This window comes from Pseudoalteromonas sp. 20-92, assembly GCF_030847595.1.
Taxonomy (GTDB): Bacteria; Pseudomonadota; Gammaproteobacteria; order Enterobacterales; family Alteromonadaceae; genus Pseudoalteromonas; species Pseudoalteromonas fuliginea.
Genome location: NZ_JANJGQ010000007.1, coordinates 115,344 through 163,222, shown reverse-complemented (window position 1 = coordinate 163,222; position 47,879 = coordinate 115,344). Strand labels below are relative to the sequence as shown.

The 47,879-nt window shown below is 40.1% G+C and carries 35 protein-coding genes, 1 tRNA gene and 1 pseudogene (1 of these 37 only partly in view); 18 read left to right on the top strand and 19 right to left on the bottom strand.

Features of this window, described 5'->3' with window-relative positions:
* The 13 genes from NRL14_RS09410 to NRL14_RS09350 form a co-directional block, all read right to left on the bottom strand.
* Positions 1-377, bottom strand: a 377-nt coding sequence (locus NRL14_RS09410) for a GTP-binding protein (protein WP_306724513.1), incomplete at its 3' end; no start/stop codon positions are given.
* Positions 378-439: 62 nt separating this feature from the next.
* A complete protein-coding gene (gene fusA / locus NRL14_RS09405) occupies positions 440-2,554 on the bottom strand; it encodes an elongation factor G (protein WP_008133459.1) in 2,115 nt (704 codons plus the stop codon).
* Between the two features lie 27 nt (positions 2,555-2,581).
* On the bottom strand, positions 2,582-3,052 hold the full coding sequence (gene rpsG / locus NRL14_RS09400) for a 30S ribosomal protein S7 (RefSeq protein ID WP_010555004.1): 471 nt from the start codon (positions 3,050-3,052) through the stop codon (positions 2,582-2,584).
* Positions 3,053-3,149: 97 nt separating this feature from the next.
* Positions 3,150-3,524 carry a 30S ribosomal protein S12 gene (rpsL, locus tag NRL14_RS09395; RefSeq protein WP_002958885.1) on the bottom strand — a complete coding sequence of 125 codons (375 nt, stop codon included), beginning with the start codon at positions 3,522-3,524 and terminating at the stop codon, positions 3,150-3,152.
* Positions 3,525-3,718: 194 nt separating this feature from the next.
* Entirely contained in the window at positions 3,719-7,894 is a 4,176-nt protein-coding gene (rpoC, locus tag NRL14_RS09390; protein WP_007378454.1) for a DNA-directed RNA polymerase subunit beta', read from the bottom strand.
* A gap of 104 nt (positions 7,895-7,998) precedes the next feature.
* The gene (gene rpoB / locus NRL14_RS09385) at positions 7,999-12,024 is read right to left on the bottom strand and encodes a DNA-directed RNA polymerase subunit beta (RefSeq protein WP_007378453.1); all 4,026 of its coding nucleotides are present in this window, start codon (positions 12,022-12,024) and stop codon (positions 7,999-8,001) included.
* A gap of 272 nt (positions 12,025-12,296) precedes the next feature.
* A complete protein-coding gene (rplL, locus tag NRL14_RS09380) occupies positions 12,297-12,659 on the bottom strand; it encodes a 50S ribosomal protein L7/L12 (protein WP_002958882.1) in 363 nt (120 codons plus the stop codon).
* 74 nt (positions 12,660-12,733) lie between these two features.
* Positions 12,734-13,228, bottom strand: coding sequence for a 50S ribosomal protein L10 (gene rplJ / locus NRL14_RS09375; RefSeq protein WP_007378452.1), 495 nt, complete (start codon positions 13,226-13,228; stop codon positions 12,734-12,736).
* 323 nt (positions 13,229-13,551) lie between these two features.
* Positions 13,552-14,256, bottom strand: a complete 705-nt coding sequence (gene rplA / locus NRL14_RS09370; RefSeq protein WP_007378451.1) for a 50S ribosomal protein L1 — start codon at positions 14,254-14,256, stop codon at positions 13,552-13,554.
* A 3-nt stretch (positions 14,257-14,259) separates the two neighbouring features.
* Entirely contained in the window at positions 14,260-14,688 is a 429-nt protein-coding gene (gene rplK, locus NRL14_RS09365) for a 50S ribosomal protein L11 (protein WP_002958879.1), read from the bottom strand.
* Positions 14,689-14,901: 213 nt separating this feature from the next.
* A complete protein-coding gene (nusG, locus tag NRL14_RS09360) occupies positions 14,902-15,465 on the bottom strand; it encodes a transcription termination/antitermination protein NusG (protein ID WP_007378450.1) in 564 nt (187 codons plus the stop codon).
* 4 nt (positions 15,466-15,469) lie between these two features.
* Positions 15,470-15,847, bottom strand: coding sequence for a preprotein translocase subunit SecE (gene secE / locus NRL14_RS09355; protein WP_002958877.1), 378 nt, complete (start codon positions 15,845-15,847; stop codon positions 15,470-15,472).
* A gap of 131 nt (positions 15,848-15,978) precedes the next feature.
* A tRNA-Trp gene (locus NRL14_RS09350) sits at positions 15,979-16,055 on the bottom strand.
* Positions 16,056-16,315: 260 nt separating this feature from the next.
* On the opposite strand from NRL14_RS09350, the gene NRL14_RS09345 reads away from it, so the two are divergent.
* Both NRL14_RS09345 and NRL14_RS09340 read left to right on the top strand, forming a co-directional pair.
* Entirely contained in the window at positions 16,316-20,299 is a 3,984-nt protein-coding gene (locus NRL14_RS09345; protein ID WP_306724512.1) for a two-component regulator propeller domain-containing protein, read from the top strand.
* Positions 20,300-20,432: 133 nt separating this feature from the next.
* Entirely contained in the window at positions 20,433-21,563 is a 1,131-nt protein-coding gene (locus tag NRL14_RS09340; RefSeq protein WP_306724511.1) for a CsgG/HfaB family protein, read from the top strand.
* Positions 21,564-21,613: 50 nt separating this feature from the next.
* Here NRL14_RS09340 and NRL14_RS09335 read toward each other — a convergent pair whose 3' ends face one another.
* The gene (locus tag NRL14_RS09335) at positions 21,614-22,462 is read right to left on the bottom strand and encodes an SPFH domain-containing protein (RefSeq protein WP_024600082.1); all 849 of its coding nucleotides are present in this window, start codon (positions 22,460-22,462) and stop codon (positions 21,614-21,616) included.
* Between the two features lie 10 nt (positions 22,463-22,472).
* On the bottom strand, positions 22,473-23,219 hold the full coding sequence (gene deoC / locus NRL14_RS09330) for a deoxyribose-phosphate aldolase (RefSeq protein WP_306724510.1): 747 nt from the start codon (positions 23,217-23,219) through the stop codon (positions 22,473-22,475).
* A 286-nt stretch (positions 23,220-23,505) separates the two neighbouring features.
* Between deoC and cysG the strand changes: the two genes are divergently transcribed.
* The 6 genes from cysG to cysQ are packed head-to-tail and all read left to right on the top strand — an operon-like array spanning position 23,506 to position 30,468.
* Positions 23,506-24,933, top strand: a complete 1,428-nt coding sequence (gene cysG, locus NRL14_RS09325; RefSeq protein WP_306724509.1) for a siroheme synthase CysG — start codon at positions 23,506-23,508, stop codon at positions 24,931-24,933.
* A 49-nt stretch (positions 24,934-24,982) separates the two neighbouring features.
* Complete coding sequence (gene cysD, locus NRL14_RS09320; RefSeq protein ID WP_008133447.1) at positions 24,983-25,882, top strand: sulfate adenylyltransferase subunit CysD; 900 nt, start codon at positions 24,983-24,985, stop codon at positions 25,880-25,882.
* Positions 25,882-27,306: a sulfate adenylyltransferase subunit CysN gene (gene cysN, locus NRL14_RS09315; RefSeq protein WP_306724508.1), complete on the top strand. Its 1,425-nt coding sequence runs from the start codon at positions 25,882-25,884 to the stop codon at positions 27,304-27,306. The genes cysD and cysN overlap by 1 nt, the downstream gene beginning before the upstream one ends.
* A 31-nt stretch (positions 27,307-27,337) precedes the next feature.
* Positions 27,338-29,062: an SLC13 family permease gene (locus tag NRL14_RS09310; protein WP_306724507.1), complete on the top strand. Its 1,725-nt coding sequence runs from the start codon at positions 27,338-27,340 to the stop codon at positions 29,060-29,062.
* 32 nt (positions 29,063-29,094) lie between these two features.
* A complete protein-coding gene (gene cysC / locus NRL14_RS09305) occupies positions 29,095-29,688 on the top strand; it encodes an adenylyl-sulfate kinase (RefSeq protein ID WP_002958870.1) in 594 nt (197 codons plus the stop codon).
* Positions 29,689-29,697: 9 nt separating this feature from the next.
* Positions 29,698-30,468, top strand: coding sequence for a 3'(2'),5'-bisphosphate nucleotidase CysQ (gene cysQ, locus NRL14_RS09300; RefSeq protein WP_007378438.1), 771 nt, complete (start codon positions 29,698-29,700; stop codon positions 30,466-30,468).
* 497 nt (positions 30,469-30,965) lie between these two features.
* Here the strand turns inward: cysQ and NRL14_RS09295 are convergent, their stop codons facing one another.
* On the bottom strand, positions 30,966-33,770 hold the full coding sequence (locus NRL14_RS09295; RefSeq protein WP_306724506.1) for a P-loop NTPase fold protein: 2,805 nt from the start codon (positions 33,768-33,770) through the stop codon (positions 30,966-30,968).
* Between the two features lie 330 nt (positions 33,771-34,100).
* Here NRL14_RS09295 and NRL14_RS09290 point away from each other — a divergent pair, with 330 nt between their 5' ends.
* The 3 genes and pseudogenes from NRL14_RS09290 to NRL14_RS09280 all read left to right on the top strand — a co-directional run.
* Positions 34,101-34,424 carry a helix-turn-helix domain-containing protein gene (locus tag NRL14_RS09290; protein WP_096793893.1) on the top strand — a complete coding sequence of 108 codons (324 nt, stop codon included), beginning with the start codon at positions 34,101-34,103 and terminating at the stop codon, positions 34,422-34,424.
* A 9-nt stretch (positions 34,425-34,433) separates the two neighbouring features.
* Positions 34,434-35,675: a type II toxin-antitoxin system HipA family toxin gene (locus tag NRL14_RS09285; RefSeq protein ID WP_096793894.1), complete on the top strand. Its 1,242-nt coding sequence runs from the start codon at positions 34,434-34,436 to the stop codon at positions 35,673-35,675.
* Between the two features lie 216 nt (positions 35,676-35,891).
* Positions 35,892-36,357: pseudogene (locus NRL14_RS09280) on the top strand (aromatic amino acid transport family protein); the annotation flags it as partial.
* Between the two features lie 129 nt (positions 36,358-36,486).
* Here the strand turns inward: NRL14_RS09280 and NRL14_RS09275 are convergent.
* On the bottom strand, positions 36,487-37,284 hold the full coding sequence (locus tag NRL14_RS09275; protein WP_033014826.1) for an alpha/beta fold hydrolase: 798 nt from the start codon (positions 37,282-37,284) through the stop codon (positions 36,487-36,489).
* Between the two features lie 159 nt (positions 37,285-37,443).
* A complete protein-coding gene (locus NRL14_RS09270; protein WP_007376280.1) occupies positions 37,444-37,806 on the bottom strand; it encodes a hypothetical protein in 363 nt (120 codons plus the stop codon).
* A gap of 458 nt (positions 37,807-38,264) precedes the next feature.
* Here NRL14_RS09270 and NRL14_RS09265 point away from each other — a divergent pair, with 458 nt between their 5' ends.
* From NRL14_RS09265 to NRL14_RS09250, 4 genes are read left to right on the top strand one after another with little or no spacing between them, the layout of a single operon-like run.
* Positions 38,265-38,942 carry a phosphoribosylanthranilate isomerase gene (locus NRL14_RS09265; protein WP_007376279.1) on the top strand — a complete coding sequence of 226 codons (678 nt, stop codon included), beginning with the start codon at positions 38,265-38,267 and terminating at the stop codon, positions 38,940-38,942.
* A gap of 58 nt (positions 38,943-39,000) precedes the next feature.
* Positions 39,001-39,705, top strand: coding sequence for a uracil phosphoribosyltransferase (upp, locus tag NRL14_RS09260; protein ID WP_232224803.1), 705 nt, complete (start codon positions 39,001-39,003; stop codon positions 39,703-39,705).
* Entirely contained in the window at positions 39,702-40,616 is a 915-nt protein-coding gene (locus NRL14_RS09255) for an EamA family transporter (protein ID WP_306724505.1), read from the top strand. The genes upp and NRL14_RS09255 overlap by 4 nt, the downstream gene beginning before the upstream one ends.
* 11 nt (positions 40,617-40,627) lie before the next feature.
* Complete coding sequence (locus tag NRL14_RS09250) at positions 40,628-41,761, top strand: alkene reductase (RefSeq protein ID WP_007376276.1); 1,134 nt, start codon at positions 40,628-40,630, stop codon at positions 41,759-41,761.
* Between the two features lie 373 nt (positions 41,762-42,134).
* Here NRL14_RS09250 and NRL14_RS09245 read toward each other — a convergent pair whose 3' ends face one another.
* Positions 42,135-42,638, bottom strand: coding sequence for a MarR family winged helix-turn-helix transcriptional regulator (locus NRL14_RS09245; RefSeq protein ID WP_007376275.1), 504 nt, complete (start codon positions 42,636-42,638; stop codon positions 42,135-42,137).
* 230 nt (positions 42,639-42,868) lie between these two features.
* Here NRL14_RS09245 and NRL14_RS09240 point away from each other — a divergent pair, with 230 nt between their 5' ends.
* From NRL14_RS09240 to NRL14_RS09230, 3 genes are all read left to right on the top strand, one after another.
* Positions 42,869-46,747, top strand: a complete 3,879-nt coding sequence (locus NRL14_RS09240; protein WP_306724504.1) for an amino acid adenylation domain-containing protein — start codon at positions 42,869-42,871, stop codon at positions 46,745-46,747.
* A gap of 72 nt (positions 46,748-46,819) precedes the next feature.
* On the top strand, positions 46,820-46,981 hold the full coding sequence (locus NRL14_RS09235) for a hypothetical protein (protein ID WP_007376273.1): 162 nt from the start codon (positions 46,820-46,822) through the stop codon (positions 46,979-46,981).
* A 12-nt stretch (positions 46,982-46,993) separates the two neighbouring features.
* On the top strand, positions 46,994-47,879 hold the 5' portion of the coding sequence (locus NRL14_RS09230; protein ID WP_007376272.1) for a pseudouridine-5'-phosphate glycosidase. 59 nt of this gene lie beyond the right edge of the window; only the first 886 of its 945 coding nucleotides appear in the window; its start codon is at positions 46,994-46,996; its stop codon lies beyond the right edge, outside the window.

The following is a 47,879-nucleotide window of genomic DNA, read 5'->3' as shown; positions in this document are numbered from 1 at the left end:
ACTTGACGAGAAAGAAGGATGTGCTCACGTGTTTGTGGCATAGGGCCATCTGTCGCAGCAACTACTAAGATCGCGCCGTCCATTTGAGCAGCACCAGTGATCATGTTTTTAACATAATCGGCGTGACCAGGACAATCTACGTGTGCGTAGTGACGTGAAGGAGTATCGTATTCAACGTGAGACGTTGAAATAGTGATACCACGTTCGCGCTCTTCAGGAGCGTTGTCGATTGATGCGAAATCTTTAGCAACACCGCCGTATACTTTTGCAAGTACGTTAGTGATTGCTGCAGTTAGTGTAGTTTTACCGTGGTCAACGTGGCCGATTGTACCAACGTTTACGTGCGGTTTTACGCGTTCAAACTTTTCTTTTGCCATCTTAAAAAATTCCTAATAAAGAAATTAAAGCCTGACTCACTATTGAGCCAGACAAGCTAAAATTATATAACAGCGCGAGCTGAAATTATTGTATCTGCAACATTTTTAGAGGCTTCAGCGTACTTCACAAACTCCATAGAGTATGAGGCACGGCCCTGAGTTGCAGATCGTAAAGCAGTCGCATAACCAAACATTTCAGAAAGAGGAACTTGCGCATTAATTTGCTTAAGCCCACCTAATGCATCTTCCATGCCTTCGATTATGCCGCGACGACGGTTTAAGTCGCCAACTACATCACCCATATTTGAATCAGGAGTGAGTACTTCAACCTTCATTACTGGCTCTAAAAGTACAGGGTTAGCTTTAAGCGCCCCATCTCTCATTGCCAATGAACCTGCTATTTTAAATGCCATTTCATTCGAATCTACATCATGGAATGAACCATCATATAAAGTCGCTTTAACGCCAAGTAATGGGTAGCCTGCCAGTACACCTTGAGACATTTGCTCTTGGATACCTTTGTCTACCGCAGGGACGAACTCTTTAGGAACAGAACCACCTACGGTTTCGTTAACGAACTCGTAAATTGGTGACTCATCATCCGTAATATCCATCGGTTCAAGTTTAATCCAAACGTGTCCATATTGGCCACGACCACCTGACTGACGTATAAACTTCCCTTCAACTTTAACAGTTGAACGAATAGCTTCTCGGTATGAGACCTGCGGCTTACCAACGTTACATTCAACACTGAATTCACGTTTCATACGGTCGACGATGATATCTAGGTGAAGTTCACCCATGCCAGAGATTATAACCTGGCCTGATTCTTCGTCAGTTTGTACGCGAAAAGAAGGGTCTTCAGCAGCTAGTTTTCCTAGCGCGATACCCATCTTATCTTGGTCAGCTATAGTGCGAGGCTCAACCGCAATAGAGATTACTGGTTCAGGGAATTCCATACGCTCAAGCGTAATAATAGAATTCGGATCACACAGTGTTTCACCTGTTGTTACGTCTTTAAGACCAATAGCTGCCGCGATGTCGCCTGCGAAAACTTCTTTGATCTCTTCACGAGAGTTTGAATGCATCTGTACGATACGGCCAAGTCGCTCACGCTTACTTTTTACTGGATTATATACCGTGTCACCCTGTTTAACAGTACCAGAGTAAACACGGAAAAAGGTCAAGGTCCCAACAAACGGGTCTGTTGCAATCTTAAAAGCGAGTGCAGCAAACGGCGCTTTATCATTAGCCGGACGTTCTTCCTCAGTACCATTTTCTAAGATACCTTGGATTTGTTTCACTTGTTCTGGTGACGGCATATATTCAACAACGCCATCAAGCACAGCTTGAACGCCTTTGTTTTTAAATGCGCTACCACAAGTAACTGGAACAATCTCATTAGCTAATGTTCGTTGACGTAAAGCATTTTTAATTTCTGCTTCACTTAACTCTTCACCTTCTAAGTATTTATCCATTAGTTCTTCTGAGGCTTCAGCAGCGCTTTCAACTAAATGAGAGCGCCATTCTTCAGCCAATTCCAGAAGCTCTGCCGGTATTGCCTCATAAGAGAAAGTCATACCCTGGTCCGCTTCGTTCCAGTTAATCACTTTCATTTTTATAAGGTCAATAACACCTTTAAAGTCGTCCTCAGCGCCTACAGGCAACTGAATTGGAACAGGCGTTGCTCCAAGACGAGATTTCACCTGGCTAACCACAGCTAAGAAGTCAGCGCCCGTGCGATCCATTTTATTTACGAAGATCATTCTCGGAACTTCGTATTTGTTCGCTTGACGCCAAACTGTCTCAGTTTGCGGCTGTACACCAGACGAAGCACAAAGAACAACTACCGCACCATCTAGTACGCGTAAAGAACGCTCTACTTCGATAGTGAAATCTACGTGTCCTGGAGTATCAATAATATTGATACGATGGGCGTCAAATTGAGCATCCATCCCTTTCCAAAAACACGTTGTTGCAGCAGAAGTGATTGTGATACCACGCTCTTGTTCCTGCTCCATCCAATCCATAGTTGCAGCGCCATCATGTACTTCACCGATCTTATGAGAAAGACCCGTGTAGAACAGAACACGTTCTGTTGTGGTGGTTTTGCCTGCATCTACGTGAGCAACAATACCTATATTACGATAGCGCTCAAGTGGAGTTGTACGTGCCATATGATCCTCTTAAAGGTTAAAGACAGATTACCAACGGTAATGAGCGAATGCTTTATTCGCTTCAGCCATACGGTGAACGTCTTCACGTTTCTTAACCGCAGTGCCTTTATTATCAGAAGCGTCAACGATTTCTTGAGCTAAACGTAAGCCCATAGATTTTTCGCCACGCTTACGTGCAGCGTCTACTAACCAACGCATACCTAATGCGTTACGACGAACTGGACGTACTTCAACTGGTACTTGATAAGTTGAACCACCAACACGGCGAGATTTAACCTCTACCTGTGGGCGGATGTTATCAAGTGCAGTTTCAAAGATTTCTAGGTGCGACTTGCCTGATTTCTCAGCAGCCACGTCTAGCGCACCATAAACAATTTTTTCAGCAGTAGATTTCTTGCCGTCTAACATCACGATGTTAACGAATTTAGCAAGAAGTTCCGATCCGAACTTAGGATCTGGAAGAATTTTACGTTGACCGATTACGCGTCTTCTAGGCATTTTGTATCTCCGGTTTATTCAGGTTTGCTCTTTCGAGTCAATCACCCAAAACAATAATTATAAATATTTAGTGCTTGGCCTTACTAACGGAATACAATTACCCTTTAGGGCGTTTTGCACCGTATTTAGAACGAGCTTGACGACGATCGCTAACGCCTGCACAGTCAAGTGCACCACGAACAGTGTGAAAACGCACACCTGGTAAATCTTTAACACGACCACCACGGATTAGGATTACACTATGCTCTTGAAGGTTATGACCTTCACCGCCAATGTATGAAGTTACTTCGAAACCGTTAGTTAAACGTACACGTGCTACTTTACGTAACGCCGAGTTTGGTTTCTTAGGTGTAGTTGTATATACGCGAGTACATACACCGCGCTTTTGCGGACACGCTTTTAGTGCAGCTGAGTTACTTTTCGTAACCTTGCTACGGCGTGGCTTACGCACTAGCTGGTTAATAGTTGCCATTTAAATAGCTCCTGAAATTAAAATTACTACTGAAAAAAATAAAAAATCCGCCCTTTATTTACGAGCCTGCATTAAGCACACAAGTAAATGGGTGGCGGAATTTTAATGAGCAAAGTTTAACCTGTCAACCTAAACTAATCGCAAGACAGCATATAACTGCCTTACGATTACTTAATCTATTGATTAAGAACAGTTTATTGATTTCCAGACAAATCAGCATTTAGAGCGTCTGTAAGTGCTTGAGTTGCCTCTTCTGCACTTACTGTTTGCTCTTCTACGACTACTTTGCTTTGTTTACGGCGAGCCATACGTTCTTGATGATACGCAAAACCGGTACCGGCTGGGATCAAACGACCCACAATTACGTTTTCTTTAAGACCGCGAAGCTCATCGCTCTTACCATTCACTGCCGCATCTGTAAGAACACGTGTTGTCTCTTGGAAAGACGCTGCAGAGATGAAAGATTCTGTTGCTAGTGATGCTTTTGTGATACCCATTAATTGGATTTCAAACTTAGCTGGGATCTTACCTTGTTTTTCAAGGTCACGGTTTGCGATATTAACGCGCGCCACTTCGATTTGTTCACCAGCTAAGAAGTCAGTATCACCACCGTGTATAATGGTACATTTACGTAACATTTGACGGATAATTGTTTCAATGTGCTTGTCATTGATCTTAACGCCTTGCAAACGGTAAACCTCTTGCACTTCGTTAACGATGTAGTTAGCAACATGAGTCACACCACGTAAGCGTAAGATGTCATGTGGTGATTCAGGACCATCGGCGATAACTTCACCTTTAGACACTTGCTCACCTTCAAACACGTTAAGTTGACGCCACTTGTGAATCATTTCTTCGTAATGATCACCTTCTGGTGGAGTAATAACTAAACGCTTCTTACCTTTAGTCTCTTTACCGAAGCTAATTGTACCAGTTACTTCAGCTAATATAGCTGGATCTTTTGGCTTACGAGCTTCAAATAAGTCGGCTACGCGTGGTAGACCACCCGTGATATCACGAGTTTTCGAACCTTCTTGCGGAATACGTGCTAACACGTCACCTGGGTTTGCTGTAACGCCGTCAATTACTTCAATCGTTGTGAATGAAGGAAGACGTGTTTCTTGCAAGCCGCGCTCTTCACTTTCGATGATAAGCTTTGGTTCTTTCGTATTTACTTTAGCAAGGTCTTTAACAACTACACGGGTTAAACCAGTTAGTTCATCAGTCTGTGCTTCAGTATTTGAGTCATCAATATCGCTGAACGATACTTTTGATTTATGCTCAAGAACGATTGGGTGACTATGCGGGTCCCAAGTAGCAACGATGTCGTTACCTTGAACTTCTGCATTATCTTTAACAGTTAATACCGCACCGTAAGGTACTTTATAACGCTCTTTCTCACGGCCATGGCTATCGATGATAGTAATTTCCGTTGAACGCGAAGTAATAACAATCTTATCGTCTGTATTTAATACATATTTAGAGTTATGCAGTTTTAACGTACCGTTAGTTTTAACTTGTACATTATTTTCTGCAGACGCTCTAGATGCTGCACCACCGATGTGGAAGGTACGCATCGTAAGCTGTGTACCTGGCTCACCGATTGACTGTGCTGCGATAACACCTACTGATTCACCAGCGTTGATGATATGACCACGTGCTAGGTCACGACCGTAACAGTTAGCACAAACACCAAAGTCATTATCACAAGTGATAACAGAGCGTACGCGAACTTCATCTACTGAATGTTCTTCTAAAAGATCACACAGTTTTTCGTCAAGCATGACATTACGCTCAACAAGTACTGTATTAGTACCCGGAATCACAATATCTTCAGCAACAACACGACCTAAAACACGTTCGCGAAGTGCTTCTACAACATCACCACCTTCAATAAGCGGTTTCATTGTTAAGCCATCTTCTGTGCCACAGTCATCTTCATTGATTACCAAATCTTGTGCAACGTCTACTAGACGACGCGTTAGGTAACCCGAGTTTGCTGTTTTAAGTGCTGTATCGGCAAGACCTTTACGCGCACCATGCGTTGAGATGAAGTACTGAAGTACGTTTAGACCTTCACGGAAGTTAGCTGTGATTGGCGTCTCGATGATTGAACCATCTGGACGTGCCATTAGACCACGCATACCCGCCAACTGACGAATCTGTGCAGCACTACCACGAGCACCTGAGTCGGCCATCATAAACACTGAGTTAAATGACGGTTGCTCTACTTCTTCACCCTTTGCATTGATAACCGTGTCTTTCGACAAGTTAGACATCATTTCACGTGATAAGTTTTCGTTTACACGTGACCAGATATCGATAACTTTGTTGTACTTTTCACCAGCCGTTACAAGACCTGATTGGAATTGTTGGTTGATTTCAGTAACTTCAGCTTCAGCTGATTCAATTATCTGTGCTTTAACCGGTGGGATAACTAAGTCATCAATACCGATAGAAACACCTGACTTCATTGCATAATGGAAACCGGTGTACATAACTTGGTCAGCAAACACAACAGTGTCTTTAAGGCCTAGACGACGGTAACACTCATTCAATAAGCTAGAAATCTGCTTTTTACCAAGCGGCTGATTGATTGACGCAAACGGCATACCAGTTGGTAAAATTAGAGACAAAATTGCACGACCGACAGTTGTATCGATAACAGTAATAGTATCTTCTACTACACCATCTTCGTTTTTAACTGATTGGCTAATACGTACTTTCACGATTGCGTGAAGGTCTGCATTGCCACTGCGGTATGCTTTTTCTGCTTCTTTTGGATCTTTAAATATCGCGCCTTCGCCTTTAGCGTTAATGCGGTCACGGGTCATGTAGTAAAGACCCAATACAACATCCTGTGAAGGAACGATGATTGGCTCACCATTCGCAGGAGATAGAATGTTGTTTGTTGACATCATCAATGCACGAGCTTCAAGCTGCGCTTCGATTGTTAACGGTACGTGTACCGCCATTTGGTCACCATCGAAATCGGCGTTGTACGCCGCACATACTAATGGATGCAAATGAATCGCTTTACCTTCGATAAGCACAGGCTCAAACGCTTGGATACCCAAACGGTGAAGTGTTGGTGCACGGTTAAGTAATACCGGATGTTCACGAATTACTTCGTCAAGTACATCCCATACTTCCGGAACTTCACGTTCTACCATTTTCTTAGCTGCTTTGATCGTCGTAGCCATGCCGCGACGTTCTAATTTGCCATAGATGAATGGTTTGAATAGCTCAAGTGCCATCTTCTTAGGAAGACCACATTGGTGAAGCTTAAGTGTAGGACCTACTGTAATTACAGAACGGCCTGAATAATCTACACGCTTACCAAGTAAGTTCTGACGGAAACGACCTTGCTTACCCTTGATCATATCAGCAAGAGATTTAAGAGGACGTTTGTTAGAACCTGTAATTGCACGACCACGACGACCGTTATCAAGTAGCGCATCTACCGCTTCTTGTAACATACGTTTTTCGTTGCGTACAATAATGTCTGGTGCAGCTAAATCTAGTAGACGTTTAAGACGGTTATTACGGTTAATAACACGACGGTAAAGGTCATTTAGATCAGATGTCGCAAAACGACCACCGTCTAATGGTACTAATGGACGTAGATCAGGTGGCAATACTGGAAGTACTGTCATGATCATCCACTCAGGGTTATTACCTGATTGGTGGAACGATTCCATTAACTTAAGACGTTTAGTGATTTTTTTACGCTTAGTTTCAGAGTTAATTGTTGGTAACTCTTCACGCATCTCAGCAATTAATTGAGCAAGATCAAGTTCACGAAGCAAGTCTAAAACTGCTTCAGCACCCATCTTCGCTTCAAACTCATCACCGTGCTCTTCTAGTGCATCTAGGTATTCTTCTTCACCTAATAGTTGACCACGCTCAAGCGTTGTCATACCAGGTTCAGTCACTACGAATGATTCGAAGTAAAGAACACGTTCAATATCACGAAGCGTCATATCAAGCATTAAGCCAATACGTGACGGTAATGATTTTAAAAACCATATATGTGCAACTGGGCTCGCAAGGTCAATATGACCCATACGATCGCGTCGCACTTTAGTTAGTGTAACTTCAACGCCACACTTCTCACAGATCACACCACGGTGTTTAAGGCGTTTATATTTACCACATAAACACTCATAATCTTTCACTGGGCCGAAAATACGGGCACAGAATAAGCCATCGCGCTCAGGCTTGAAAGTACGGTAGTTAATAGTCTCAGGTTTCTTTACTTCACCGTATGACCATGAACGAACCATGTCTGGTGAAGCAAGACCAATGCGAATTGCATCGAATTCTTCGGTCTTATTTTGTTGCTTCAGAAACTTAAGTAAGTCTTTCACCTTAGCTCTCCTGTCGGAGTTAATCTTGAGGACGGGTAATCTCGTCCCTACATTCTATTCAGCCGTAACAGATGCTGCAGCGTTAACTGCAGCACCTAATTGGCTTAATTTTCTTCCAACTCGATGTTGATACCCAGTGAGCGGATTTCTTTCAACAATACGTTGAACGATTCTGGCATACCTGGTTCCATTTTATGGTTACCATCAACGATGTTTTTATACATCTTAGTACGACCGTTCACGTCATCCGATTTCACTGTTAGCATTTCTTGTAGAGTGTAAGCAGCACCGTAAGCTTCAAGTGCCCATACTTCCATCTCACCAAAACGCTGGCCACCGAACTGTGCTTTACCACCCAGCGGCTGCTGAGTAACAAGGCTGTAAGAACCAGTAGAACGTGCGTGCATCTTATCATCAACCAAGTGGTTAAGTTTAAGCATGTACATGTAACCTACAGTTACTTGACGTTCAAACTGATCGCCAGTACGGCCATCATAAAGTGTAACCTGACCACTTCGAGGATATCCACCAAGCTCAAGCATGTCTTTGATTTCGCTTTCTTTCGCGCCATCAAATGCAGGAGTAGCAATTGGTAAACCACCTTTTAAGTTTTCAGCTAGACGACGAATTTCGTCATCAGTGAAGCTAGCAATATCTACTACTTGGCGAGATTCACCAATTTCGTATGCTTGCTTGATGAATTCACGTAGCTCATGAAGCTCACGTTGCTCTTTCATCATTTCTTCAATACGTTCACCGATACCACGTGCAGCTAGACCCATATGTGTTTCAAGGATCTGACCGATGTTCATACGTGATGGTACACCTAGTGGATTCAATACGATATCTACCGTACGACCTTTATCATCGTAAGGCATATCTTCTACTGGTACGATAGTCGAGATAACACCTTTGTTACCATGACGACCCGCCATTTTATCACCAGGTTGAATACGACGTTTAACAGCAAGGTATACTTTAACAATCTTAAGTACGCCTGGCGCTAAGTCATCACCTTGGGTAATTTTACGACGTTTATTTTCAAACTTTTTATCGTATTCAGCTTTAAGCTCATCGTACTGTGCAGCTAGTTGCTCAAGTTCAGCCTGCTTGTCTTCTTGTGCAAGGCTTTGAGTAAGTAGTTTTTCAGCATTCAGTGACGTTAGTTTGTCTTCTTCGAAGCCTGCATCAACAAGTAACTTGCGAGCACGTCCTAAAACGCCAGCTTCTAAAATACGGAACTCTTCGTTGAAGTCTTTCTTCGCTTCGCGAAGCTGCATATCTTCAACTTCTAACGCACGTTTGTCTTTTTCAACACCATCACGGGTGAAGACTTGTACGTCAATTACAGTACCAGTTACAGAATTTGGTACACGTAAAGAGCTGTCTTTAACGTCAGACGCTTTTTCGCCGAAGATAGCTCGTAGAAGCTTCTCTTCAGGTGTCAGCTGTGTCTCGCCTTTAGGAGTCACTTTACCTACTAGAATATCGCCGCCTTTAACTTCAGCACCAATATAAACAACACCTGATTCATCAAGCTTGCCTAGTGCAGATTCACCCACGTTCGGGATATCTGCGGTGATCTCTTCAGGACCTAATTTAGTATCACGGGCAACACACTGTAGTTCTTGAATATGGATAGTCGTTAGACGATCTTCTTCAACAACGCGCTCTGATAGTAAGATTGAATCCTCGAAGTTATAACCATTCCATGGCATGAATGCCACGCGAAGGTTTTGACCAAGGGCTAAGTCACCTAAGTCAGTCGAAGGACCATCTGCTAACACGTCACCACGAGTAACCGGTTCGCCAACCATACAAGTTGGTTTTTGGTTAATACATGTATTTTGGTTAGAACGTGTGTATTTGGTTAAGTTGTAAATGTCGATGCCCGCTTCGCCAGGAACGCGTTCTTCTTCATGTACGTTTACAACGATGCGACTTGCGTCAGCATACATTACTTCACCACCACGTTTTGCAACGATAGTAACACCAGAATCTTTCGCTAGTGTTAACTCAATACCTGTACCTACTAACGGCTTATCCGCTTTCAATGTTGGTACTGCTTGACGTTGCATGTTTGAACCCATCAATGCACGGTTAGCATCATCGTGTTCTAGGAACGGGATAAGTGCTGCCGCTACAGAGATCACCTGTTGTGGTGATACATCCATATATTGCTGATCCATACGACCCATAAAGGTAGATTCACCTTTGTGACGACATGGAATAAGTTCATCTACAAACTCATTGGTTTCAGTTAAGTTTGAATTCGCCTGTGCGATAACAAACTGACCTTCTTCAATGGCTGATAGGTAATCAACTTCATCAGTTACAACACCGTCTACCACTTTACGGTAAGGTGTTTCTAAGAAACCGTAGTCATTTGTACGTGCGTACGTAGACAATGAGTTAATTAGACCGATGTTTGGACCCTCAGGAGTCTCGATTGGACATACGCGACCATAGTGAGTTACGTGAACGTCACGTACTTCAAAGCCTGCACGTTCACGAGTTAGACCGCCCGGACCTAATGCAGAAATACGACGTTTGTGCGTAACTTCTGATAGTGGGTTATTTTGGTCCATAAACTGTGATAACTGAGACGAGCCGAAGAACTCTTTAACAGCAGCCGAAATAGGCTTAGCGTTAATAAGATCTTGTGGCATTATTGCGTCAAGGTCACCTAAGCTTAAACGCTCACGTACAGCACGCTCTACACGTACTAGACCAACACGGAATTGGTTTTCAGCCATTTCGCCAACACTACGTATACGACGGTTGCCTAAGTGATCGATATCATCAACATCGCCTTGACCGTTACGAATAGCAATTAATACTTTCATAACAGACACGATGTCTTCTTTGCTTAATGTGCCTGGGCCTGTGTCTGTATCGTAACCAACACGGCTATTGAACTTCATACGACCTACAGTAGATAAGTCATAACGTTCTTCAGAGAAGAATAAGTTCTGGAATAAGGCTTCAGCCGCGTCTTTCGTCGGTGGCTCGCCTGGGCGCATCATGCGATAAATTTCTACTAGTGCTTCTAAACGGCTGCTTGAAGAGTCAATATTCAATGTATTTGACATGTAAGCACCGCTGTCCACTTCATTGATATATAACGTATCAATTTTAGTGTAACCAGCTTTAACTAATTCAGCCATTAGCTCAAGAGTTAGTTCATCATTCGCGCTTGCTATAACTTCACCCGTTGACTCGTCAACGTAGTTTTTAGCTATAATACGGCCAATAATGTACTCATGAGGTACTTCTAGGCGGTTAATGCCTTTCTTCTCGATGCTCTTGATGTGGCGAGCCGTAACACGACGACCGCTTTCAACAAATACTTCACCGTCTTCGCTCTTGATATCAAAAGCGGCAGTTTCACCACGTAAACGCGAAGGCACAAGTTCCATAAGAACTTTACCGTCAGCTACTTCAAACGTCGTGTTGTCGAAGAAGATTTCTAGGATTTCTTCACTAGAGTACTCAAGTGCACGTAGAATGATAGACGCCGGTAATTTACGACGACGGTCAATACGTACATATAAGTTATCTTTTGCATCAAATTCGAAGTCTAACCATGAACCACGGTAAGGAATAACGCGTGCGTTATATAATACTTTACCTGATGAATGAGTTTTACCGCGGTCGTTATCAAAGAATACACCAGGGCTACGGTGTAGCTGAGAAACGATAACACGCTCTGTACCATTGATTACAAAGGTACCGGTATCGGTCATGAGCGGAATTTCGCCCATGTAAACTTCTTGCTCTTTAATGTCTTTAACTGTGCCTGGAGCTTCTTTGTCCATAACAACAAGACGCAGTTTCACGCGAAGTGGAGCAGAATAAGTCACACCGCGAATTTGACATTCTTTTACATCGAAAACTGGCTCACCAATACGATAACTTACGTATTGAAGCTCAGAATTTCCCGAGTAGCTTTTAATAGGGAACACAGAACGGAAGGCAGCTTCCAAACCATGATCGCCATCAGCGTCCGGCACTAAGAATTTTTTAAACGATTCTAACTGTGTAGACAGTAAAAAAGGTATATCCAAAACTTGTGGACGTTTACCAAAATCCTTACGGATACGTTTCTTTTCAGAATAAGAGTAAGCCATGGGGTTCCTCAGCTTGCTGATCTTTGACCCGACCTGTTCTTGTAAGAACAGACTTAACTGGCAGCTATGCCAAGATTTTTACAACATTTAACTGTTGTTCTAATTAGATCCCACTTTAACACTAGCAAACTATAAAGCGTTGAAAGTAAAGAAAAAATCAGATTTTATTTGAACTAAAAGAGTGGATCACTCTATAGCGCAAAAAGGCCGGTGATTAAATAATCACCAGCCCTTGCCTGATTTCTCAGGCAGCGAACTTAGCAAAAGCTAAATTACTTAACCTCAACTTCAGCACCAGCTTCAGTAAGATCTTTTGCAAGTGCTTCAGCTTCTTCTTTAGATACACCTTCTTTAACAGGTGTAGGAGCAGCTTCAACAAGAGCTTTCGCTTCTTTAAGGCCAAGGCCAGTTGCGCTACGAACAGCTTTGATTGCAGAAACCTTGTTAGCGCCAGCGCCAGTAAGGATTACGTCAAATTCTGTTTTCTCTTCAGCAGCTTCAGCAGCTGGACCAGCTACCATTGCAGCTGCAGCAGTTACGCCGAATTTTTCTTCCATTGCTTCGATAAGAGCAACAACGTCCATTACTGACATTTCAGCAATTGCGTCAAGGATTTGGTCTTTAGATACAGACATTACAAATTTCCTAATAATTAACGGACATTACGTCCAAATAAATTTTACACCGAAAGTGATTAAACAGCTTAAAATTAAGCAGCTTGCTCTTCTTTCTGTAGACGTACTGCTTCAATTGTTTTACACAATTTGCCAGCAGACGCTTCTTTCATAGCACTCATTAAGCGTGCAACAGCTTCATCGTATGTAGGTAATGTAGCAAGCATTGCTGCATTAACAACATTTCCTTCAAAAGCGGCCGTTTTTATCTCGAATTTCTCATTCTTTTTCGCGAAATCTGAAAAGATACGCGCAGCAGCACCTGGGTGCTCTGATGAGAAAGCGATTAAGCTTGGACCAACAAATGAATCAGAAAGACACTCAAAATCTGTTCCTTCAAGAGCACGTTTTGCTAAAGTGTTACGGACAACTTTCATCCAAACACCGTTTGCACGAGCTTCTTTACGAAGGGCAGTAATTGCGCCAACTGTTACACCACGAGAATCTGCAACAACTGCAGATAGAGCACCATTGGCTGCTTCGTTGACTTCAGCAACTATTGCTTTTTTGCCTTGAAGATTTAAAGCCATGGGTGTTACTCCTGGTTTAATGGGGATACCGATTATCGGATTCCCCTGTTTTACTCTTCCCTACCAAACAAAGTAGAGATGCTTTTTACGGCGAGAGCCAGAAGGATTAGGAAAAATCTATCTGGGGTCTACACCGTCTACGTAGGTGAATATTAAGGCCGAAGCCACCTACGGTCTTGGACGGAAGCCCAATTTATCGTTAAACCCTAAGACTTAACGAAATTATGGACTTCAACCCGAATTCTTTACTTTGCCGACTAATAAATTAATCAACAAAATGGCGCGAAATTATAGTACAAATTTCACACCATGTAAACACTAAATTAAGCTACAGTTGTAGTTAAAGTGCTTTGGTCAACAGAAACACCTGCGCCCATTGTTGTAGAGATAGTTACTTTTTTCAAGTAAACACCTTTAGCTTGAGAAGGCTTAGCCTTCTTAAGTGCAACAATTAGTGACTCAAGGTTTTGTTGAAGTTGCTCAGCTGTGAAATCAACCTTACCAATAGTAGTATGGATGATACCATTCTTGTCATTACGGTAACGTACTTGACCAGCTTTAGCATTTTTAACTGCTTCTGCAACGTTAGGCGTTACAGTACCAGTTTTAGGGTTTGGCATTAGACCACGTGGGCCTAAGATTTGACCTAGTTGACCAACAACACGCATAGCGTCTGGTGATGCAACAACAACGTCAAAGTTCATCTCGCCTTTTTTAACTAGCTCAGCAAGATCTTCCATGCCTACTAATTCAGCACCAGCTTCTTTCGCAGCTTCTGCGTTAGCGCCTTGTGTGAATACAGCAACACGAACGTCGCGACCAGTACCGTTAGGTAGTACAGTAGCACCACGAACGTTTTGATCAGATTTACGAGCATCGATACCAAGGTTAACGGCAACGTCAACACTTTCTACGAATTTAGCTGTCGCTAACTCTTTTAAAAGAGCAACTGCTTCATTGATTTCGTAATCTTTAGTTACTTCCACTTTTTCGCGGATAGTACGCATACGTTTAGTTAATTTAGCCATTTCTTAGTCCTCTACGTTCAAGCCCATCGCACGCGCAGAACCTGCGATAGTGCGAACCGCTGCGTCCATATCGGCAGCTGTAAGGTCAGTTCGTTTTGTCTCAACGATCTCTTCAAGTTGAGCACGAGTTACTGTGCCTACTTTATCAGTGTTAGGACGGCCTGAGCCTGACTTGATACCAGCAGCTTTCTTAAGTAAGTAAGCAGCAGGTGGCGTTTTCATGTCGAACGTAAATGAACGGTCACCGTAAACAGAGATCACTACAGGAACTGGAGCGCCTTTTTCGATAGACTCTGTACGTGCGTTAAACGCTTTACAGAATTCCATGATGTTTACACCGTGTTGACCTAGTGCAGGACCTACTGGAGGACTAGGATTAGCCATACCAGCGGCAACTTGTAGCTTGATTAGAGCTTCAACTTTTTTAGCCATTATAAATACCTCATTTGGTGGGTCTCAGCCTTGTGCGCGCGAGGACGCGTACTCTAACGGCTTCCCAGTTTAAAAATTGGTTTCGTACTTTTTGCACAGTAAAAATAAATTTTACCTTAATACAAAAAGGCCGCTGATTATAAGATAATCAGCGGCCTTTTTCAAGCTTCGTGCCAAAATTTAAAAAAATAGTGGCGAAGCTTTTTTAATCAATTACTTATCTTGTTCAACTTGACCAAATTCAAGCTCAACTGGCGTAGAACGACCAAAAATAAGTACAGATACTTTTACGCGGCTTTTTTCGTAGTCAACTTCTTCAACTACACCACTGAAGTCTGCAAATGGTCCATCTGTAACGCGTACAACTTCACCTGGTTCAAATAATGTAGCAGGTTTAGGTGCTTCAGCATTTTCTTGTAAACGATTAAGAATGCGTTCTGCTTCTTTAGGGCTGATAGGAGCAGGACGATCAGACGTTCCACCAATAAAGCCCATTACGCGTTCAGTGCTGTTCACTAAGTGCCAGCTTGCGTCATTCATATCCATTTGTACTAATACATAACCTGGGAAGAATTTACGCTCAGACTTACGCTTTTGACCAGCACGCATCTCAACAACTTCTTCAGTTGGTACTAATATCTCACCAAAGCTCGCTTCAAGACCTTCAATTTTGATATGTTCAATTAACGTTTGTGCTACACGCTTTTCGTAACCAGAAAAAGCCTGTACTACGTACCAACGTAATTTAATTTCTTTGTTCTCGTTCTCATCCGACATGGGATCAGATCTCCAATCCAGTTAAAAAGCCAACAGCGCGGAATAAAATGCCATCTAATCCCCAAAGGATAAGTGCCATAATCACTGTTGCAACCATTACAATTAATGTCGTGTGGGTAGTTTCTTGGCGAGTTGGCCAAATAACTTTGCGTACTTCAATTCGAGCTTCTTTAGCGAAAGCAAGAAAGTTACGTCCCTTAAATGTTTGTGAGGCAATTGCTAATCCGGCCGCTATTGCAACAACAACGCCGATAGCACGTAGTAATACAGATTGATCTGCATACATATGATTACCAACAACTGCGCCTGCAAGTAGCGCGATTGCTACTAACCACTTTACTGACTCCATCGCACTTGATGGTGTTTCTACATTCGTGCTCATAATATTATTACCTTAACTACAGACACAACAACCCTACACTACGGCAGGGTTAATCCATTAAAATCTAAACTTAAAAACAGACTTAATTTAAACCGGTTTTTAATCTCAGACTACTCAATCACAAGTAAAACTGGCAGGGGCGGAGAGACTCGAACTCCCAACCATCGGTTTTGGAGACCGCTGTTCTACCAATTGGAACTACGCCCCTGCAAAGTGGATGCCTATTATACTTACGCAGTTCATTAACACAAGCCTAAAAGATACCCACAATGCAAAATCTCAACATTGCATTGAAAAATCAATCTTAACATTGATTAAAAAGCAGTTTATGATTGACTAGATACTCGGTTTTTACTTAGCCCACTAGGCTACAAAACTCGCGCCGCGACTAAATCGCCCCTAGATTGAACAAATTTCAATCCACAAAGGTCAACGCTCCCTAAGGGATTCACAATAGATAGGAAGTCTGTGAAAGCAATTAAAACAATCATGAAATATAAAGTCATCAGCCTTTTATTATTATTTCATACTAGCTCGCTCGCCCTACCACTGTACTTAGATACATATACAAATGAACAAGGTTTATCTCAAAATTCAATCACCTGCAGTACCACTGATGAAAAGGGGTTTCATTGGTTTTCGACCCAAGGCGGCTTAAACCGATTCGATGGATATGAATTTAAACACTATAAATTCAATCCTTCACAATCGAGTATTTCGGGGAATTGGATTACAGACTGCCTGAATTTAGAAAACGGCCAACTTTGGTTTGCGACGACAAGCAACGGCCTCAACTTATTAAATACTGAAACAGGAAGTTTTAGTGTTTTTAACCAGTATTCAACCCCCTCTATTACAAACCAACGCATTTCAACAATAACCTCCAACTCCCCAGAAACAATTTGGATTGGTCACGATAAGGGGCAACTTACTCGGTTAAATACAAAAACAGGTACTACCGAGTTATTTTCTTACCAGGGCACAAATCAATTAAATGTTGTTTTTAAAGATATGCTTTTTGATGATAAAAAAAACCTTTGGTTAGCAAGTAATATTGGGCTTATTAAGTTCGATTCAAAAACAAATCAGTTCACATACATACCTAATAGCCCTAAACAGCTCTGGCAATTAAAAAAAGCACCAAACGGCAAATTTATTATAGGAGGCAAAACTGGTCTAAGTGTTTTTGACTTAAACACACTCGCATTTTATAACTTTGAGCAACTCAAAAATGTTTGGGTAACTGATATGCTTATTGATGATGAAAAAAACCTATGGGTAAGCACTTATGGCCATGGTCTTTATTATCAAACTAAAGATATTTTATTAAGTAAACAGTTTCAGCAACTTACTTACTCTCCAAATTTAAAGCATGGCTTAGCTAACGACCACTTATTGTCACTTTACCAAGACCCTAAAGGGATTATTTGGATTGGTACAGATGGTTATGGGTTACATCGCTATGATAAAAGACAGATTCAGTTTGGTCATCAAAAGCATCAAAGCAATAACTCGGCTTCGATTTCGAATGACTTTGTAAGAGCAATACTCAAAGATAGTAACAACATACTCTGGGTGGGCACGCGCGACGGACTTAACAAACACACTGACACAGGATTTAAACACTATAAAGCAGATAAAAACCACAATATTGGCCTAACTAATAACAATATATTTAGTCTTTATGAAGATGCCAATAAGCGCATATGGGTAGGCACGTATGGAGGTGGTTTACTGCTTTATAACCCAGTTAATGATAGCTTTTCAGCTTTTACTATGCAAAGTCACCAACTCAGCAGTAACCGTATTTATGCAATCGAGGGCGACCATATTGGTAATTTGTGGCTGGGCAGTAATGAAGGATTAACGCGATTTAATCCCGATACATTGCAAGTTACACACTTTAAATACAGCGCAGATAAAAATAGCATCTCAAATAATACTGTTTTTAGTATTACTTATGACAGTGAGAACAACGCGATATGGGCTGGAACCCGCGTAGGATTAAATAAATTTTCTTTAAATGATGAAACTTTCACTCATTACCAAAGCGATCTTAAAAAGCCTAATAGTTTAACGCATGACATGGTTACATCCTTGCATTTACAAGATAAAAACACTTTATGGGTAGGTACTTTTGGCGGGTTAAATAAGTTAAATATCCAAACAAACAAAGTAATAAACATTACAGAGTTCGATGGCTTGCTTAACGATAATATTTTTGCAATTAAACAAGACAGCAGCGGTTACTTGTGGCTAAGCAGTAATCAGGGGTTAACCCGTTACGCTCCTCAAACTCAACAAATGCAGCATTTTTTACCCGCAAACGGTATACAGCACCATTCTTTTATTTTAGGCGCCGCTTTTCAAGCGAATGACGGCGAGCTATTTTTTGGTGGTATTAACGGTTTTAATCAATTTGATCCGTTAAAACTAACCCTAGCAACTCAACCCCCAGAACCCGTTATTACAGACTTACTTATTTATAACCAGTCAGTCGCGACGCAGCAATATATAAAAAACAAGACCCAAACGGCTAAGCTTATAAGCTATACAGACAGACTCTTTTTTAAAGAAGAAGACAGTGTTATCGGCTTTAAATTTTCTGCTTTAAACAGTGCAGAGCCCCCTTCTCAATACCAATATGCTTACAAGTTAGCTGGGTTAGATAAGCAGTTTTTATACGCAAACAAAAACCAGAGGCAAGTTAGTTATTCTCAACTTCCCGCAGGAAGCTATCACTTTATTGTAAAAGTTAAAGACCAATACGGCCAATGGAGTGATGATAAAACGATGGTTGCGCTTACGGTTACTCCACCTTGGTGGAAGAACAATGTTGCTTATGTCACTTACATCATTATCGTATTATTTATAATGTGGTTAATTATAACAGCAAGGTATAGAGCTAAAGTTGCAGAGCAAGCAAACTTAAAAGAGAGAGAACTTAGCAGCTTAAAAACCCAGCTATTAGATAACGTTAGCCATGAACTTAAAACACCATTGAGCTTAATATTAGCGCCACTTGATAGTTTACTAAAAAGTCATAAAGATTCAGACACCCAACAAAAACTAGCGATGATTCAACGTAATAGCCATAAGCTATTGGATCAAATAAACCAACTTTTACAGCTCAGTCAGCGCCCAAGCACTGCAGTGAAACACGTAACACCCTATGCTATAAATCCGGTAGTTGAACAATTAATCGAAGATTTCACTCCTTTATTTAAACAAAAAAATATTACGTTCGAGCTTGAAGATTTAACGCAAAAAAATATTCTCATTGAATTAGAGCCAAATCATACAGTTTCTATTATCAGTAACTTATTAAGTAACGCCCAAAAATACACCCCGAACGGAGGTAAAGTATTACTTCAGCTATTAACTCAAAAACAAATATTAACCATCATAGTCTCAGACACTGGTGTTGGTATAGATAAAAAGCACCTCGAGGCAGTTTTCCAACGATTTACACGCATAGATACGAGTAATCAAAGCGGTAGCGGTATTGGCTTAGCACTTATAAAGCAGCTAGTTGAGCAATATGAAGGAACCATTGAACTTAAAAGTGAATTAAACAAAGGAAGTTGCTTCACTATTTCACTCCCAATAACTCAAGTAGACGAAACCTCTGACCTTACTGCTCTTGCTGTATCTAAAAGCAATAATTTATGTGCAGTAAAAAACAATAAAATTCTTATTATCGAAGACAACGATGAAATGCGTGATTTACTAACGTCACTCTTTATTAGCAACTTCGTATGTATAAACGCCGTTAACGGAGAGCTAGGTTTAGCTTTATGTAAAAGCGAAATGCCTGACTTGGTAATAAGTGATGTAATGATGCCTGTTATGGATGGCTATCAGTTTATTAAAGCACTGCGCAGCGACACGGCTATTAGCCATATTCCGGTGTTATTACTTTCAGCAAAGGCTGATACGCGCAGCAAATTAAAGGGCCTGGACTTACTTGCTGATGATTATTTAAGTAAACCCTTCGAACCACAGCTGTTATTAAGCCGCGTTCAAGGATTATTAACGATTAGAGAAGTACTCAATCAAAATTTAAAACAACAACTACCTGCTTTATCACAAACAATCGAGCTCGACCCACAAATGGCGCAAAGTAAAGATTATGTATTTACCGAACGTGTAAAAACGACAGTAAAAGAGCATTATCAAGACGAAGCGTTTAACGTGGAAGAATTTGCAGCTGCGCTTTATCTTAGCCCTCGCGCTTTACAATTAAAAATGAAAGCCTTGTACAACCTAACACCAAGCGATTACATTCGAAACATTCGCTTAGAATTTGCACAAGAGCTTTTAAAAAATAGTGAGCTTGCGATTGGTTTAGTAGCACAGCAAGTTGGCTTTAATTCACAAAGCTACTTTGCCCGCTGCTTTAAATCAAAATATAACATGTCCCCAAAACAGTTTCGTGAAAAACCCTCATAAATTTCGCCTGTGTGACTAAATATTTCGCACCAGTACTATTTTTAACCTACTGATTTAACTAAATTAACATGAATATAAATATTGAAGGAAATGCACAACATTTCCTTTAAGCATATTAATTAAGGACAGTCATATGTTAAAAGCACCACAAAAACTATTATTAACGGCACTATTAACGACCACTCTGAGCGCTTGTCAAAGCACCTCTACAAATGTCACTTCAGGTCAAAACTCACCAGACATAAATGCAGTTGCACAAGAACAATACAATGGCCCTAAAGCTCGTATTGCTGTTGCACGCTTTACCGATAAATCTAACAACTCAAAATGGTGGCGCAAAGAAATAGGCGACGGTATGGCTGATCAATTAACTACGGCTCTAGTATCAACAAACCGCTTTATTGTTTTAGAGCGCCAAGCGCTTGATGCTGTTTTATCAGAACAAGACCTAGCAGCCTCAGGTCGCGTTAGCGCTTCATCGGGTGCTGCTTATGGCGAGATTGAAGGTGCTGAAATAGTCGTGATTGCTGCGGTAACAGAATTTGATGACGATAGCTCTGGTGCAAGTGTTGGCAGTGGCGGCTTTATCGGTGATGTATTTAGCTCTGTATCTGCCGGTTTTTCGGGTTCACATATGGCAATTGATCTACGCCTTATAGATACTCGCACATCACGCATTTTAGCTGCAACGAGTGTTGAAGGGGGTAGTAAAGATTTTGATTTCACAGGCGCTGCAACCAATTTTGGTGGCGCACTCGTTGGTGGCAATATTAGTGGATGGTCAGATACCCCTAAAGAAAAAGCCCTGCGTGAAGTTATTATTAAAGCAGTTGAGTTTTTAGAAACTAAAATTCCAGATACCTACTATCGTTATAACAGTAACAACACGTTAGCACCGGGTTACACTGCGCCGCCACCAGCTACTAAACGCGCAAAATCAGCCAGCAAGCGCGCTGTAACAGTTGATGTACCCAATCATAGAATGCCGCATTATGAGAAAATGGATTTAGCAATGTCACGCCTAAGCTTAGTTTGTTTGGGTTACCTAAGAAATCAGCCTGACTACGAAGAATTTGAAACACAGGATGTTGAGTACGATCGTAAAACAGTTATCGCGCTTCGTGAGTATCAGCAAGACAAAAAACTCAAAGTAACCGGTTTAGCTGATGAAACAACCAAAAAGTCACTTGATGACAGTGGTTGTATTGCCAAAACGAACAAATCTAGCCTCGAAAGTATAAGCAACATGTTTAAGTTTAATTAATGACTTTGGCTTGGGTAGCTAATAAAAAGAGCTACCCAAGTACTCACTATCTAGTTAGCGCCTTTAACAAGTGGTACTCCGTTATTACCTACCGGAATATAAACAGTTGTATGATTAGGTGACTCAGCCATTTTTATTTGTGCATTAATAGCTTCATGTTGAATGTAATTAGCTGTTAGTGTTGCGTTAATGATCTTCTGAGCTTGAGCAATCCCTTTGGCTTCTTCAACCCTAATTTCAGCGTCTTTTTTGGCAATCTCTTTTTGTGTTTCTTTTTCCGATAATAGCTGCTGAGCTGCCAATTTTTTCTCAACTGCATTAGCAACAATATCGGGGTAATTAATATTGCCTACTACAACGTTTGCAAGTTTAAACGGCGTTGTCGATAAATAACTTTGCAGGCGCAGAGTCACTTCCTTCGCAATTTTCTCACGATTTGTTTTAAGCTCGCCACTATCGTATTTTTGTACTGTATCGCGCACATACGTTCTGAAAGTTTCACGTACAAAGCGTTTATACCAATTTTCGGCGCCGTACTGCTCTACCACAGTTTTAACAGTGCCACTCTCAATAGCAATAACAGCATGAAAATCAAATTTAATATTTAAATCATCATTCGCTAAGATTCTAAATGTCTCGGTATATGTATTAGGTCGCATATCGATGTTTACCACTTCATTTCGCAGTAACGACATACCGTAATTAGATGGGCCCTTCATTGTACCTTGATAACCACCTTCACCAAATACACGCGGCTTTTCGAATACGTAGCCTTCTTCACCTGCGGGTGTGCTTGGGTTAGTGCATGCAGTTAATCCAAAACCAACGACTCCTACAACCAATGCACCTTTAAATAGGTTATTAAACAATGTTTGTGTCCCGGAGTTTCTTGCTCTCATCATCTTTCCTTTAATTACTTTTTAATATTGTATAAACGTCACTTAACAAGCTTGAAGCACCAAACCTAAATGTATTTGCTTGCAAATAATCATCACCCATTATCGCGCGTGCAAGTGCTAAATAATCACTAGCATCGGCCACTGTTTTAACACCACCGGCGGCTTTAAAGCCAACATGCTTACCAGTATTTTTAATTGCACTGAGCATAATTTTTGTTGATTCAAGCGTGGCATTTACAGCGACTTTACCCGTACTGGTTTTTACAAAATCAGCACCACCTTCAATTGAAAGCTCCGTGGCTTGAGTAATAAGCGCTTCAGTTTTTAGCTCTCCACTTTCTATTATTACTTTTAGCTGGGCGCGTGACCCACACGCTTTTTTACTTTCGCTTACATAGTTAAGTACAGTTTGAGCATCGCCCGCGATTAACTTTTTATAAGGAATAACCAAATCAATCTCATCAGCACCGCGCTCTATTGCAATAAGTGTTTCGTTAATTACATCACTTATTGGTGCATCACCCGTTGGGAAGTTAGTGACTGTTGCAACTTTTACGTGGTTAAGCCCACGTGCTGCGAGTGCTATTTTTGCATCATCAACAAAGTCGCTATAAACACATACTGCAGCAGGTGTACCTAAGGTAGGGTTTATGCTATCAACAAGTGCTTGAATGCTTTTGGTTGTATCGCTGGTATTTAAGCTTGTTAAATCCATCAGTGCGACTGCTAATGCAGCTTCTTTTTGTTGTTGTGTCATTAGAGCTCCGTTACTTCTTGAGTACAAAATTTGATATGCCTCCATATTAACAAATAAAACCAAACTCGCTATAGCTCATAACCAAACACTATAAGCTGATTATTTTACTTGTAACTCGTCGCAATCCCTTGTTAACTAACTCTTAGGCCTAAAAAGCCCACCTATTATAACTTTTGGTTATATCAACTTGGTTTTAATTATTTTTTACTTATTGATAGCCGCTATATTCTGCTTATCAGAATAAAGCGTTTTCTTATATTTGAATTTGTTTAGGGGTCTTATTAACGTGCAGTATTTACCTATCTTTACCAAACTCGACAACAAACCAGTATTGGTTGTTGGCGGTGGAGAGGTCGCATTACGCAAATGTCGCGCGTTTTTAAAAGCGAGAGCAAGCGTTACTTTAGTAGCACCTTGGTTTTGCGACGAACTAAAAGAGCATGCACATAATAATGAAGTAACGCTTATTGATGCTTATTTTGATGAATCGCACCTTGATGGTAAAATGCTTGTTATTGCAGCAACCGACCGCGATGAAGTAAACAACAACGTATTTGAACTTGCCAATGCCCGCAATGTATTTGTAAACGTGGTTGATGACCAACCTAAATGTACGTTTATATTTCCATCCATTGTTGATCGCGACCCAATTACGATTGCTATATCAAGTGCAGGCACAGCGCCGGTACTTGCACGTCGCTTACGCGAAAAGCTCGAAACCCTTATTCCACATCATATTGGCCCACTTGCAACACTTGTCGGTGGCTTTAGAGACAAAGTAAAAAAACGCTTTAAACATTTTTCAGACCGCCGCCAATTTTGGGAAGGCGTGTTCGACTCATCTGTCGTGAGTAAAGTACAAACCGGCGATACCCAAGCCGCACAGCAACAGCTAGAACAAATGCTAGATGCTAAAGCAGAGCCTGAAGGCGAAGTATATGTAGTAGGCGCAGGCCCTGGCGATCCAGAGCTTTTAACACTTAAAGCACTGCAACTTATGCAACAAGCCGATGTGGTTGTATACGACTTTTTAGTATCTGACGAAATTATGGAATTAGTACGCCGCGATGCTGACCTTATTTGTGTAGGCAAACGTTTAGGCGATCATAGTGTTGTTCAAGACGACACCAACCAAATGCTGGTCGACCTTGCTAAACAAGGTAAAAAAGTGTGCCGCATTAAAGGTGGCGATCCGTTTATTTATGGCCGTGGTGGCGAAGAAGTACAAGTACTGGCTGCTAACAACGTAAATTATCAAATTGTACCGGGTATTACAGCCGCTGCAGGTTGTAGTGCGTATGCGGGTATTCCGCTTACGCATCGTGACCATGCACAAGCCATTCAATTTGTAACTGGACACTGTAAAAAAGACGGTCAAGAACTTGATTGGCAATCGCTGGCAAAAGCAAATCAAACGCTGGCTATTTACATGGGCGTAATTAAGTCGCCGCACATACAAAGCGAGCTTTTAAAACATGGCCGCAAAGCCGACACACCAGTTGCCATTATCGAAAACGGTACACGCAAAAATCAGCGTGTAGTAACAGGCCAACTAGGCGAACTTGCCGACTTAATCCAGCGCAACAGCATTATATCGCCTGCGCTACTCATTATTGGTGAAGTAGCCGCCCTGCACTCGCAACTAGCGTGGTTTGGCCAAAACGAGCAAACAAGCAGCTTTGCACAGCCGCTAACAGATGTATCAAATACATAACCGAATTTTAAATTTGTAACTTTTAATCATTTTAGTAGGACGACTAACAATGGCTTTAACTCACCTTCAGCAACTTGAAGCTGAAAGTATCAAAATCATGCGCGAAGTCGCCGCTGAGTTTGAGAACCCAGTAATGCTTTACTCTATTGGTAAAGATTCGTCGGTACTTTTGCACTTAGCGCGTAAAGCATTTTACCCTGCAAAAATTCCGTTTCCGTTATTACACGTAGACACCAACTGGAAGTTTCGTGAAATGATTGAGTTTCGCGACCGTATAGCTAAAGAATACGGCTTTGATCTACTGGTACACAAAAATCCAGAAGGCATTGAAATGGGTGTAGGCCCGTTTACGCATGGCTCGGGTAAACATACTGACATAATGAAAACCCAAGGCTTAAAGCAAGCACTTAACAAATATGGTTTTGATGCTGCATTTGGTGGCGCACGCCGAGACGAAGAAAAATCACGCGCAAAAGAGCGTGTTTATTCATTCCGCGACAAACACCACCGTTGGGACCCTAAAAACCAACGTCCTGAGCTTTGGAACACCTATAACAGCCAAGTTAATCCGGGCGAAAGCATTCGTGTTTTCCCGTTGTCTAACTGGACTGAGCTTGATATTTGGCAATACATTTATCAAGAAAACATCGACATGGTACCGCTTTATCTAGCAAAAGAGCGCCCTGTTGTTGATCGCGACGGCACCCTAATTATGGTTGACGATGAGCGTATGCCACTTAATGAAGGTGAAGTACCGCAAATGAAATCTGTACGTTTTCGTACATTAGGCTGCTACCCACTTACCGGTGCAGTTGAATCAACAGCCAGTACTTTAACCGAAATTATTGAAGAAATGCTGCTATCTACGTCATCTGAACGTGAAGGTCGTGTTATTGATCATGATTCAGCCGGCTCAATGGAGAAGAAAAAACGTGAGGGGTATTTTTAATGTCTAGCCAAAATAACGATACATTTAACGAAGTAAAAGAAATAGGCATAGACGCCTACCTAGCGCGCCAGCAAGACAAAAGCTTATTGCGTATGCTTACCTGTGGCAGCGTAGATGACGGTAAATCAACATTGATTGGCCGCCTACTGCACGACAGCCACCAAATTTATGAAGATCAGCTAGCAGCCCTTCATAAAGATAACGAAAAAGTAGGTAATGCAGGTGAAGATCTTGACCTTGCTTTATTAGTTGATGGCCTACAAGCTGAGCGTGAACAAGGTATTACCATTGACGTAGCGTACCGTTACTTTTCAACGGCTAAGCGTAAATTTATTATTGCCGACACACCTGGGCACGAGCAATACACACGCAACATGGTAACGGGTGCATCAACAAGTGATGTCGCCATTATTTTGGTTGATGCGCGTTACGGCGTGCAAGTACAAACTAAGCGCCATAGCTTTATTTGTGACTCGCTGGGCATTAAGCAGTTTGTTGTTGCCGTTAATAAAATGGATATCGTTGATTTTGACGAAACCGTGTATGAAAAAATTAAGGCCGATTACCTTAAATTTGCTGAGCAACTTAACGTATCAAACATTAAGTTTGTGCCTATGTCGGCGCTTAAAGGCGACAACGTAGTAACGCGTTCTGCTCATACACCGTATTACACCGACAAGCCGCTACTAGAATTACTAGAAGATTCGCCAGCAGCCGAAACAGATACAGGCTTTGAAGCGCGCCTACCTGTGCAATATGTCGTGCGCCCTAACTTAAACTTCCGTGGTTTTCAGGGCACACTTACATCGGGCAAGATACATGTAGGCGATGCAATAAAAGTATTACCGTCGGGTAAAACATCAAGCATTAAAGAAATTGTTACCTTTGATGGCAACCTAGACAGCGCCGAAGCTGGCCAAGCAATTACCGTTACCCTAAATAACGAAATTGATATTAGCCGAGGGGATGTAATAGTACCTGCAAACTCAACGGCCGCTGTAACTAACCAGTTGCAAGCTAAAATTGTGTGGATGCATGAGTCGCCATTAGTATTAGGTAAAAGCTATAACCTAAAACTAGGCAGCAAAAACACCTCAGCTATTGTTAAAAAGATTGATCACACCATCGATGTGAACACGCTTGAGCACGGCACTAGTGACTCATTACAGTTAAACGAAATTGCGATTGTAACACTTGAACTAACCGAAACTATTTTGGCAGACGAGTACCACAGCAATCACGAAACAGGCTCGTTTATCCTAATCGATCGCTTATCAAACCTAACAGTTGCTGCCGGTATGATTGAGCAAGTACTGCAAAGCCAAGCACAGCAAAGTAACTTTAGCGAATTTGAAGTTGAATTTAACAGCTTAGTACGCAAGCACTTTCCGCATTGGCAAGCGCTTGATATTTCTAAGTTATAAGTTAACTTTAGCCTGTTAGGAATTTAAAAGCATGGTAGAACAGCTCGTTTTAACAGGCATTATGCTTACCTTAGTCGGGTGCCTTTTTGGCACTCGTATTAATCCAGCATGGTTATTTGTAAGTGCCATTGGTACTAGTTACTTAACCGGATTAATTGATCTTGAAAGCATGTTAGTTAATTACGCTAACCCGTCGCTTATTACCTTGGTATTACTGGTATTAGTGTCGACAGCAATAGAAAAAACCACCCTAATTCAAAAGTTAGCGCAATCGCTATCTAAAGGTAGTTTAGTAAAATCGGTAACAAAATTGGGGTTATCAACCGCCTTTTTATCGTCGTTCACTAACAATACCGCCGTTGTTGCATCGCTTATTACCGCGATAAAAGACAATCCTAATCACTCCCCTTCAAAGCTATTATTACCGCTGTCGTACACTGCTATTTTGGGCGGCACTATTACGCTTATTGGTACATCAACCAACTTAATCGTCAATGGCTTTGCAGTAGATGCGGGCATGGAACCGCTGGGCTTTTTTGACTTTACCTTAGTGGGTTTGGGCGCGCTAAGCGTAGGCCTAATTACCATTTTAGTAATGCTTAAATACTTACCCGACAACGGTAAAAGCGACCAAGAAGTCGTGCCTTTTTACCTAGAAGGTAAAGTACAATCAAGCTCAAAATTAATAGGCCAAACCGTAGAAGAAAACGGCCTGCGTGATTTAAAAGACTTATTCCTTGCTGAAATCATTCGCGACGGGAGCCGCATTTGCGCAGTCACTCCACAGCAAATTATTCAAAAAGACGACGTGCTGCTGTTTGTAGGTGACATAAAATCGGTGCCATTACTTACCCGTTTCGACGGCCTAAAAGTCGTGCACGAAAATCATCAAAAAGACATAGAACACTTAGTAGAAGTAGTCGTAAGTCAATCTTCAAAATTTATTGGCAAAACCGTAAAAGAAGCCCGCTTTAGAGAGCAGTTTCATGCAGCCGTTATTGCTATTCGTCGTGGGCACGACCGCTTACAAGGCGGCCTTGGGCAAGTGCAATTACAAGCTGGCGACTCACTTATACTCGCACCAGGCAAAAACTTTTACAGCTTGCCTAATTTAAAGCGCGAATTTGTGTATATTTCAGGGTTTGACTTACAAGCCCACCTTGCACCTAAACAATCAAACATTGTGTTACTAAGCTTTGCCGCAGTACTGGGTTTAAGCATTATTGGCATAGTGCCGCTGGTTAAAGGCTTATTAGTATTACTGATTGGCTTAATGCTCAGTGGCACCATAAAACTTAACGAAGTAAAACGCCGTTTTCCTATCGAGTTATTAGTGGTAGTAGGCAGCGCCATTGGCCTTGCTAAATTAATGATAGGCACCGGACTTGCCGGGCAAATATCCGACGCCATGTTTATGGTACTTGGGGATTTTGGCCCGTACGGCGCATTTATTGCCATATTTTTAATGACCGTATTATTTACCGAGCTTATTACTAATAACGCAGCAGCTGCCTTGTCGTTCCCTGTTGCTTACTCGCTCGCGGTTGGTTTTAATGTAGACCCGCTACCGTTTATTATGGCGGTTGCCTTTGGCGCATCAGCCAGCTTTATATCGCCATTTGGGTATCAAACTAATCTAATGGTTTATAGCGCGGGTAACTATCGCTTAAAAGATTACATAGTGATGGGCTTACCCCTTTCTATTATTTATTCAATCACGGTATTAACCTTGATCCCGCTGGTATTTCCGTTTTAATACCTGCGCTTACAGCATAAGAGACTCTCACTATGGATGAAAATATAGTTTGGCATAACTACGCAACGACAAAAGCACAGCGTAGTGAGCAAAAAAAACATAAGCCCGCTATTTTATGGTTTACCGGCTTTTCAGGCTCTGGTAAAAGCACCGTAGCAAACGCACTAGAAGCGGCGCTTAATCAGCAAGGTACGCACACTTACCTGCTCGATGGCGACAACGTACGCCACGGTTTGTGTAAAGATCTAGGCTTTAGCGACGAAGACCGCATTGAAAACATACGCCGCGTAGGCGAAACCGCAAAACTAATGACCGACGCTGGCTTGTTAGTACTTACTGCGTTTATATCGCCTTTTAGAGCAGAACGCGACATGGTGCGTAACTTAGTAGACGAAGGCGAATTTATCGAAGTATTTATCGATACCCCACTGGATGTATGCGAAAGCCGCGATCCTAAAGGCTTATACAAAAAAGCCCGCGCTGGAGAGATAAAACACTTCACTGGTATCGATTCAAGCTACGAAGTGCCAAACAATCCAGAAATAATTTTAGATACAAGTAAAAACACCCTAGACCAATCGGTTACACAACTGATAACGTATCTAAAACAAAAGCACATAATATAGGTTAACCCCATGAATCAAACCGAACTGCTAGAAGAAACCCTCATCCTTGCCCGTAAAGCAGGCCAAGCGATAATGGGAATTTACGAAAAGGATTTTAACGTTGAGTACAAAGCCGATGAAAGCCCCGTAACCGACGCCGATTTAGCAGCTCATAAACTAATTGTGGCAGGTCTTCAACAGCTCACACCTGATATTCCAATACTCAGTGAAGAAAACGCCGACATAAGCTGGGATGTCCGCCAAACGTGGAAAAGCTACTGGTTAGTTGATCCAATCGACGGCACTAAAGAATTTATTAAAAAGAACGGTGAATTTACCGTAAACATCGCCCTAATTAAAAACGGCACTCCTATTTTAGCCGTAGTAGATGCACCTGCCCTTGGCGTATCGTACTTAGCCGCCGAAGCCATTGGCGCATTTAAAGATAAAGGCGATGAGCGAATTGAGCTTAAGGTAACTACCAAACCTAACAAAGGGTTAATTCGTGTTGTAGGCAGCCGCTCTCACCCATCACCCGATTTAGCCGAGTTTGTAAAACGCTTTGACGAGGTTGAAATGGTGTCAAAAGGCAGCTCACTAAAACTGTGTTTAGTCGCCGAAGGCAGTGCTGATATTTACCCCCGCTTAGGCCCAACCTGTGAATGGGATACGGGTGCTGGCCATGCCATCGCCGAAATAGCCGGTGCTAAAGTCACTAAGCTTGATGGCAGCCCGCTTATTTATAACACTAAAGATGAGTACTTAAATCCGTATTTTATTGTGAGTGCGATAGAAGAGTAAGCGCCTAGAGCTGTTAGCGGTTAATTTAAAAGCAGCTCAGCGTTAAATTATTTGTAGGTCGGGATTTATCCCGTCATTTTGTCGGGCTAAAGCCAGACCTACAAAAGAGCTGCACCGCAAGTACAAACACTGTATTTCGTGGGGATACATTTAGCTCTGATAACCAATATGACATTCAGCGAAACCCAGAATGCTGAGCCATAAGCTGCATATTCCGCCTCGTAGGAGATAGCTTCAGCCACGAAAAATCCTACACCGAACTTTATTAAAAAACAAATTTCACCACCGAGGCGCTTCGCGCTGCACAGAGATTGTTTTTGTAGGTCGGGGTTTACCCCGTCACATTGTCAGGCTAAAGCCAGACCTACAAGATATAAAGCCGTAAGTACAAATCACCGTAGGAGATGGCTTTAGCCACGAAAAAGCCTGCACTGTATTCTATTTGAAAAAACAATTTCACCGCAGAGCTCGCCGAGGCGCTTCGCTGCACAGAGCGATTACAACGCCTCAGAAAAACTTAAGCTTTTTATTGCCAAATCGATATCTGATTTATTTTCTTGATTATCTTTAAGCTCTGCAAGTATCTGTAAAATGTTTTCTCTCTGCCCAGGTGAAAGGTCTGAAAAATGCTCTTGCAAATGTTTAATTGTTAAATGTTGGTACGGTACTGGTCTAACTAAAAACTCAACAGTCCGTGTATTTTTATTTTTGATTACAACTTCTAATAGATTTTTCATTAGCCTATTTAAAAAGTTAAATTCACCATCGGCTAACTGCGAAAAAGCTATAAAACTTAGGCACACATACAAAGATTGTTCAGATAACTTATGCGCATTTTCATTTAAAAAATTAACTATATTAAGACCTTGAAAAAGCGCATTACTATGACTTGCAGCTTCCTTTCTTTCTACTTCATCTTTAATGTCCACATAATTTCTATTCAAATCCTTTATTTTAATTTTCCCTTCAAAACTTCGCTGTAATCTTTCCAATTGTCGTTCAAGCAACTTTTCTCCGCTTTCTAATTCAACTAGCTTATATAAAACTTTTTCCAAATTATTATTATCGATGGTTTGCTTTGTATATTCCTCAAAAAGGCCGTCAGTCAAAAAGCCATTTTTATCTTTTCCAATATGCTCTAAAACATCAAAAACTATTTGTTCAACCCTATTTTGGTACTTATTATCAGTAAAAAGTATCCGGCCAAAACGTTCAAATTCCTCTTGCCATCGATAATCACTACAAATATTTTTTGCTAATTCTTGAGTTGATAAAGATTTTATAGAATCAATAACAATCTGATCTCTTAGCTCATTTTCAGGGACTGTTTCCAGTAAAATACGCTTTAAATAATCAACAGTATCTAGTTTTACACCTAAATGTTGCTCGCCACTATTTTTATCACTTTTTAAACCATTTCCGCTTTTATTAGTTATATCTTCTTTAAGATTTAGTAATTCCTTGAATAAAGCATTGTAAACATGCGTAGCTTCACTATTTATAAAATCAGCTATCAAGTTTGAGAGGGTTTCATTTATTGTTTTTTGCTTTCCATCTTCTGTTTTAGCTACTGGTAACGGTTTAACATTAACTAAGCTTGTGTACGAGTTTACAAAAGCATTAAATAACGCAGGCTCAGCCTCACGTAATGTAGTGAGTAATAACAAAGAGCCAAAATCGACCTCTCCCAATAACTTTTCTTTAGTCCAACACTTACTTACGCGTCGCATCACTCGCTTCAAAACTCGAATTGAAACTATAAAGTTATTAGAAATAATAGCTGGCTGATAAAAAGTCTGACGAAAGGTAAGAGGGGTTTGGTTGAAATATTGTTCAGAACTACTTATTGAAGAATGTGTTAACAACATATCATTCTCGAATACTTCTTTAGTGCATAGCTTTGCCCACTTACATAAAGTTTTCTTTGAATCTTCGGATACTATCGTTTCGATGTGATCGGCCAGCTTGCTTTGTACTTCAATATACAAGGACTTCTCATTACCCATCGCAACGATAAAATTGATATGACTTAAGTTTTTATCTTTCAATCTATCCAGCAGCGCGGCTATATCATTCAAACGTTTCTCATTTTCATCGCCAGTACCACGATCAACGTCTTGCAAAGTAATGAGTAGTTTATGGTTTGTTGTTTTTAGTACATCATTAAGCTTTTGAAAACTTCCCTCAATATCAACAGGGCCTGCGAGTAACGTAGATGCAAACTGAAACATACTACCACCCGACTTTAGTGCTTCAGTGTAATGTTTAGGTAGTGTACGAAAGGCACACATATCAATATATTGGCTTATATCATCAATAATATTGCTGAGTATCACATGAGCAACATTCCCGCTTGCAGCGCCCCATGTTGATATATCGCTGTGTATCCAAGTACTCTCTTTTTCAGAGTTTTTTGCCAAATCATTCACAATACTTTCGACGATACTGCTTTTTCCGCAACCATAAGGTCCACATAATGCTATGTGCTGCGCTAAATCTTTTTCATACTTATCACCACCATTTTGCAGCCGCTCGGTGATACGCTTGGCATACACCTGTAAGTCTGGCTCTAATTCCTCTGTGCTTTTAATAGTCGAATCGTCTTTAAACCAACTTTTAAACTGATCTAATGTTTTAAAATCACCAGAACTCAGATTTTTCGTACGCTCCAAAGTTATTTGATTACGATTCCATTTAGCTTTAATGCATTCATTTATATATTTGATTATCAAAAATATTGCAGAGAATATGTAAATATCTACTGTTATAAAAAGCGGCCAACTAAAGCCTATCTGACTGATATGCCAATAAATGAAAGCTGTACTAATCACTGCGATAAGAGAAAAGCATACAACTAAATTAAGGCTAATTCTTTCATTGCTTTGTTGATAAGCTGTAATTATGGAAGAGCCTAAAATTAATACGATGAAATACTCAAAACAAGAAGTAGCAGCTATTAACTCTTCTTGGTTTGAAGTGAAATACAAAATAGCCCCTATAATAGTTACCGATAACCATAAGCTCATTGTCACTGGCGGGTATCGCCAGCTAAATCCAATATCGCGTTTAGGGTGCGATATATAAAATTTATCAAGCAACAGCTTTATGCCAATACCCGCTAAAAAAGCACCGCTGTAATGTAAAACCGGATTCGCAGCTAAAATAGCGCTCCAACTCGAATATGCCTTTTGTACAAAACCGGCTTTGCTTAAAAATACAGTAATTGTTGCGGCGGTAATTGCGTACAATAAAAGAGAAAGCCAGCGTGTGGCTGTAATGGGGAGAGTTTTAACTTGCGACAACTTAATATCCTTATCAATACGTTACTTTGCCAGTGTATATCAATTGAACATTATTGAATAAGCAAGTTTAATAAATAAAACCGCCTCTCTGGCTTCATTAATCGCATGACGCTATGACATGTTGGGTTTCGCTTCGCTCTACCCAACCTACGTTTTTACTTAAAATGAAACTATAAATTCAATAAAACCTAATTTATGAAATTATTATTTCATAAATTGAGCTTTAAGAATCAATTACTGTTTGGGATATTAGTTATTCAAGTATTTGACTAATCACAAAAATGAAACTATATTTTCACTTAACATTAGTAAATGAAAATATAGTTTTATATGAATAAAAGCGATAGCCATTCATTAGTTAAGCGTGGAGCCACTGTATTCCCGCGTAACCTTAAAATACTCCACAACTTGGGTGAAAATATTTTACTCGCAATGAAACGACGCGGGATCACCCAAGAAGTGATGTTCAACAGGACGGGAATTTCTAAGCCAACACTTCGCAAAATAACTAAAGGCGATCCTTCCGTGTCTATTGGGCATTACGTAAATGTTCTTGCCGTTTTAAACCTTCTCGAAGACTTGAGCAAAGTAGCACTTGATGATGAATTAGGTAGAAAGTTGCAAGACATTGAGCTTTTAAATAAAAAACGATAGAGGTTACCAATGGAAATTTTTGTTTACGCCGATTGGCTTATTACTGAAAAACCTTTATTTTTAGGAACACTAAGATCGTCGGTTATTCGCGGTAAAGAGCATTTTAGCTTTAGTTATGACAAAGATTGGCTCGTCTCTAAATTTGCACTTCAAATAGATCCAACATTGCAATTATATGCTGGAGAGCAGCATGCTACTGATGACAAAAATTTCAAAGTGTTTTTAGATTCGTGTCCTGATCGATGGGGCCGCTTATTAATGCAGCGCAGAGAAGCCGTTATTGCGCGTAACGAAGGGCGCAAAGCAAATGCACTATTTGAAACGCATTATTTATTAGGAGTTCATGACTCTTTCAGGATGGGGGCTTTAAGATTTTGCACTGCTCGTGATGGCAATTTCCTTGATGATAATGAAGACTTCTCCACACCAGCCATAACTTCGCTGCCAGAACTTGAAAAAGCAGCTAAAGGCATTGAAAGTAAACCTGACTTTGAAAATCCTGATTATTTAAAATGGCTGAACATGCTCATCTCACCGGGTTCTTCACTTGGTGGCGCAAGACCAAAAGCATCTGTGAAAGATATTGACGGCTCTTTGTGGCTTGCTAAATTTCCTAGTCGTTATGATGAATATGATATTGGCCTATGGGAATATATAGTTTACAAAATGGCGCTAAATGCTGGAATTAATATGTCTGAATGCAAGGTGCAGACTATTGGCTCTGATCATCATATTTTTCTTACTAAGCGATTCGATCGGCTAGAAGGTGGACATAGGCTGCTATTCACTTCTGCTATGACACAGCTAAAGTACTTTGATGGCAACGACGACGGAGCAAGTTACCTTGAGTTAGCTGAATTTTTAATTGAAAATGGCTCTAATACTCAAGAAGATTTAAAACAGCTTTGGACGCGTATGTTATTTAATATCATGGTTTCAAATAGTGATGATCACTTACGTAACCATGGCTTTATTTTTGATACTACAGGTTGGCGTTTATCTCCCGCTTACGATATTAACCCTACTCAAAACGCTACGGGATTACATCTAAATATTGATGACAAAGACAATGCTTTAGAAATAGATCTAGCGTTTGATGTTGCACACTACTTTCAACTTAATGTTAAAACTGCTAACGAAGTCTATACGCAGGTTAAAAATGCGGTTCAAGAATGGAATGAACTAGCAAAAAATCTCGGTATTTCGCAAGGCGAGCGAGACCTAATGAAAGACTGCTTTATTATTCAATAAATCAAAGTAGAGTCATATTTAGGGTTATTATTTTTTAGGGGATTGCCTAACCAACGCTCCTTGTCGCTCACTTTTATACCACTGTTTCGTATTCATGACACTTACCTTCCAATTGGGTCTAATTAATTAGTCTACAAATCCCCACAAAACATGAAATTTTTAGCTAAAAACTACATTCTTCTGCGCAATTGTTATTAATAATGGATGAGCACACACATGATAACACCTCAAGGTGTAACGCTTTCAAATACATCAATAAATAACACACTCTTTTACCTCAAAATAGAACCAGCACGATATACAATGGACGCTAAGTCTATTTGGCACGGCCGTTGGTGCGGGTATTTTATTTTTACCTATTAATATTGGCATTGGCGGTTTTTGGCCGTTAATTATTTTGGCGTGTTTAGCATTCCCAATGACCTTTTGTGCCCACCGAGAGTTATCGCGTTTTGTACTTTCGCAAAAAATAAAGATACGACTTTACCGATGTAGTTGAAGAGCACTTTGGTGTGACTGCAGAACGGTTAATTTCTTTATTGTACTTTTTATCTATATTCCCAATTTTGCTTATTTACGGTGTGGCTTAACCAATACTATTGATAGCTTTATGGTTATTCAAATCGGGATGGAATCGCTTTCTCGCGTATTGCTTTCAGGCCTATTGGTTGCGGGTATTATCCTTCGGATCTTGTTTTTAGTTTAGGACGAAAGTCAAAAGAAAAATCTGCTCCAGTTTACTCATGATGGCTGTTATAAATTTTTTCTAATTACCTACCATTAACTGAAAGCTTTTTAAAAGCAACAACCCTTAACGATTTTGCTGGGCGATAAAAGCAAGCGAGTGCTGATTGAATAAGTCAGGACGTTCCACATTACAGACATGGCCACAATGGTGAATAGTTTGCAGTACGCTGTTTTTATGGCGCTTAACCATTTCTTTAACAGGGCCAAGGAACATATGATCTTCCTTACCCATAATGTACAGAATGGGAATATCAATGTCTTTTTCTTTGAAATATTGCATTAAAGGATTTACATCCATGGCTAATTTAAACCATTTTATAAACTCTTTTTGGCACAAGCGCTTTGCTTCACGAACAAACAAAAGTCGAGATTCTTTATGACGCTTTTTCGGCATCATAATAAAAGCAAATAAGCGATACAACCACATATAAGGCAGGAAGTGTTTAAAAGTATTACCTAAATAAACCAATGTATTACTGCGAGTATTAAAACGAGTAACCGCTCCACCTAGCACCATGCTAGAAACATATTGCGGCGCAATTTCAGCAATATTTCGAATAAGAATTGTGCCCAATGAAATACCAACAAAGTGTGCGCTGGTAATATTGTTATGATCTAACACATCTATGATGTCTTTAGAGACATTATTAAATGAATAATTATTATCAACAAAGTTTTGTAGTAGATTATTCGATTTGCCGTGACCGCGAAGATCAAGCAACAACACATTATATTCTTTTTTATACGCTTTAAGCTGACGAAACCAGATTGCCGAACTACCACCGGCTCCATGGACAAATACAACCCATGTTTTACTGGCTTCGTGTGGAAAAATAGTATGGAAAAGAATTTCTGTACTCATTGCAGTTAGCGGCCTATTTACTTCATTTGGCATATTCAATTGCAAGAAGTATAACGGAGTTTAATAAAAATCTCTCATGAAGTTCAGATCAATAGCTTCTACTTAACAACTTTTCGGAGCAGATTTTGATTTTTAAATAAAAACGACTTACTTCTATTCTCAACGTATTTTAGGCGCTTGTCCGTGAAAATCTAAATACAGTTTTTTAAGTTTGTCAGGAACAAGTGGCCAACCTATTTCAATTCCAATGGGAGTGGCCTTGCAAAATAAGTGCTCAACGTAATAAGTGTCTATGTACTCAAGTTCAGCAGGACTTGCAGAGTCTAATTTTAGACTCATATATGACAAGTGCTTTAGAGCGTTGGTGACTTTATTTTCGTTGAATGCAAAAGTTGTTAAGTTTGCAAACTCTTCCATGCGAAAAGTAAGCGCCCAACTTTCGTGTTTATCCATTAGCGGGATCACATCTGGAAACTTACATTGTATATCCTTAATGAATCTTATTATTTCTTGCTTTTCCATATACTCCCTTGCTGCACATAGTTATACAAATGCCATTGTACCAGCTAAAAATAATTTGGTGGGGCACGGACAAAGCCAACTGTTCTTGTCCGCGTTTACGACCTCGTTAACTTAACGTTTTGATAACCATACCCACACCATATAATTTTTTAAATGCCTAAATATTGTTTTTATTTAAGACTTACGCTCAATACGTTAAGTTTTTTTAAGGCCTCAAACGATTTTTTAGTAAGCTTCCAATCGCCCTGCACCACTTCAAAAACCCACTTAAACTATTGCTTATGTTAACTTTTTAAATAATTACGATATAAAAATATCAGTCTTCAGCAACTCTATGGAACAGTTAAACGTATATTAATTTAATATCTTCACATAAAGATACTTGACACAAAGTTAATTCTTACATATCTTTACGTCGAGATTCTTTACAACCCTTTAACTTTAAATTGGAGAACATTATGAAAAACATTATTCAAGTAGCTGGCATTATCGACCGAGAAGAAGCAAATCTAATGCTGGAGTCTGGCATTGAGTGGCTTGGCTTTCCTTTACGCTTACCTTCTGGAAAAGATGATATTTCTGAAACAGATGCAATGAGCATTATTAAAAGCTTAAGTGAGCCTCAAGCCGGTGTGTTGATTAGCTATATGGTAGATGCTGAAGAAGTGAGCGGTTATTGCAGTGAGCTAGGTGTAAAAGCAGTTCAACTACACGGTGATATTAGTGTGGCAGAAATGAAAAAGCTTAGAGAGCTGCGCCCTGATCTTTTCTTATTAAAAAGCCTTGTTGTGAAAGAAGACAATGCTGAAGAGCTGTTAGAAATTGTTGATACCATGGCTGACTTTGTTGACATGTTTATCACTGATACATTTAACCCTAAAACGGGTGCTAAAGGCGCTACTGGTTTAACGCATAACTGGGACGTAAGCGCTGAACTTGTTAGACGATCTCCAAAACCTCTAATGATGGCTGGCGGTTTAACGCCTGAAAATGTAGCTGATGCAATCTATAAGGTTAAACCAGCCGCAGTTGATTCACATACGGGATTAGAAGGTAGCGACGGCAGAAAAGATGCCGCTAAAGTGAAGAAATTCATTCGCGAAGCTGAAAAAGCATTTTCGGAGATCAATGCTTAATATAATTCACTGCCAGATTAACACCCCTAATCTGGCAGACTCAAATAGGGAGAGCGTTATGAATGCAAATCAAGTTATTCAAATATATAAAGAAGACTCACAAATACTCTCAAGTAGTGTGATCGAGTTACCGCAAACAAATAGACTAAAATACCTGCATGCAAAAATGCGTGACAAGGTAGCTAGTAAAAGCCAATTCATTTTTTATGCTGATCAAGTGTTTCGTCTGCTGATTGAAAAAAGCTTAGAATTAGTACCATTTAAAGATCTCGATGTAACTACTCCCGTGGGAGAAACATACAAAGGCAAGCAGTTTGCAGATCCAATATGTGCCGTTTCTGTGGTTCGTGCTGGTGAAAGTATGGAAAATGAGCTGCGTCATATTGACTTAAAAATTCCCATTGGAAAAATTTTAATACAACGCGATGTCGTCACAAAATTGCCAACTCTTTATTATTCAAAACTTCCGGATCATATTGCTAAATGTCGCGTGCTGATATTCGAACCTATGTTGGCGACAGGCGGCTCTGCAATTTGTGCTATTCAGGTGCTTATAGATGCTGGTGTTTTAGAAGAAAATATCATTTTTGTTAATCTTTTGTGCTCCCCTGAGGGGATTCAAAAAGTTACTCAGCAATTTAAAAAAATTCAAATAGTCACGTCTTCAATTGAAGAGTATCTAAATGGAAACGCATTTATGATACCTGGAATTGGCGACTTCGGAGATCGCTACTTCGGTACGACCGATGTGGGGGCCGTATGACAAATAAACAACTAATACTTTGGATGTTAGTTGCTATGATTGCCCCAACAATTTGGGGCAGTACATACATAGTAACGACCGAGCTATTACCGCCAGATATGCCTTTAATAGCGTCAACACTTCGTGCTTTACCTGCTGGTATTTTATTAGTACTGATTGGTCGAAAGCTACCTAAAGGCATCTGGTGGGTGCGTTCTATCGTGCTTGGCATACTTAATATTGGTGGCTTTTTTTACTGTTTATTTGTAGCAGCCTATCTATTACCCGGTGGTGTAGCTGCACTTGTTATGTCGTGCCAACCTATCATAGTCATGATACTTGGTGCGCTACTCTTTAAAGATCCCCTTAATTTAAGGCAATTTATTGCTTGTGCAATTGCGGCTGTTGGAGTCGCGATGTTGGTCTTAGAACCAAATATGAATTTACCTGTTCAAGGTGTTATTGCAGGTTTAATTGGTGCCGCTTCAATGGCCACGGGAATAGTATTAACAAAAAAATGGGGCAAGCCTGCTGACGTTAATTTATATACTTTTACAGGCTGGCAACTCGTTGTAGGTGGATTATTTTTACTCCCGATTGGATTAGTACAAGAAGGCTTACCTAGTAACCTAACAGTAGACAATATAATTGGTTATTCCTACTTAAGTATCATTGGCGCCTTGTTCGCTTATATAGTTTGGTTTAAAGCTATTGAAAAACTGCCAGTTGTTACGGTGTCTTTTATATCGTTTGCAAGTCCAATCTCAGCAACATTATTGGGTTATTTTATTCTTTCGCAAAGGCTAACGATGAGTCAAACATTAGGCGCAGTCATTATTGTATTAGCCATTGTTATATCTCAAGTACAGCTGTTTAAAAAATCAAGTTCCAATTTTAATCTGGAACCATCATTAAACAAAAAAATTAGTTAAAGGAAGTAAACATGGACAACTTATTTACAGAAGCTCGTTTTGGGAAAATCAACGCAAGCAATCGCTTTGTAATGGCACCAATGAGTAGAAACAGGGCAACAGCTGAAGGATTAGCAACGCCTCTTATGGCAACCTATTATGCTCAAAGAGCAACAGCTGGGTTAATTATTTCTGAAGGTATTCAACCTAACCAAGTTGGTCAAGGTTTTATGAATTCCCCAGGGCTACATAATTTACAACATGTGAAAAGCTGGCAGCCCATTACTGAAGCAGTACATAAAAGGGGAGGCAAAATTGTAGCTCAATTGATGCATTCTGGTCGTATTGGGCATCCTGAATTATACCCCAGTGCTCATCAATCAATAGCGCCTTCAGCAATTAAAGCTACCGGAGACGCTTTTACACCAACAGGGCCAAAGAGCTACCCTACACCAAAAGAAATGACATTAGATGAAATTACAGCAACCATTGAAGACTTCGCAAAATCAGCTGAATTAGCGATTCAGGCAGGTTTTGATGGGGTAGAAATACACGCAGGAAATGGTTTTTTACTTCACCAATTTATGGCAAGCAATACAAATAATAGAGCCGATCTATTTGGTGGTAGCGTCAAAAACCGTTTAAGATTTACGCTAAAAGTAGTGGCGGCTGTTACACAAGCTATTGGTGCTAAAAGAGTCGGTATTCGTATTTCTCCCGACAATACTTACAATGACATTATTGAACAAGACAGTGAAGTGCTCTACCAAACTCTTATTAGTCAGTTGCCAACTGATCTGGCGTATTTGCATATTATGGAAGCGGCTAACCGTGAGCACACCCAGCAGATCCGTAACCAATGGTTAGGTAAGCTTATATTAAACCCTCACAAAGCTTGGCAGGATGGCCCTGTAACCCCTGCTATTGCATCAGATGTGTTAAATGAAAATTTATGCGATGGTGTGGCATTAGGGGCACTCTTTTTAGCAAACCCTGATTTGGTAGAACGTACTAAGTTAAATGCTTCTTTTAATAATGTAGATCCCGATACGTTTTATGGTGGCGACGAAACCGGTTATACCGATTATCCTACAATGGTAGATAAAAGTGCATCGCTATCTGAGAAACAAAGTGAATCTATATTAGAGCGTGTTGAGCTTTCGTGATTAATTTTGCACCTGTAGGTTTGGTAGTTAGGCGAGGCAGAGTTTATGTCGTGTGATTATTCCCCATAAATAGGCGATAACGCAGCGTAAGTGCCAAACATCCGTAGCCCTTAGGTTCGTCCTAGGGGCGATTTACTCTTTGCTGCTACATAGATGTAAATAAAAGCCGTGAGTAGGGCGCGGAAGCTTTGCGCGAATTTACCTATTCTTACATAAAGATAAGTTAGTAAGGTGATGCAGGAGCGTTACCAAAGCTACCAAGTTACAAATCTCGCGCCACGATTAAATCGCTCCTCGATTGAACAAATTTTAATCCACAAAGATCAACATGCCCTAGATAGAACAAATTGTGCTCCTGAAAGGCCAACTGGCCTTATTTATAAGTAGAGCTAGAAAGGCCTAAAAGTAATTTTTTAAGTAATACTGCGAGTTGCTGCTGCTCCGACTTATCTAAAGGTGACAATAAAGACTGCCCTTTTGCGATATGCTCCTCTACAACCTGATCAATCAATTGAAAACCTTTCTCTGTTAAAGACACCATAACGCCTCGACGGTCATTAGGATCAGAGCTGCGTGCAACCAAGTCTTTAGCTTCTAGTTTATCGATACGGTTTGTCATTGAGCCTGAGGTTAGCATTAATGTCTGCAATAGTTGATTTGGACTCAATGTAAACGGTTTTCCTGAACGCCTAATTGTCGCTAATACATCAAATTCGCCACCATTGAGGCCAAAACGGCCAAATACAGTTTGTAATTCTTTGCTAAACATTGCATCGGTACGAACGAGTCGGCCCATAACTCCCATAGGCGAAGGGTCTAAATCAGGTCTTTCTTTATTCCACTGGGCTATAACGACGTCAACAAGATCATTTTTCATTATATCTACTACTCTAATTTAAATTGATAAACCAATATAACTCACAACAACCTCTACGACAAGACTCATCACAACAAGTATCTTCACACAAAGATACTTGACATTAAGATTGTATGTATTATCTTTTACCTAACTTTGTTACATGAGAGTTATGTGTAGTACTCATTTTTAACAAGGCAATTCAAAAATTAGTCATCTATAAAATTTTAAATAAAGGAATAGGCATAGAAATGAAACTACATAACCAACTAAATCGAACCGAAAACCTTGAGCAAGATCAGATATCTTTTTTGGGAGAAAGTGATACTCGAACATTGTTTGATTTAATTCAAAAGCAAATTATTGAAACACCTGATGAAACTGCAGTAATTAGTAACCAAGGAGATTGGAGCTATAAAATGCTGGATAAAAAATCAGCTAACATTGCCTCTTTACTCCATCAGCATGGTGCTAAGCAAGGTGAATATGTTGGTTTGTTTGTCGATCCATCGCCTGACTTAATTTTTGGTGTGTGGGGAGCTATTTATGCAGGATGCGGATACCTTCCACTGTCTCCTGAATACCCTGAAAAACGTATTAGCTATATGCTAAAAGACTCTAAAGCGCGCTTAGTTTTAACTCAAGCACATTTAAAAGAGCAAATTACTGCATTGGTTAGCAGCGACATTACTGTGATTTCAATAGATGATGTTGATGATAATACGTCATATTATGCGCCACTATCACAAGATAGCCTTGCTTATATGATTTACACCTCTGGAAGCACAGGTGATCCAAAAGGCGTCATCATTGAACATAGCAGTATTGTTAATCAGCTTCTGTGGCTAAAAGAAGAGCATAGCTTTAGCCAATCAACTCGTATTGTACAAAAAACGCCTTTTAGCTTTGATGCAGCCCAATGGGAGATTTTAGCTAATGCAATCGGTATTTGTGTTGTTACAAGTGAAGTAGGAATGTATCGCGATCCGCTTGCACTTATTGATTTAATCATTGAAAAACAAGTGACCGTTTTGCAATGTGTTCCTACCCTTTTACAAGCCTTGCTTGATTCGCCTTGTATTCAATTGTGCAACTCATTGTCTCACGTGTTCAGTGGGGGTGAAACGCTTACTAAACAGCTCGCCTTGCAATTTTTTGAAACACTGCCTGAAAAAGATCTAATCAATTTATATGGGCCAACAGAATGCACAATAAATTCATCCAGCCATAAAGTAACACCTCATACTTTAGAACAAGCGTTTGATGCAATTACCATTGGTAAGCCTGTAGCCAATACTCACTACTATATACTTGATGAACAGTTAAACTTAGTTGATGAGGGTGAATCTGGTGAGCTTTATATTAGTGGTGTGCAGGTTGCTAGAGGTTATTTAAACCGTAACGATACAACGCTCGAAAGATTTATATCTAACCCTCACAATAGCGAGCCTATGCATAATACGCTCTATCGCAGTGGTGATATTGTAAAACGTGATAAAGAAGGTAACACACACTTTTTAGGTCGCGCCGATAATCAAATTAAATTACGTGGTTACCGTGTTGAGCTTGATGAAATTAGACTTGCCATTGAAAAGCATGATTGGATAAAAAATGCCGCAATGGTTGTAAAAAATGACCAGCGTACCGGTTTTCAAAATCTTATTGCATGCATTGAATTAAATCATCGTGAAGCCGCTTTAATGGATCAAGGCAAGCAGAGTGAACACCATCAATCTAAAAAAAGTAAATTACAAGTTAAAGCACAACTCTCTAATGCTGGATTTAGACAACCACAAGCGCTGTTAAACTTACCCGTATTTAATTTACCAAATAAAAACGCATCAAAAGAGCAAACTGAAACTGTTTTTGCTCGTAAAACTTATCGTTACTTTGATGGTGGAAATGTGTGTGAGCAAGAAATACTTAACTTACTCAAAAAACAAAAATCAGAGATCCCTACACGCCCTGTCAGCGCATTAGAATATGATGAATTTGGTCAAATCATGAGATATTTTGGCCAGTTTAAAAGCAAGCAACGCTTACTGCCCAAGTATGGCTATGCATCTCCAGGCGCCCTGTATGCTACGCAGTTATTTTTAGAAATACATAATTTATTTAATTTAAAATCGGGTATTTATTATTATCACCCTGAACTACATACCCTGCATCTTGTACGCTCATTAGCGCCTGCAAGCACGGTTAAATTAACTTGCCATTTTTTAGGTAAACAATCAGCTATAGAACCTGTATATCAAAATAATATATTAGAAGTTTTAGAAATGGAAACAGGCCATATGCTTGGCTTATTTGATCATATTTTACCTCAGTTTGGCCTTTCAATTGGCGCTGCTAGTTTTGACAATGAATACCAAGATTACTTAGCTGTTCACGAAGATGACGCCTACTTAGGAAGTTTTGATATTAGCCAACATAGCGAAACTGACTCGCTTTCAAATGTTGAGACCTTAGTGCAAATTCAAAATGTAGATGGTTTAAATTCAGGACAATACACAGTTCAAGATAATCAGCTGACACCCCTTTCTGATCAGCTAATTGAAAAGAAAAAAGTGATTGCCATTAATCAGCAAGTCTATGATAGAGCTTCTTTTGGTATTTCTTTACTTAATCATTCTACAACGGCTTGGCGACACTATATTGATTTAGGTCGTAAGTTACAGCAGTTACAAATGAACGACTTAAACATAGGTTTAATGTCTTCTGGTTATAGCTCAAAATCTGGTAATAATTTACCTTCAGCCAATCGTATTGAAGAAATTTTATCTGATGCGAATTGTACAATGAAACCATTTTATTTTTGCATTGGTGGAAAAATTACAGATGAGCAAAAGCGCAGTGAAGGTATGAAAGAAGACGCTATACATATGCGTGGCCCCCTTGAAATATTGAATCATGATTTACAAAATTCGCTACCTAGCTATATGGTACCTAATAAAATTATAACTTTTGCTGAATTCCCACAAACAGCGAATGGGAAAGTCGATTATCTCGCTCTAAAAAATTCAGAGAAACTTGATAATATTGAAAATAAGGCAGCCTACATTGAGCCTCGAAATAAATTAGAAGAGAAAATAGCTGATATTTGGCTCCATGTGATGAAATGGGACAAAGTATCAGTCCAAGATAATTTTTTTGAAAGTGGTGGAAACTCTTTAACAGCCGTTACATTTATGAATACTTTAAATAAAGAGTTGAGCATTAGTATCCCAATGCAAGCTATCTTTCAAGCCCCCACTATTGAAGCACTTGCTCTTTATATTAAGCAAAACGATAACAGCTCACATAGTCGGTTGATTAATTTAAATAACTCTACACAAAAATCGCGAATTTTCTGCTGGCCTGGTTTAGGTGGGTATCCAATGAGCTTAAAACCTTTAGCTGAAAAAGTGGCCGATGAAGCGACGTTTATTGCAGTGCAAGCGCATGGCCTTAATTGTGATGAAGTTCCTTACGATACAATACAAGAAATGGCAGAAGCTGATATCAAGCTAATCAAAAATGAGCAACCAACGGGTCCTTATACGTTATGGGGATACTCTTTTGGGGCGCGTGTTGCATTTGAAGTGGCCCATCAACTTGAAGCAAGTGGCGAGACCGTGGAAGCACTTTATCTCATTGCACCTGGCTCACCTAATCTACCTCAGTATTCACAAAAAGAGCAGACACCTTGTTTTACTTCTCCTGCATTTGTCACCATTTTATTTTCAGTGTTCTTTCAAAAAATACAAGGCCCGGTATTAGAACAATGTTTATCGGCAGTGACTAATAAACAACAGTTTATTGACTTTGTATGTATGAATCATCGCACTTTGAATCGAGATGTTGTCAGTAAAATCATAGAAGTAGTCATGCGCACTTATGAGTTTAAATATACATTCACAGAGTTGCTTGAACGCCAAGTAAAAGCACCAAAAGTGATATTTAAAGCACAAGGAGATGATTATTCATTTATTGAAAACATTCCTGAGTACAACGAAAAAGAAGCGATAACACAACACTTACAAGCAGATCATTACGCATTATTAAAACATCAAGGTGTTGATGAGCTGTTTAATTGCATTGTGCAATCTCAAGGTTCTTACGAGAGCCATCGTTCATTATTAATAGCGTAAGGACGCAACATGCCGCATATCAACATACATTATTTTGATTCTCACGTATCCAGTTCTACCAAGAATAGGCTCGTGAAAAAAATTTCGGCACTGATAAGTAAAGAGTTTAAATGCAATAACGACTTTATTTCAATCGCACTGCATGCAGAGCAACCGAAAAATTGGCGACAACGTGTTTATAACAAACATATTATTCAGCAAAAATATAAATTAATTAAAAAACCAAGTTATTAGAGGAAAAATAAAATGAACAATACAAAGATAAATCTTGTTATTAAGCCTGAAATTAAACGGGCTCTTGAGTTAGGGCTTGCGGTCGTGGCACTTGAGTCTAATGTTATAACGCATGGCTTAGATTACCCTGAAAATAAACACACCGCGTTACAAGTAGAAGCAGCAGTTCGTGAATCGGGGGCAATCCCTGCAACCATTGGAGTCGCTAATGGTAAATTACTAATTGGCATGGATGAAAGTGAGATTGAGTTATTTGCAACAACCGCAAATATACCTAAAGTCAGCACGCGTGACTTACCCGTTGTATTAGCGACTAAGCAATTGGGTGCAACCACCGTTGCCTCATCTATTATTGCAGCTGAGTTAGCAGGAATATGCTTTTTTGCATCTGCCGGCATTGGTGGCGTTCATAGAGGAGCAAACAATACGATGGATATTTCTTCAGATCTTATGCAATTTACACGTTCACGGGTTGCCGTTGTATGTGCTGGTGCAAAAAACATACTCGATCTAGGTTTAACACTTGAATACTTAGAGACCCACAATGTTCCTATTATATCTTATCAATTTGATGATTTCCCTGCATTTTACTGTCGCTCAAGTGGCTATAAAGCACCACAACGGATAGATGATGCATCTATTTTAGCCGACATAATTGAAACCCAATGGCTGCTTGATAATAAGCGCAGTGTATTAATTACAACACCCACTAAGCTCGAAGATGCCATTGATAGTGATGATGTTAATGATGCTATCAACGCGGCAATTAGCTCGGCTCAAGCGCAAGGGATCAGTGGAAATAAAGTCACTAAGTACATTATGAAAGCAATTGATGAAGTAACTAAAGGGCGTTCAGCTAAAGCTAACAGTGCCGTTTTGATCAATACAGCGCGTGTTG

Bases quoted from the DNA above. Each gene is read 5' to 3' on its own strand.
- fusA (WP_008133459.1), bottom strand. From the start codon at position 2,554: ATGGCACGTACAACTCCACTTGAGCGCTATCGTAATATAGGTATTGTT.
- rpsG (WP_010555004.1), bottom strand. From the start codon at position 3,052: ATGCCTAGAAGACGCGTAATCGGTCAACGTAAAATTCTTCCAGATCCT.
- rpsL (WP_002958885.1), bottom strand. From the start codon at position 3,524: ATGGCAACTATTAACCAGCTAGTGCGTAAGCCACGCCGTAGCAAGGTT.
- rpoB (WP_007378453.1), bottom strand. From the start codon at position 12,024: ATGGCTTACTCTTATTCTGAAAAGAAACGTATCCGTAAGGATTTTGGT.
- rplL (WP_002958882.1), bottom strand. From the start codon at position 12,659: ATGTCTGTATCTAAAGACCAAATCCTTGACGCAATTGCTGAAATGTCA.
- rplJ (WP_007378452.1), bottom strand. From the start codon at position 13,228: ATGGCTTTAAATCTTCAAGGCAAAAAAGCAATAGTTGCTGAAGTCAAC.
- rplA (WP_007378451.1), bottom strand. From the start codon at position 14,256: ATGGCTAAATTAACTAAACGTATGCGTACTATCCGCGAAAAAGTGGAA.
- rplK (WP_002958879.1), bottom strand. From the start codon at position 14,688: ATGGCTAAAAAAGTTGAAGCTCTAATCAAGCTACAAGTTGCCGCTGGT.
- nusG (WP_007378450.1), bottom strand. From the start codon at position 15,465: ATGTCGGATGAGAACGAGAACAAAGAAATTAAATTACGTTGGTACGTA.
- secE (WP_002958877.1), bottom strand. From the start codon at position 15,847: ATGAGCACGAATGTAGAAACACCATCAAGTGCGATGGAGTCAGTAAAG.
- NRL14_RS09340 (WP_306724511.1), top strand. From the start codon at position 20,433: ATGTTAAAAGCACCACAAAAACTATTATTAACGGCACTATTAACGACC.
- NRL14_RS09335 (WP_024600082.1), bottom strand. From the start codon at position 22,462: ATGAGAGCAAGAAACTCCGGGACACAAACATTGTTTAATAACCTATTT.
- deoC (WP_306724510.1), bottom strand. From the start codon at position 23,219: ATGACACAACAACAAAAAGAAGCTGCATTAGCAGTCGCACTGATGGAT.
- cysD (WP_008133447.1), top strand. From the start codon at position 24,983: ATGGCTTTAACTCACCTTCAGCAACTTGAAGCTGAAAGTATCAAAATC.
- cysN (WP_306724508.1), top strand. From the start codon at position 25,882: ATGTCTAGCCAAAATAACGATACATTTAACGAAGTAAAAGAAATAGGC.
- NRL14_RS09310 (WP_306724507.1), top strand. From the start codon at position 27,338: ATGGTAGAACAGCTCGTTTTAACAGGCATTATGCTTACCTTAGTCGGG.
- cysC (WP_002958870.1), top strand. From the start codon at position 29,095: ATGGATGAAAATATAGTTTGGCATAACTACGCAACGACAAAAGCACAG.
- cysQ (WP_007378438.1), top strand. From the start codon at position 29,698: ATGAATCAAACCGAACTGCTAGAAGAAACCCTCATCCTTGCCCGTAAA.
- NRL14_RS09290 (WP_096793893.1), top strand. From the start codon at position 34,101: ATGAATAAAAGCGATAGCCATTCATTAGTTAAGCGTGGAGCCACTGTA.
- NRL14_RS09285 (WP_096793894.1), top strand. From the start codon at position 34,434: ATGGAAATTTTTGTTTACGCCGATTGGCTTATTACTGAAAAACCTTTA.
- NRL14_RS09275 (WP_033014826.1), bottom strand. From the start codon at position 37,284: ATGAGTACAGAAATTCTTTTCCATACTATTTTTCCACACGAAGCCAGT.
- NRL14_RS09270 (WP_007376280.1), bottom strand. From the start codon at position 37,806: ATGGAAAAGCAAGAAATAATAAGATTCATTAAGGATATACAATGTAAG.
- NRL14_RS09265 (WP_007376279.1), top strand. From the start codon at position 38,265: ATGAAAAACATTATTCAAGTAGCTGGCATTATCGACCGAGAAGAAGCA.
- upp (WP_232224803.1), top strand. From the start codon at position 39,001: ATGAATGCAAATCAAGTTATTCAAATATATAAAGAAGACTCACAAATA.
- NRL14_RS09255 (WP_306724505.1), top strand. From the start codon at position 39,702: ATGACAAATAAACAACTAATACTTTGGATGTTAGTTGCTATGATTGCC.
- NRL14_RS09250 (WP_007376276.1), top strand. From the start codon at position 40,628: ATGGACAACTTATTTACAGAAGCTCGTTTTGGGAAAATCAACGCAAGC.
- NRL14_RS09245 (WP_007376275.1), bottom strand. From the start codon at position 42,638: ATGAAAAATGATCTTGTTGACGTCGTTATAGCCCAGTGGAATAAAGAA.
- NRL14_RS09240 (WP_306724504.1), top strand. From the start codon at position 42,869: ATGAAACTACATAACCAACTAAATCGAACCGAAAACCTTGAGCAAGAT.